The 46,957-nt window shown below is 59.3% G+C and carries 40 protein-coding genes; 33 read left to right on the plus strand and 7 right to left on the minus strand.

Features of this window, described 5'->3' with window-relative positions; translation table 11 throughout:
- From PA598K_RS29705 to PA598K_RS29755, 11 genes are all read left to right on the plus strand, one after another.
- Positions 1–763 (plus strand): ABC transporter permease (locus PA598K_RS29705; protein ID WP_260405677.1); only part of this gene is annotated, 763 nt, incomplete at its 5' end.
- Between the two features lie 21 nt (positions 764–784).
- The gene (locus tag PA598K_RS29710; RefSeq protein ID WP_128660413.1) at positions 785–1,690 is read left to right on the plus strand and encodes a carbohydrate ABC transporter permease; all 906 of its coding nucleotides are present in this window, start codon (positions 785–787) and stop codon (positions 1,688–1,690) included.
- 104 nt (positions 1,691–1,794) lie between these two features.
- Positions 1,795–3,318: an ABC transporter substrate-binding protein gene (locus PA598K_RS29715; RefSeq protein ID WP_128660414.1), complete on the plus strand. Its 1,524-nt coding sequence runs from the start codon at positions 1,795–1,797 to the stop codon at positions 3,316–3,318.
- A gap of 203 nt (positions 3,319–3,521) precedes the next feature.
- The gene (locus PA598K_RS37460; protein WP_221414190.1) at positions 3,522–3,629 is read left to right on the plus strand and encodes a putative holin-like toxin; all 108 of its coding nucleotides are present in this window, start codon (positions 3,522–3,524) and stop codon (positions 3,627–3,629) included.
- 457 nt (positions 3,630–4,086) lie between these two features.
- Positions 4,087–4,230 (plus strand): putative holin-like toxin, encoded by a 144-nt coding sequence (locus PA598K_RS37465; RefSeq protein ID WP_128660415.1) that lies wholly within the window; start codon positions 4,087–4,089, stop codon positions 4,228–4,230.
- 376 nt (positions 4,231–4,606) lie between these two features.
- Positions 4,607–5,146, plus strand: coding sequence for a glycerol-3-phosphate responsive antiterminator (locus tag PA598K_RS29730; protein ID WP_128660416.1), 540 nt, complete (start codon positions 4,607–4,609; stop codon positions 5,144–5,146).
- Positions 5,147–5,337: 191 nt separating this feature from the next.
- Positions 5,338–6,453 (plus strand): PhnD/SsuA/transferrin family substrate-binding protein, encoded by a 1,116-nt coding sequence (locus PA598K_RS29735; RefSeq protein WP_128660417.1) that lies wholly within the window; start codon positions 5,338–5,340, stop codon positions 6,451–6,453.
- 13 nt (positions 6,454–6,466) lie between these two features.
- Entirely contained in the window at positions 6,467–7,264 is a 798-nt protein-coding gene (gene phnC, locus PA598K_RS29740; protein WP_128660418.1) for a phosphonate ABC transporter ATP-binding protein, read from the plus strand.
- Positions 7,254–8,045 (plus strand): PhnE/PtxC family ABC transporter permease, encoded by a 792-nt coding sequence (locus PA598K_RS29745; protein ID WP_128660419.1) that lies wholly within the window; start codon positions 7,254–7,256, stop codon positions 8,043–8,045. Before phnC ends, PA598K_RS29745 begins: the two co-directional genes overlap by 11 nt.
- Positions 8,046–8,051: 6 nt before the next feature.
- A complete protein-coding gene (locus PA598K_RS29750) occupies positions 8,052–8,897 on the plus strand; it encodes a PhnE/PtxC family ABC transporter permease (RefSeq protein WP_128660420.1) in 846 nt (281 codons plus the stop codon).
- 54 nt (positions 8,898–8,951) lie between these two features.
- Positions 8,952–14,480 carry a glycerophosphodiester phosphodiesterase family protein gene (locus PA598K_RS29755; protein WP_185602305.1) on the plus strand — a complete coding sequence of 1,843 codons (5,529 nt, stop codon included), beginning with the start codon at positions 8,952–8,954 and terminating at the stop codon, positions 14,478–14,480.
- A gap of 170 nt (positions 14,481–14,650) precedes the next feature.
- On the opposite strand, the gene PA598K_RS29760 is transcribed toward PA598K_RS29755, so the two are convergent.
- The 3 genes from PA598K_RS29760 to PA598K_RS29770 form a co-directional block, all read right to left on the minus strand.
- Positions 14,651–15,301, minus strand: coding sequence for a stalk domain-containing protein (locus tag PA598K_RS29760; RefSeq protein ID WP_185602306.1), 651 nt, complete (start codon positions 15,299–15,301; stop codon positions 14,651–14,653).
- A 385-nt stretch (positions 15,302–15,686) separates the two neighbouring features.
- Entirely contained in the window at positions 15,687–17,891 is a 2,205-nt protein-coding gene (locus PA598K_RS29765; protein WP_185602307.1) for a YhgE/Pip domain-containing protein, read from the minus strand.
- Between the two features lie 36 nt (positions 17,892–17,927).
- On the minus strand, positions 17,928–18,392 hold the full coding sequence (locus PA598K_RS29770; protein WP_128660424.1) for an RrF2 family transcriptional regulator: 465 nt from the start codon (positions 18,390–18,392) through the stop codon (positions 17,928–17,930).
- A 236-nt stretch (positions 18,393–18,628) separates the two neighbouring features.
- Here PA598K_RS29770 and PA598K_RS29775 point away from each other — a divergent pair, with 236 nt between their 5' ends.
- The 3 genes from PA598K_RS29775 to PA598K_RS29785 all read left to right on the plus strand — a co-directional run bounded on the left by PA598K_RS29775 (position 18,629) and on the right by PA598K_RS29785 (position 22,245).
- Positions 18,629–19,855, plus strand: a complete 1,227-nt coding sequence (locus PA598K_RS29775) for an RtcB family protein (RefSeq protein ID WP_128660425.1) — start codon at positions 18,629–18,631, stop codon at positions 19,853–19,855.
- A 72-nt stretch (positions 19,856–19,927) separates the two neighbouring features.
- Positions 19,928–20,266, plus strand: a complete 339-nt coding sequence (locus PA598K_RS29780; RefSeq protein WP_128660426.1) for an ArsR/SmtB family transcription factor — start codon at positions 19,928–19,930, stop codon at positions 20,264–20,266.
- Positions 20,267–20,445: 179 nt separating this feature from the next.
- On the plus strand, positions 20,446–22,245 hold the full coding sequence (locus PA598K_RS29785; RefSeq protein ID WP_128660427.1) for a SulP family inorganic anion transporter: 1,800 nt from the start codon (positions 20,446–20,448) through the stop codon (positions 22,243–22,245).
- A 136-nt stretch (positions 22,246–22,381) separates the two neighbouring features.
- Here PA598K_RS29785 and PA598K_RS29790 read toward each other — a convergent pair whose 3' ends face one another.
- Positions 22,382–22,795 (minus strand): DnaJ family domain-containing protein, encoded by a 414-nt coding sequence (locus tag PA598K_RS29790; protein WP_128660428.1) that lies wholly within the window; start codon positions 22,793–22,795, stop codon positions 22,382–22,384.
- A gap of 310 nt (positions 22,796–23,105) precedes the next feature.
- Between PA598K_RS29790 and PA598K_RS29795 the strand changes: the two genes are divergently transcribed.
- From PA598K_RS29795 to PA598K_RS29835, 9 genes are all read left to right on the plus strand, one after another.
- Positions 23,106–24,470 carry an ABC transporter substrate-binding protein gene (locus tag PA598K_RS29795; protein WP_260405686.1) on the plus strand — a complete coding sequence of 455 codons (1,365 nt, stop codon included), beginning with the start codon at positions 23,106–23,108 and terminating at the stop codon, positions 24,468–24,470.
- Between the two features lie 135 nt (positions 24,471–24,605).
- On the plus strand, positions 24,606–25,487 hold the full coding sequence (locus tag PA598K_RS29800) for a carbohydrate ABC transporter permease (protein WP_128660429.1): 882 nt from the start codon (positions 24,606–24,608) through the stop codon (positions 25,485–25,487).
- A complete protein-coding gene (locus PA598K_RS29805) occupies positions 25,487–26,311 on the plus strand; it encodes a carbohydrate ABC transporter permease (RefSeq protein ID WP_128660430.1) in 825 nt (274 codons plus the stop codon). The genes PA598K_RS29800 and PA598K_RS29805 overlap by 1 nt, the downstream gene beginning before the upstream one ends.
- 59 nt (positions 26,312–26,370) lie before the next feature.
- Positions 26,371–27,357 carry a LacI family DNA-binding transcriptional regulator gene (locus tag PA598K_RS29810; protein WP_128660431.1) on the plus strand — a complete coding sequence of 329 codons (987 nt, stop codon included), beginning with the start codon at positions 26,371–26,373 and terminating at the stop codon, positions 27,355–27,357.
- 36 nt (positions 27,358–27,393) lie between these two features.
- Positions 27,394–28,368, plus strand: a complete 975-nt coding sequence (locus PA598K_RS29815; RefSeq protein WP_128660432.1) for a LacI family DNA-binding transcriptional regulator — start codon at positions 27,394–27,396, stop codon at positions 28,366–28,368.
- A gap of 61 nt (positions 28,369–28,429) precedes the next feature.
- Positions 28,430–29,389, plus strand: coding sequence for a carbohydrate kinase family protein (locus PA598K_RS29820; RefSeq protein WP_128660433.1), 960 nt, complete (start codon positions 28,430–28,432; stop codon positions 29,387–29,389).
- 12 nt (positions 29,390–29,401) lie between these two features.
- Positions 29,402–30,871, plus strand: coding sequence for a sucrose phosphorylase (gene gtfA / locus PA598K_RS29825; RefSeq protein ID WP_128660434.1), 1,470 nt, complete (start codon positions 29,402–29,404; stop codon positions 30,869–30,871).
- A 299-nt stretch (positions 30,872–31,170) separates the two neighbouring features.
- Positions 31,171–32,406: a leucine-rich repeat domain-containing protein gene (locus PA598K_RS29830; RefSeq protein ID WP_260405678.1), complete on the plus strand. Its 1,236-nt coding sequence runs from the start codon at positions 31,171–31,173 to the stop codon at positions 32,404–32,406.
- A gap of 99 nt (positions 32,407–32,505) precedes the next feature.
- Complete coding sequence (locus tag PA598K_RS29835) at positions 32,506–33,591, plus strand: acyltransferase domain-containing protein (RefSeq protein WP_128660435.1); 1,086 nt, start codon at positions 32,506–32,508, stop codon at positions 33,589–33,591.
- Positions 33,592–33,701: 110 nt separating this feature from the next.
- Here PA598K_RS29835 and PA598K_RS29840 read toward each other — a convergent pair whose 3' ends face one another.
- Complete coding sequence (locus PA598K_RS29840) at positions 33,702–34,613, minus strand: NAD(P)/FAD-dependent oxidoreductase (protein ID WP_128660436.1); 912 nt, start codon at positions 34,611–34,613, stop codon at positions 33,702–33,704.
- A 257-nt stretch (positions 34,614–34,870) separates the two neighbouring features.
- On the opposite strand from PA598K_RS29840, the gene PA598K_RS38355 reads away from it, so the two are divergent.
- Positions 34,871–36,028 (plus strand): DUF4303 domain-containing protein, encoded by a 1,158-nt coding sequence (locus PA598K_RS38355; RefSeq protein WP_260405679.1) that lies wholly within the window; start codon positions 34,871–34,873, stop codon positions 36,026–36,028.
- Between the two features lie 142 nt (positions 36,029–36,170).
- Positions 36,171–36,608 carry a gamma-glutamylcyclotransferase family protein gene (locus tag PA598K_RS29850; protein WP_185602308.1) on the plus strand — a complete coding sequence of 146 codons (438 nt, stop codon included), beginning with the start codon at positions 36,171–36,173 and terminating at the stop codon, positions 36,606–36,608.
- 298 nt (positions 36,609–36,906) lie between these two features.
- Here PA598K_RS29850 and PA598K_RS29855 read toward each other — a convergent pair whose 3' ends face one another.
- A complete protein-coding gene (locus PA598K_RS29855; protein WP_128660438.1) occupies positions 36,907–37,557 on the minus strand; it encodes a YfbR-like 5'-deoxynucleotidase in 651 nt (216 codons plus the stop codon).
- A gap of 193 nt (positions 37,558–37,750) precedes the next feature.
- Here PA598K_RS29855 and PA598K_RS29860 point away from each other — a divergent pair, with 193 nt between their 5' ends.
- On the plus strand, positions 37,751–38,605 hold the full coding sequence (locus PA598K_RS29860; protein WP_128660439.1) for an alpha/beta fold hydrolase: 855 nt from the start codon (positions 37,751–37,753) through the stop codon (positions 38,603–38,605).
- 14 nt (positions 38,606–38,619) lie between these two features.
- A complete protein-coding gene (locus PA598K_RS29865; protein ID WP_376739093.1) occupies positions 38,620–39,441 on the plus strand; it encodes an inositol monophosphatase family protein in 822 nt (273 codons plus the stop codon).
- Positions 39,442–39,604: 163 nt separating this feature from the next.
- On the opposite strand, the gene PA598K_RS29870 is transcribed toward PA598K_RS29865, so the two are convergent.
- Entirely contained in the window at positions 39,605–40,453 is an 849-nt protein-coding gene (locus PA598K_RS29870; protein ID WP_128660440.1) for an AraC family transcriptional regulator, read from the minus strand.
- A gap of 250 nt (positions 40,454–40,703) precedes the next feature.
- On the opposite strand from PA598K_RS29870, the gene PA598K_RS29875 reads away from it, so the two are divergent.
- The 6 genes from PA598K_RS29875 to PA598K_RS38360 all read left to right on the plus strand — a co-directional run.
- Positions 40,704–41,537, plus strand: coding sequence for an alpha/beta hydrolase (locus PA598K_RS29875; protein ID WP_128660441.1), 834 nt, complete (start codon positions 40,704–40,706; stop codon positions 41,535–41,537).
- Positions 41,538–41,577: 40 nt separating this feature from the next.
- The gene (locus PA598K_RS29880) at positions 41,578–43,062 is read left to right on the plus strand and encodes an alpha/beta hydrolase family esterase (protein WP_128660442.1); all 1,485 of its coding nucleotides are present in this window, start codon (positions 41,578–41,580) and stop codon (positions 43,060–43,062) included.
- A 14-nt stretch (positions 43,063–43,076) separates the two neighbouring features.
- Entirely contained in the window at positions 43,077–43,928 is an 852-nt protein-coding gene (locus PA598K_RS29885; RefSeq protein WP_128660443.1) for an alpha/beta hydrolase, read from the plus strand.
- A gap of 40 nt (positions 43,929–43,968) precedes the next feature.
- A complete protein-coding gene (locus PA598K_RS29890) occupies positions 43,969–45,006 on the plus strand; it encodes a LacI family DNA-binding transcriptional regulator (protein ID WP_128660444.1) in 1,038 nt (345 codons plus the stop codon).
- A 19-nt stretch (positions 45,007–45,025) separates the two neighbouring features.
- Positions 45,026–46,525 carry a sucrose phosphorylase gene (gene gtfA, locus PA598K_RS29895; protein ID WP_128660445.1) on the plus strand — a complete coding sequence of 500 codons (1,500 nt, stop codon included), beginning with the start codon at positions 45,026–45,028 and terminating at the stop codon, positions 46,523–46,525.
- Positions 46,522–46,957 (plus strand): alpha/beta hydrolase (locus PA598K_RS38360; protein ID WP_260405680.1); only part of this gene is annotated, 436 nt, incomplete at its 3' end. The genes gtfA (PA598K_RS29895) and PA598K_RS38360, both read left to right, overlap by 4 nt.

Below are 46,957 nucleotides of genomic sequence, written 5' to 3' on the forward strand. Positions count from 1 at the left end.
CAGCGACTGGGTCGGCTTCAAAAACTTCGAGTTTTTGTTCTCGACCAACGACGCGTACATCATTACCCGCAATACGATTCTTTACAATCTGGTCAGCATCGCGCTTGGTCTCGTCATCGCCGTGACCTTCGCCATCCTCATCCATGAGCTGCTGAACAAACGGCTCGCCAAGCTGTACCAGACAGGGATGTTCCTGCCGTACTTCCTCTCCTGGGTCGTCATCAGCTACTTTGCCTTCACCTTCCTGAGCACGGACAAGGGGATGGTCAATCAGATCGTCACCGCGCTTGGCGGCGATCCGGTCAACTTCTACTCGGAGCCGAAGTATTGGCCTTTCATCATCGTCTTCGTCGGCATCTGGAAGTCGATCGGCTACAGCAGCGTTATGTATCTGGCGGCGATTACCGGCATCGACAAGTCGTACTACGAGGCAGGTATGCTGGACGGGGCGAGCAAATGGCAACAGACGCGCTACATCACGCTGCCGCATCTGAGGCCGCTTATGATCATCCTGACGATCCTCGCGATCGGCGGCATGTTCCGCTCCGACTTCGGCCTCTTTTACCAGTTGCCCAAAGACTCCGGAGCGCTGTACCCGGTGACCAACGTCATCGATACGTTCGTCTACCGCAGTCTGATCAATATGGGCGATACCGGCATGAGCACCGCGGCGGGTCTCTACCAGTCGGTCGTTGGCCTCATCCTGATCCTGCTGGCTAACTATGCGGTACGTAAAATCGAAAAAGACCATGCTTTGTTCTAGGAAAGGAAGGCGATACGCCACATGAAAAACCGCAAAAACATCCACGGCATCTCGACCTTCTGGAACATCGTCTTTAATCTCCTGATCGGTCTGTTCGCTTTCTCGTGCGTGTTCCCGTTCCTGTTCGTCATCATGAACTCGCTCGCCGATGAACAGACGCTCGTGCGGGAGGGGTACCGGATCATCCCAAGTCAGTTCAGCTTCGAGGCGTACAGCTACATCTTCACGTCGACGACGCAGCTCGTCGAGTCGTTTGGCCTGACGCTGCTTGTCACCGTCGTCGGGACGCTGATCAGCTTGTTCCTAGTGTCGACCTACGCCTACGCGATCTCCAGACGGAGCTTCGAGTTCCGCACCGGCTTTACGTTTCTGGCGTTTTTCACGATGCTGTTCTCGGGCGGTCTGGTGCCCGGCTATATCGTCGTCACCCAGCTTCTGCATCTGCAGAATACGATCTGGGCGCTGATCCTGCCGCTGTCGATGAATGCCTTCTTCATCATCGTCATGCGGACGTTTTTCCAGACGACGATACCGGACGCCATCATCGAATCCGCCAAGATCGACGGCGCCGGAGAGATGCGCACGTTCGCGACGATCGTGCTGCCGATCTCGCTGCCGGGCATCGCCACGATCGGACTGTTCAGCTCTCTGGGCTACTGGAATGACTGGTTCAACGCACTGCTCTACTACAACAAAAACGGTCTGGTGCCGCCGCTCCAATATCTGCTCATGAAGATCGAGCGGAGCATGGAGTTCCTCGTCCAGAACAGCCAGTACATGGGCTCGTTCGACGGCGCGGCGACGCTACCGACCGAGACGGTGCGGATGGCGATGGTCGTTCTGGCGACGCTGCCGATCGCGCTGGCGTATCCGTTCTTCCAACGTTACTTTGTCCAAGGTCTGACTGTCGGCTCGGTGAAGGGCTGAGTTGATGACTTGAACTAGTGGCTGCCTTGCAAGACAATGACTGGACCGTATGTGAATAGGTTTCATCCCGATTATGGGTTAGTATAAGTCTAGGGGGAATACACATGTCCAAACACGTACTGAAGATGATGACGCTGCTGCTCGCGGTAGCCTTGGTCATCACCGCCTGCGGCGGCAAAGGCAACAACAATAACAACAGCAGCGCCGGCGGCGGCAAGGAAGCCGAAGCGATCGGCAGCGACGGCACCGTCGACGCGACCAAGCTGGATGCCGTGCAGCTGAAGCTCTATCTGATCGGCAGCCCGGCCAAGGATCTGAAGACCGTGCAGGAAGAGATCAACAAGTACACGACAGAAAAAATTAATGCCACGGTCGACATCGAGATGATCGATTGGGGCGATTATAGCCAGCGTATGTCGATCATCATGACATCCGGCGAAGACTATGACATCGCCTTTACGAGCTCGTGGGCGTTCAACTACTTGCCGAATGCCTCCAAAGGCGCATTCATGCCGCTCAACGAGCTGCTCGATACGTATGGCCAAGGCATCAAAGAGGTGCTCGATCCGCGCTTCCTCGAAGGCACCAAGGTCAATGGCGTCAACTACGCCGTACCGAACAACAAAGAGCTGGCGCAGCAAGCGGTATGGCGCTTCAACAAGCAATACCTGGACAAATACAATCTCGATATCACAAACGTAAGCTCGCTTGAGGACCTCGAGCCGCTGCTGAAAACGATCAAGGATAACGAGCCATCGGATATTACGCCGCTGGCTGTGCCAAAAGGGTTCAAGCCGTACCTGCCGTTCGACTTCCTGCTCGGCGACGAGATTCCGATCGGCATGCGTCTGGAAGGCAATGAGTTCAAATTCATCAATCTGTTGGAAACGGAAGAGCTGAAGGACACGCTGGATACAATGCGCCGCTACTTCCAGGCTGGTTATCTGCGTACGGATGTAGCTACGCTGGACGGCATCGATAACATCAAAACTGGCAAATGGCTGGTCGACAAAGAGCTGAGTCAGCCATACGCCGACAACGGCTGGTCGCGCAGCGCGGGCTACGAGATCGTCTCGGCGCCGATCCACCAACCGGTTATCTACACCTCGTCGGCCGCAGGCTCGATGTTCGCCATCTCCAACAACTCGGCGAACCCGGAGCGCGCAATGATGTTCTTGAACCTGCTCAACACCGATTCGTACCTGCGCAACCTGATCAACTATGGCATCGAGGGTGTGCATTACAAGAAGCTCGAAGGCAACTACATTGAGGATCTGCCAGCGATGAACGAATCGTATGCGATGCCTGGCTTCGCGCTCGGCAACATGTTCCTGACGTACCTGCATGAGGGAGACCCCGAGGACAAATGGGAGGCATTCCAGGCGTTTAACCAATCGGCGATCGTCGCGCCAAGCTTTGGCTTCAACTTCGACACCAGCGCCGTGAAGACCGAAGTTGCGTCGATTACGAACGTGGCCAAGGAGTTCAACCCTGCGCTCTACACAGGCTCCGTCGATCCGGCCGAATTCCTGCCGAAGGCGATCGACAAGTTCAAGTCTGCGGGCATCGACAGAGTGATCGAGGAAGCGCAGCGCCAGTTCGACGAGTGGAAAGCGACGAACAGCTAAGGCAATAAGTTAGAGTGGAGTAAATGGGGCCGTCCGGAAAGTCAGTGAAAGCTGACCTGCGGGCGGCTCTTGCTTGTTTGGGAACAGCAGAGAGAAGCATCAGAAAAGCCCCCGGATCGGGGGCGCTGTGGTATAATATGGGACAAGTACATAGAACGGCTAATAAGGGCGGTCGGCTAATCTCCCGGAAGGGAGGTGAGGCCATGGAGGTTAGAGACGCGATAACATTGATGATTGCGTTCGGTGTGTTGATTATTTCACTCATCGGGCTAGTCGTTAATATTGTCGACGCGATGACCAAAAAGAAATAGACCGCCCTGGACAAGGATAACGGTCTACTCTAAGTGACTCTTTCCGAAGCCGACCGCCTTTAAAGCGGCTGTGTACCCGGGGGGGCTGTTGACGCAGCTCCCTTTTTCTATTGTAAGCATATCACAGGTGGTTTAGACGTGCAATATTGGGATGCCCCTGGATCGGGGGCGTTGTGGTATAATATGGAGGCGTGGAACAATTTGGGCGGCGGCTTCCTCCTGAAAGGGGGGGAAGCCTATGCATTTCTCTTTCCAAGACGTGCTTTTGTTCGCAATTTTGGTTGTGACAATACTCGCGTTTAAGAATAAGAAATGACCCCGCCCAGGTTGAGAGCCAGCGGGGTCATTCTCTTCATGCCAGCAAGATTGGAGGAATGAACCGCCCAACTGCCATGCAGGGAGAGTGTTGGCCGCACTCTCCTTTTTCTATTGTAAGCATATCACACGTGAATTAGACGTGCAACGGACCAATAGCCACGTTCCTGTAACAATAACAGAAAAGCCCGATGCGATAACATTGATGATTGCGTTCGGTGTGTTAATTATTTCACTCATCGGGCTAGTCGTTAATATTGTCGACGCGATGACCAAAAAGAAATAGACCGCCCCGACCAAGGATAACGGTCTATCACTAAATGACTCAACTCCGAAAGCCGACCGCCTTTAAAGCGGCTGTGTACCCGAACCGTGGATGCTCCAACATCTGCGGTTCTTTTATTTAGTATAAGCATATCACAGGCCGTTTAGACGTGCAATTCCCGGTTGCGGCAGGCTTGAAAAATGTAGCGTCTAACATCTTCTCGATACAATCCTAACGTGCAATAACTTCAGATTGGATGGACTTTATTTCCCTCGGAGGGTATCACAAACGACCAACCCTCCCTTTCTTTGCAAATTATTCATATCCCCTTGACGGTGCGTTGACAAACGATTGGTACAGTAGACATGTCCAAAACGAATAGACGCGAGGTAGCCTTATGAAGCATGCGGACCGCATCATCGCTTCTATCACGCAGGAGAAGCACCTCGATATCGCCCTGAAAAGCAAGGTCGGACGGATCAATCTCGTGGCCGGCAGCATCAATACGCTGCACTCGGTCATGGAACGGGTACGTCAGGCCGGCAAACGCATCTATCTCCACGTGGAGATGATCCAGGGCATCGGCCGCGACGCCGCCTCGATCCAGTATCTGGCGTCGACGTTCAAGCCGGATGGCATCATCACGACCAAAAGCACGATCGTCAGCCATGCGAGGCAGATCGGACTGCCTACGATCCAGCGGGTATTCGCCGTCGACTCGACGGCTGTGGATACGGCGATCCGGATGATCAAGACGAGCAAGCCCGACGAGATCGAGCTGATGCCTGGACTGATGCCGCGCGTCATCGAGGAGGTGAAGGCGCAGCTCAGCCTGCCACTGATCGCTGGCGGTCTGATCCGCCACCGACGCGAGATCGAGATCGCGCTTGAGAGCGGGGCCGACTACGTATCGATGGGCAATACGAAGCTATGGTGACTCGCCTAGCGACCAATCACAACCGCATAACCCAGGTGGAGACGATGAGAAAACCTGAAGCAGAACAGATGCTTATGTCGGCACAGCGGTGCCCGAGCATCTTCCGCTTCGCGTTCGCATCGTCTTCTTTGTCATGTCTGATGCGACTCGCTGCGCGTACAAAACCAAATCAAGGGAGAGAAACAAAACCAATGAAACCGATTCGCTTGATGAAAACGTCTGTCGTCGCCGCTTCGCTCGCTATGCTGCTCGCCGCTTGCGGCTCCGGGGGAAATGCGAACAACCCGACAACAGGCGCCAATACGCCTGCGCCGGAGTCCGGCGGCAGCGTCGTCGCAGCAGAGACGAAGCCCGAGAGCAAGGAAAAGCTCGTCATGGCCTGGCTGCCCAATGAATCGGGCGAAAACGTCAAGCTGGCTCGCGAAGCGATCGGCGGCGTCATCTCAGATGCGCTCGACCGCGAGATCGATCATGTGACGACCACCGACTATATTATCGCTATCGAATCGATCGTCAGCGGCGCCGCCGACGTCGCCTTCCTAGGCGCGCAGGCGTATATCGACGCGAATACCAAAAATCCGAACGTCCAGCCGATCGTCGTCAACAGCGGCGCTTCGGGCACGTTGGACGATGCGGTTTACTATAGCTGGCTTACCGTAAACAAGGGCGAGGAAGACGCTTATCGCAGCGGCGACGGCTTCGCCATCGACAATATCGCCGGCAAGCGGTTCTCGTTTGTCTCCAACAGCTCAACCTCGGGCTTCAAGGTGCCGTCGGCCAACATCGTCTCTTACTTCAGCAAGCAAGACGCGTACAAGGATCTGACAGCCGAGGACCTGCTGGAGGGCGGCGACAAGGCGTTTTTCAGCAATGTATTGTTCGGCGGCTCGCATCAGGGCTCTGCGGTCAATCTGCTATCCGGCAAGGCGGATGTAGCGGCGGTGTGCGATTACTGCATCGGGAACTACATCGAGCTCGCAGACGGCGAGGACAATCGTCCAGGCTCGACTTATCGCGTGCTGGACAATGCCGAGGAGCCATTCAATACGGTCAAGGGCAAGGAGTTCGTCGTCATCTCCGTGACGCCGGTGCTGAACTCACCGATCGTCGTCAACAAGGACAAGGTGAGCGAAGCGGATATCGCCAAAATCGTCGAGGCGCTGACCGGCGACGCGGCAGCGGACAACCAGCAGATCTTCGTGCCGAAGGATGCGGAAGTCAAGGGCATCTTCTCCAAAACCGAAAACGAGCGCTTCGTCAAAGTGACGGACGAGTGGTTCAATCCGGTGCGGGAGCTGTCCAAGTAACGGCATGAGGACAATGGACATCAAACCAACGTTGCTGGACATCGCAGGGCTCTCCAAAAGCTACGGCAAAGGGAAGCAGGCGCTCTCGGACATCGGATTCTCGGCCAAGCAAGGGGAATTCGTCTCGATCATCGGCCCCTCCGGCGCAGGCAAGTCGACGCTGCTGCGCTGCATCAACCGGATGATCGACGCCGACGTCGGCACCATCCGCTTCGACGAGACTGAGGTGAATGGGCTGTCGAAGCGGAAGCTGCGCAAGCTGCGGACGAAAATCGGGATGATCTTCCAGCACTACAATCTCGTCCATCGGCTGAGCGCGATCGAAAACGTGCTGCATGGCCGCCTCGGCTACAAGTCGACGCTGGCAGGGGCGCTTGGCCTCTACTCCCGGGAGGAGAAGGCGCGTGCCTACGAGCTGCTCTGTTCGCTTGGTCTGGAGGAGCATGTGCACAAGCGTTGCGACCAGCTGAGCGGCGGCCAAAAGCAGCGCGTCGGGATCGCTCGGGCGCTCATCCAGGAGCCCAAGCTGTTGCTGTGCGACGAGCCGATCGCCTCGCTCGATCCAAGCTCGGCCAAGGTGATCATGGATCAACTGCGGCAGGTGTCTGCGAGAATGGGCATCACGGTGCTGGTCAATCTGCATCAGGTCGATGTCGCGATGCGTTACTCTGATCGGATCATCGGTGTCAATCAGGGGAGGATCGTCTATAACGGCGATCCCCAGCTGCTGACTGACGAGCGGATTCATCATATCTACGGCTCGGAGGCAGGCGAGCTGATCATCGATATCGGAGGGCAACATGCAGGTTGATTTCTTTGTGCGCAAGCGGCTGCGAACGTTATTGTTCGTCGCTGTCGTCCTCGTACTGACGTGGGGGGCGACGGCGCTCACAAGCTTCGATTTTGCCAAGGGGCTGGCGGCCTTTCCCCAGGCGCTGACATGGGGCGTCCAGAACTTCTACCCCGACGCCAAATCGCTCGAGAGGCTGCCCAATATAACGAGCCAGCTGCTGGAGACGCTGACGATTGCAGTGGCCTCGACGACGGTTGCCGCTGTATTCGCGCTCGTCTTCGCCGTTGCAGGCTCCGCGACGATGCGGCTGAACCGGTTGTTCGCGCTCGTCAGCCGCGGCGTTGCCTCCTTGTTTCGCAACATTGACATTGCGGCCTGGGCGATTATTCTCCTGTTCTCCTTTGGCCAGAGCGCGCTGACCGGGTACTTTGCCTTGTTCTTCGCCAGCTTTGGCTTCCTGACCCGGGTGTTCATGGAGACGATCGACGAGATGGGGGCGAGCGGCGTCGAGGCCTTGCGGGCGACCGGAGCGGGGTATGTGGCCACCGTTTGCCGTTGCGTCGTCCCCTCCTGCGCGCCGCAGTTTGTGAGCTGGATGCTGTTTATGATCGAGACGAACATTCGCAGCGCTACGCTGATCGGCATTTTGACGGGGACGGGGATCGGATTTTCGTTTGACCTGTATTACAAAGGCATGAATTATCACGCGGCGAGCCTCGTCGTCATCGTCATCGTCGCGACGATCCTGGCGATCGAGACGCTCTCCAATCTGATCCGCAGAATGATCTTGCGAGGGTAGGAATCTATGAAGAAGCTACATGCGACACACGAGGCAAGCGTTCAGACGGCAGGGAGGAGTCCGGTGCCGCTCAAGCCGTTCCGCCGATCGACGTTCGTCATCCAGTTGACCCTGCTGCTGCTCGGGGCGATCACCGTCTATGGACTGTATACGCTCGATACCGGCGAGGTGGCGCTCGGCGAAGCCTTGCGCCAGATGCTGCTCAACTTCAAGCTGATGTTGACGGAGCCGCATTTCAGGCATTTCACCTGGGACGACGCGCTCCAGGCGGTGCTGGTGACGATCGGTCTGGCCTTGCTGACGACACTGATCGGAGCGGCGATCGCTTTGTTGTTCGGTCTGCTGGCGGCCCGCAATCTGACCAATGGCACAGTCTCTTACTGGATCAAGTCGGCCGTCGCGTTTATCCGCGCGGTGCCGACAGTGCTGTGGGTGCTCATCTTTGCCGTGTCGGCCGGGCTCGGCAGCGTCGCCGCCGTCATCGGCATGACGTTTCATTCGGTCGGTTATCTCATCAAGGCCTACTCCGAGTCGTTCGAGGAGATGGATGAGGGCGTCATCGAGGCGCTCAAAGGGAGCGGCGCGAGCTGGTGGCAGATCGTCTTCCAGGCCGTGCTGCCATCGTCGATGGCTTACCTGATCTCGTGGACGTTTATTCGATTCGAGATCAATTTTGCGGCGGCGCTGGCGATGGGCGCGGCGGCTGGCGCGGGCGGTATTGGCTTCGATATGTATATGGCGGGCAACTTTTATCTGGATTTGCGAGAAGTGGGCACGATTACGTATTTTATCCTGATCTTTGCGGTTGTGCTGGAGATGTGCGCGACGCGCTGGAAGGCGCATATCCGATAGCGGCATAGCCGAGCGATGGACCAATCAATCGAACTGGGGAGTGGAGAAAACAACATGAAACTTGCGAAAAAACTGCTGCCGCTGCTAATCGCTGGCACGATGATGACCGGTCTGCTGCCCGAGCTGACCCCCGCCGTCTCGGCGGCAGAAGAACGAGCCGAAGCGACGATCTCCCGGACGGCGACGGCGCCGATCATCGACGGCGCGCTGGACGAGTCGATGTGGCTGCTGGACGAAGAGATCGGCAAGCAACTGAGCGGAGCAGGCGCGGACGCGCTGCAAGCGAAGATGGGCATGATGTGGGACAGCAAGTATCTCTACATAGGAGTGCAGAGCACGGACCCGTATCTGGCGACAAGCCCCGGCATTGATCAGAACCCGACAGGCCAACCGGGCGATTATTGGTGGGATCATCCCAATGTGACGTTATTCATCGATCCGATACTGCATCAATCGACGCCGTTCCAGGGCAAGGATGTCCAGATCGGGTTGGTCTACAAGCCGGGTACGACAACCCCGTACTTCAGCTTCGGCTCGGCTACGACCCATACGGGGCGAGATGAGAAAAAAATCCTGCGGGCGATCCGTACGACGGATACGGGCTGGAATCTGGAGGTCGCCATCCCGTGGGACTTCCTCGGCGTCGATCCCGCCCAGGGCACGCAGCTCGGAATGGAAGCGACGGTGGGCAGCCGCTACGAGAAGGAGGACGGCGGGCTGGAGACGCCGACCAAGGTGTGGAGCGCCTACAACAGTCAGTCCTTCTGGAACGACACGAGCGGCTACGGCGTCATCACGCTGGACGAGACCGCGCCGCTGACGGGCTCGGTCCCAGAGGTGCTGCTGGAGGAAGACTTCGACGGCTACGCCGACGGCGAGACGCCATTCGGCTGGATCTCCAATGTGAGCGGCGGCGGCAAGCCGTTCCAGGTCGAGGGCGGACGTCTGGTCGGCGACGCTCACGGCTCGGGCCAGCAGTCGCGAATCTACGCGCCGGTGCAATGGGACGACTACGCCTTCGAGGCGGATGTGCAATTCCAGTCGGTGCTGAATAGCGCGCGCTGGATGTCGCTCATCTTCCGTGCGCCATCGGCAGGGCTGCATCCGTACAACCAGATGGCGGTCCGCCAGTCGGGCGCTTACGAGATCGCGTACCGCAATGAGCAGAACGGATGGAACGTGGCCGCCAACGGGACGTGGAAGCCGCTGGAGCTGAACAAGGACTATTCGCTTAAGGTACGGGTCGTCGGCAACACGGTGAAGGAGTACATCAAGGAAGCGGACAACGATACGTACGAGCTGCTGATCGAGCGCACGATGGATAGCTATCTGCTGGAGCGCGGCAAGGTCGGCTTCCAGATCGACCAGGGCAAGATGTCGGTCGACCGGATGAAGGTTACCCGGATCGATGCCGTCTCGCTGGACGTGACGCTGCCGGAGACCGTGGAGGGGCTGAGCGGTCCGATCCCCACGGATACGGCCCAAGTGACATTCTCCGACGGCATCGCAGAGCCGGTGAGCGCCGGACGCATCAAGTGGTCGACGTCGGATGAGCAGGTAATCCGGATCGTCAACAACGAGCTGGTGCCGCTGCAGGAAGGGACGGCGGAGGTGACCGGGACGTACGGCAATGTATCGGTCACGCGTCAGATCGCGGTAACGGCATCCCAGACCGGCAAAACGATCACCTCGCTCAGCCATGACAACGGCTATGCGCTGGCGACTGTGGATGAGCCGCTGGCGCTCAGCGAGCTGACGTTCGACGCCGTCTATAGCGACTATTCGGAAGGCGTCGTGAGCGGCGATGAGCTGACCTGGCAAGTGGCGGAGACCGATGCTGCGGTAGTGGATGGCAAGCTGATCGCCAAGCGCAGCGGACTGATCCGGCTCCAGGGACAGAGCGGCGCGGCCTCGATTGACTTCCTGATCGCTGCCAAGCAGGCGTCCGAGCAGGACTATGTGCTGTACGAGCAAGACTTCTCCGGTATTGCGGACGGCGCGCTGCCCGAGGGCTGGCGGGTTGTCGAGCGGTCGGGCAATGCTGCGGTGGGCGTGAAGAACGGCGCGCTGGAGCTCGATGCCGCCTCCAGCCCGGTGCGGGTGCTGCTGCCGGAGGTGTTGGACCGGTTCGGCGATTATCGGATCGACGCGACGGCGACGCATCTGCGGGTTAATGATGCGGCGCGCTGGCACTCGATCATGTACCGGGTGCAAAATGCAAACTATCCGTATTACCAGATGGCTGTGCGCCAAGGAGCGACGGCGGCCAATGGCGTCGAGTTCGCCGAGCGGACGGCTCAGAACGCTTGGAACGTCATCGCCGCCCAGTCGTATACGTCGGCGATCGCAGCGGATCAGATGTACGATTACACGGTGCGAGTGAAGGGCAACCGTGTCCAGCAGCTGATCAATGGCGATCTGGTCACCCATACGGCGGCTGCCAAAAACTACAGCCGGGGCGCGGTTGGTCTGCAAGCCAACGGCAGCGTGATGAAGGTGGAGCGGATCAAGGTATCGCTGCAGGTAGAGGAGCTGGCTAGCACGCCGGAGGAGAGAATTGTAACGGTCGTAGAGCCGCAGACGCAGATCTCGCTTGCCCCTACAGTCGTAGCGGCCATCGAGGGGCAGGGCGCGAAGCTGGAGCTGGACGCGGACCAGCCGCCTGCGACAGCCATGCTCCATGTGAACAGCGCTCTGCAGATTACGTCGGGACGCTCGGGACAGACGCTGCAATCGCTGGAGGATGCGTTGAAGCTGCTAGGTGATCGGGTCATGCCGGCGCTGTACGTGCATGACGCGCAGACGGTGACCAAGCTGGTCGAGTATCTGAAGTCGGAGGGCATCGGCGACGCGTTCATCGTCTCCGATCAGCCGGAGTTGGTGAAGCAGGCTCGCACGGAGTATCCGCTCATCCGCGGCATCGTCGACTTCCCGAGCGCTGGAGCGGAGCTGACGCCTGCGCAGCTGATGGACATCCGCCGCACGGTCAATTCGAATCTTTCGAAGATCGCTCTGCTGCCGGAGCGCTCGGCTACGCCGGACAACGTCGAATATTTGCAGGGACGTCTCGTGACGGTATGGGCCAAGCAGCAAGCATCGGGCAACGCGCCGTCGACGGTGGCGCAGCACAAGCTGATTACTGCCGGGGTCAACGGCATCGTCACGGCCTCGCCGGGGACGCTGATCGACGCGCTGGCGATGTACGACGGCAACACGACGCTGATCCGCAAGCCGTGGATGATCGGTCATCGCGGCATCCCGGGTCTCGCGCCGGAGAATACGCTGGAGGGCGCGGTGCTCGCCTACGAGCTGGGCGCAGATATCGTCGAGAATGACATCTATCTGACCAAGGACAACCAGATCGTCATTATGCATGACGGCACGCTCGACCGCACGACCGCAGCGACGGGCGCAGTCGAGGGCAATTATACGCTGGCCGAGCTGCAGCAGATTTTGGCCAACAAGCAGTTCCCGAACCAGTATCCCAATGCGCGGATTCCGTCGCTGGAGCAGTTTTTCAAGAAGTTCAAGGATACGGACTTGATCCACTTCGTCGAGGTCAAGACGTACAACCCGGCCATCATCGACCCGCTGGTCGAGCTGATCCAAAAGTACGACGTCGAGGACCAGGTCGTCGTCATCTCGTTCAGCGCCGACCAGATCCGGCTGCTGAACGAGAAGCTGCCGGGGATGTCGCAAGGCTTCCTGACCGGTGGCTATGCCAACGACACTGATGTCAACGGCTCGATCCATCGTGTCCTGAATGTGGTACAGCCGCTCAATTCGACCTTCAACAGCGGCTACGGCGGCTTCGGCAAGGCGTTCCTGGAGGCGTCCAAGCATCGGGGCATCACGACCTGGCCATGGACATATCGCAATCTGAACGACTTCACAGCAGCCTTCGTAATGGGGACGTACGGGCTGACGACAGACTATAGTAACTGGGCCACGGACTGGCCTAACCGGGCGAGCGCGAAAAAATCGGCTTATAATCTGGCGATTGGCGAGAAGGCTGAGCTGAAGGTCGATGTCCGGACGTACACTAAAACGCTGTCCGATCTGGACGCCGAGATCGTCGTCCTCAGCGGCGGCGAGCATATCGAGGTCGCAGACGGACAGGTGACGGCCAAGTCGGCCGGTACCGCGCATGTCATGCTGCGCTATACCAATCAGACCGTCGGCAGCCCAGTGTATGATCTGTATACACAGCCGGTGACGATCGAGGTCCGTTCGGGAGACACGACAGGACCTGGACCTGGTCCCGGACCGGTATGGCCAGGCCCTACGGTGCCGACGACGCCGGAGCCGGGTACGGAGCCTGAGCCTGGTGCGGAACAGCCAGGACAGCCGGAGCAGCCGGTGGACGGCAAGGGCGTCATCAAGCTGCCGGTCACGGTCGATGAGCAAAATGGCAGGGCGGCGGCCGCGCTCGACGCCGAGCAACTGAACGAGCTGCTGCGGCAAGCGGTAGCCGACGCGAACGGCACCAAGCAGGTCCGCATCGAAGCGAAAGGCGGCGCAGACGCCAGCCAGATCGTCATCTCGCTCCCGGTCGGAGCGCTGAGCCAGTCCGGACTGGCGCACCGTCTCGAGGTAGCGACCAGCCACGGCACCGTGATCTTGCCGTCGCATGCGCTGACAGGCGCTATTGCCGACGAGACTGTGCAACTGATCGTGGAGCGCCGCGACAGCGAGGCGGCAGGCACGGCGAGCGGCCAGGTCGGCAGCCGACCGGTCATCGACGTCCGACTGACCGATGCGAGCGGCACTGCCTTGACGCTTAACGCCGCTGCCGGGCTGCGGATAGAGATCCCATATGCGCCGATAGCTGCGGATAATGGCAGCGAGCATACGCTCGTCCTGTATGCGATCGACGAGAGCGGCACGGCGACGATCGTCCCGAACGCTCGCTACGATGCGGCCAGCGGTACGATGCGCGGGGCGCTGGATCGGCTCGGCATGTATGCCGTAGCGCAGGCAGGTACGCCAAGGTTCGACGATCTGGCCAAGCATGGCTGGGCGCAGACGGCGATCGAGACGCTGGCGGCGCGTCAGATCATCCTAGGGCTCGGCGAGCAAGCGTATGGACCGGCAGCGCCGATCACGCGCGCGGACTTCGTCACGTTGATGGTGCGGGCGCTGCAGTTGGGCGGTGCGGATGACGCAAACGGAGCAAACGGAGCAAACGAAGCAGCCTCTGACAACTTTGCCGACGTCAGCCCGGATGCGTACTACTACGAATCGCTTGGCATCGCCAAGTCGCTGGGCCTGGTCGAAGGCCAGGGCGACGGCAAGTTCCATCCGCGCAGCACGATCACGCGTCAGGAGATGTTCACCATCGTCGCCAGAGCGATGACCAAGCTGGAGCTTCTCTCGCTGGATGCATCTGGCGATGCGTCGGCGGCGCTCCAGGCTTACCGCGATGGCGCGCAGGTGGCAGGCTATGCCCAGAGCAGTCTGGCCGGTCTGATCGCAGCCGGACTGGTCGAGGGCGACAACGGCCAGCTCCGTCCGCAGGCGCAGGCCTCTCGCGCCGAGACGGCCGTGTTCCTGGACCGCCTGCTGGCGCGGGCTTACGAGTAGGCCGTCAGCTTTTCGTCAGCCGGGATGAAACGTTGTCTCGAGACTTATCAGTGCGAGCGATGCTTTAATTAAACTCAACGCCCCGTTGCAGGCAGGTTGCCTGAGACGGGGCGTTTGTATCCATATCAACCTATAATTCAAACCATCCTATAACTCTTCCGCTCGCTGCACTAGGAGGCCGACCAGATGATCGTGTACTCGATCAGGCCGGTCTCGCTATTGACGATGCTGCCCTCGATGACAACGGACATTTGGCTCTTCGCGGCGGCGATGTCGATGGTATTGTCAGAGGAGCTATCGACGAGATTGCCATACTGCTGCTGTTGGAGGTAGGTGTTGTAGGTCTGGATGAGCTGCGACAGGCTTTGCTTCGTTTGCAGCGTATAGTAGACGCTCTTTTTGCCGCCGCTGGCGCTCTCGATCAGCTCGATCTTCTTAGCATCCGACGGGAGCGGGAAGTCGCTTGGCAGATGCTGCGGACGGGAGGCGCTGGTGCCGGTTGACCCGCCGTTGCCGTTGCCTGCGCCGGTGCTATTGCCGATTAGGATGCGGTTCGTCGCCTGGTCGTATTGGATCGGTACGCCCAGCGCCTCCGACACGGCGCGAACTGGCAGGTAGGTCGAGTTGTTGTATGTAATCGGGTAATGCCGATTGCCTTTGTCGTCCACTGGCTTGAACTCGCTATTGTTGACGAAGATGCCGACTTTGTTGTTGAGGTACGCCTGGATCTGCGGCAGATTGCTGCCGGCGTAGACGCCGACCGAGCCGGTCACCAGCATGCCGAATAGCGATGCGCCGATAAACCATGTCTTTTTGTTCATTAATTGATTGCCTCCTTTGGGTGATTGGAAGATGTCCAATACTCGTTGTATAAACGAGGGCATCGCCGCCAAAACAGGATTTGCTCAAAATGGGTCATCCGTCCCAGCTGGGGAGGGCTTCAAGCTTGGCCACGCGCAGACGAAATAGTTCCAAAGATCGGTCTGTTGGCCTGGAAAACACGCAAGAGCCTTCACGACCCGACCGTAAAGGTGGGGGTGAAGGCTCTTGGGCCCGTTGGGGGGGGGCGTCGTCGGATCGACGCCCGGTTCAGGCGGTGTACGGCGTCGTCAGATCGACGCCCGACTCAGGCGGTGGACGCCATCGCCAGATCGTTCGCCCATCCAAGCGGTGTACGCCGTCGTCCAATCGATGCCTGACCGCGCTTCAGCTCGCTGTCGCTTTGTCGAAGCGGCGGGCCTCGCGCGGATGCGTCAGATGCATGTAGAGGAGAAGCGCCAGATTAAATACGACGATGCAGCCGACGAGGACGCCGACGCTGGTCAGGAGGACGTCGGCGCCCATCGCCGAGGTCATCGCTTCCCGGAAGCCATAGATCGCGTAGGTCATCGGCAGATACGGATTGATGGCCTGGAAAAAGCCGTTCTGCAGCTCGGTCGGGAACGTGCCTCCGCTCGCGGCCAGCTGCAGCACGAGCAGCAGCATCGCGATGAAGCGTCCCGGATTGCCCAACGTAATGTTCAGCAGCATGACGAGGAACATGTAGGCGAGGGCAGACAAGATCGCTATGGCGGCGAACAAGCCCGGATGGGCGACATGGAGGCCGATCCCCCAGATCATAATCGCGGACAGGATCAACGCGCCGCTGGTCGCCTGGACGAAGCCGACGGAAAACTTGCTGAGCCACCAGGAAACGCCGGAGGTCGGCGGCAGCGCCGGCTTACGGATCGGGAAGATCAGGTTGAAGCTGAAGGCCCCGATAAACAGCGCCAGCGACATGAAGTTCGGCGCCAGTGCGTGGCCGTAGTTAGGAACATCGTTCAGTTGCTCTTCGGTGACCTCGACCGGGGTAGCGATCATATCGTAGTTGTCCTCCGTCGGATGGGTGAGGCGGGCCGTGTCCGAGCCCTCCTGCAGACGACTGGCAAGCTCGCCCGCTCCCTGATCGAGCTCGCCGAGTCCCTCGCCCAGCTCGGTCGATCCCCCGGCCAGTCGCGAGGCGGCATCGCCGAGCTTGCGCGAGCCGTCGGCCAACTGCCCGGCTCCCGACTCGAGGGCGGGGAGGCTGTCGCTCAGACGCTGCGTGCCTTGCAGCAGTTGGCTGGAGCCAAGCTTCAGCTGGTCCGACTTGGCGGCCAGCTGATCGAGAGCTTTGCCCAGCTTGGGCGCCTGCGCATTGAGCTGCTGCGTGGCGGCCTCCAACTGCGCGCCGCCGGCGACCGCGCCGGACAGTCCGTCGCTGAGGGTAGCGGAGCCGGGGATCAGCTGGTCGGCGAGCGCGGAGCCGATCGCTTCATAGCCGCCGAGCGCTTCGACAGCCTTGGGCTGGATGGCGTGCATCGTCTGGGCGAGTTGGGCCGCCTGCGTCTTCAGCTCGGGCGATGCGTCATCAGACTGGGCGATCGCTTCGCTCAGCTGATCGGCGGCAGCCTCGAGGCCGGCCATGCCTTGCTGGAGCGCGTCGAGATCGTCGGCTGCTGGCAAGCCGCCCTGTACCTGCTGCAGCCCGCGGTTCAACTCGGCGCTGCCGCTCTGGAGCCGCTGCAGCGCGGCTTGCAGCTCGGACTGACCTGCGGCCAAGCGGGGCACTCCTTTATCGGGATCGGTGAGCGCCGCAGCCCCTTCCCGGGTTGCCTGCACGCCGTCGGTGTAGGCGTCGATGCCGCTATTCAGCTGTGCGGCTCCGCTGGACAGCTCGCGGACCCCGCCGCTCAGCGCATCGACGCCGCTCTGCATGCTCGCTGTGCCATCGGCCAGGACGATCGATTGCTTGGCCAGCTCCTCCAGATGGCTGGTCAATTCGCGATTGCCCGTGACGAGCTTGTCGGCGCCCTCGCGGAGTTTGTCCGCGCCGGTAGAGGCATCAGTCAATCCGTCGCCGATCTTCTGGATCTGCGTGAAGATGGCGCGGGTATATTCCTCGGTGATGCTTTTGGAGATCTCGTGGTTCAAGTGGGTAGTTGCTTGGCGGCCGATCGTCTCGCTGAAGAAGTTGCGTCCGGGATTGACCTCATAGCGCAGCTCCATCCGCTGCGGCGTTTCGTCCATGACCGTTGCTGCATGCTGCGAGAAGGTGGCGGGGATCGTCACTACCATATAGTAATCGCCGTCGGCGAAGCGTCGGTCCGCTTCCTCTCGGGAGACGAAGTGCCACTCCAGATCGTCGTTGGTTTTCAGGTTCTCGACCAGATCATCTCCGATATGGAGGGCGCGCCCTTCGAATACGGCAGGCTCGTCTTCATTGACGACAGCGACCGGCAGATGCGCGGTGCTCCCGTAAGGGTCCCAATACGAGCTGGTGATGATGCCAGCGTAGATAATGGGGATGAACATCAATACGACGACGGTCAGCAACAGCATTTTATTGGCAACTAGCTGTTTCCATTCTTGCTTCAGTGCGCGCAGCGGCATTTGGATTCTCCCCATTCTTTGTTGTAGTTCATGTAGTCAGGCTTGGTTCCAATTGAGCGAAGGCAGTTGCTCGTCGCCGAATCGGCGTCTCAGCAGATCGGCAGCCGTCACGCTCGCGAAGTAGTCGATCAGCAGTCGGTCGGCCTGGTGGAAGGCATCCCGCAAAATTTCTTCTCCCGCCTCGGCATTGCCTGCTCCTCCCAACGCCAGGCGGATCAGCCCGGAGTCGGGATAGATGGCGATCGGCCCCTCCATCGCTTCGATCACGTCGAGCATCGTAATCTCCTCCAGACGTCGAGCCAGCGAGATGCCGCCGCTTTGCCCGGGGACGGATGCGATCAGTCGTTTGACGACCAGCTTGCGCGTGATTTTTTTCATGTAGGATGGCGAAACCTCCAGCTTGCGGCTGATCTCATCGGAGGAGAGCGGGGTGTTTTTATCCTGGGTAGCCAGGAAGATGATGATGCAGATCGCCTGCTCGACGGATTTGGTTAGTTGCATCAGCGTGTGTGAGCCTCCTTCTATTTTATTTGTGGACTTGTAACATCCATTATAGACAAATGACATCCATGTATGTATTATAATCCGTTCTTTCAGAAAATCAAGACTGCATTGAAGCTGCCTCGCATTCCCAGTCGTCATAGTTATGCCCTATACTTCGCGCTTTGTATCCGCGACAATAGAGAAAAGCAATCGGCTGCCGAGATCGGCCGTATCATCAAAGGAGTGGAATGAAAATGGCTTACCAAACAATCGCCAATGTACGCGTCTGGGGACAACCGGACGAAGGAGCGCTGGCACAGGCCAGAACTTGCGCGAGTCACGGCAATGTCGTCCAGACGCTGCTGATGGCCGATCATCATAAAGGCTACAGTCAACCGATTGGAGGAGTCGTCGCCTATCGTGGGCAGATCTCGCCCTCGGGCGTCGGCTACGACATCGCTTGCGGCAACAAGGCGGTGCGCACGCCGCTCATGGCGGCCGACATCAAGCCGAGGCTGGCGGCTGTAATGGATGAGATCGGGGCGCGAATTTCTTTTGGCATCGGGCGGATCAATGCGGAGCCGGTCGATCACGAGCTGTTCGACGATCCGGACTGGGCCGTCTATCGAGCTATAGACCGGCAAGCGCACGACAAGCTCAAGACGCTGGCGCGAGACCAACTGGGGACTGTGGGCAGCGGCAATCACTATGTCGATCTGCTGGAGGAGGTAGGCACCGGCCGACTGTGGGTGGCCAACCACTTCGGGAGCCGCGGCTTCGGCCACAAGACGGCTAGCGGCTTTATCAATCTGGCGGCTGGTCGGTCGTTCCTGGCGAATGCGCCGGGCGAGCAGATGGATCAGGCGCCGGTCCTGTTGAATCTGGACGAGGAGCTGGGCGATCTGTATTACCGGGCGATGAAGCTGGCGGGCCGTTACGCGTATGCAGGGCGCGACGAGGTGATCCGACAGGTGCTGTCGATCCTCGGCACCGACGCCGACTTCGAGGTGCATAACCATCACAACTATGCGTGGAAAGAACAGCACGATGAGCAAGAGACGGTCGTCGTCCGCAAGGGGGCGACGCCGTCGGCGCCGGGACAGCTCGGCTTCATCGGCGGCAGCATGGCTGATATCTCGGTCATCGTACGCGGCCGGGACAGCGAGGAGAACCGCGACGCCTACTACAGTACGGTGCACGGGGCGGGCCGCATCATGAGCCGCACTCGAGCGGCGGGCAAGATGAACTGGAAGACTCGCCAACGTCTGGGCGGCGAGATCACGCCGGAGCAGATGCAGGCGGCGGTGCAGGCCTTTGGCGTCGAGCTGCGCGGCGCAGGCACCGATGAGAGTCCGTTCGTCTATCGTCAGCTGCAGGACGTGCTGGACGCCCATGCCGAGACGATTGAGGTGCTCCATGTGCTGAGGCCGATCGGCGTCTGTATGGCCGGGGCCAATGAATATGATCCGTACAAGGATTAGAATAGGTGTATAGGCCGGGATATGCTATGATAGATGCAAATGTTCAAAAGTTAGAAGGTTAGGGGAACTTGCATGAATTCTAGCATCCAACAATTTAAGGCCGACTTTTTCAAAGCGCTCGCGCATCCGATGCGAATCCGTATCCTGGAGCTGCTCAGCGAGGGCGAAAAAAACGTCAACGAGTTGCAAAGCATGCTCGGGTCGGAGGGCTCGGCCGTCTCCCAGCAATTGGCCGTGCTTCGCAGCAAAAACGTCGTCCAAGGCGTCAAGGACGGGACCTCCGTCATCTATTCGTTGCGCGATCCGCTCATCAAAGATTTGCTGGCTGTGGCCAAGCAGATCTTCGACAATCACCTGGTCGATGCCATCTCCTTGCTGGAGGATATGCGTCGAGAGCCTGGGCGTTCATAACGAACCGCGCAAAAAAGCTAGCCGGAATGAACAAGACGGAGCAACGTCTTGTTTTTTTCGTTTTCATGAGGTGCTACCCGCTTAGAACGTCCGCCACCGAGTTTGACTTCGAAGCGGAACAGTCCTAACATTATCATTATATTCAAATATTCAAATATATGAAAAGAAGGTCGCTGCATATGAAATGGACAGGACGGTTCCAAGGCTATAACGGCGGTGCCTTCCGCAAGGATATCGTGTCCGGGGTAGTCGTCGGCATTATCGCGATCCCGCTCGGCATGGCCTTTGCGATCGCCTCGGGGGTAAGGCCCGAATACGGGCTGTACACGACAATCGTCGCCGGCATCCTCGTCTCGCTGTTCGGCGGCTCTCGCTTCCAGATCGCGGGACCGACAGGCGCCTTCATCCCGGTGCTGTTCGTCATCGTCATGCAATACGGCTATGCGGATCTGCTGCTCGCGGGTTTTATGGCGGGCGTGCTGCTGGCGCTGATGGGGCTATTCCGGCTGGGCGGTCTGGTGCGTTATATTCCGCGTCCGGTGACGATCGGCTTCACGGCGGGCATCGCCGTCCTCATCTTCAGTGGCCAGATCGCTGGCTTCCTGGGACTGGAGGGACTAACCAAGCACGAGGACTTCCTGTCTAATATGCGCGAGCTGGGCACGCATATCGGGGGCGTCAACGGCTACAGTCTGCTGACCGGAGCCATCTGCCTGATCATCCTGATCGTCCTGCCGCGCTATGCGCCGAAGCTGCCAGCCAGCCTGGTGGGTATCGTCGTCTCCACCGGTATCGCCGCGCTCTGCTATCCAGGCGCGCTGCCGACGATCGGCAGCGCCTTCGGAGCGATCCCGAGCGCGCTGCCTAGCTTCGAATGGCCGCATATCACGATGGAGCGGGTGCTCTCCCTATGGCAGCCGGCGCTCATCATCGCCGGGCTCGGCGCGATCGAGTCGCTGCTGTCGGCAGTCGTCGCCGACGGCATGACCGGCACTCGCCACGACAGCAACCGCGAGCTGATCGGTCAAGGCGTCGCCAATATGGTCGTGCCACTGTTCGGCGGCATCCCGGCGACTGGCGCGATCGCCCGCACCGCGGCCAATATCAAGGCCGGGGCAGTGTCTCCGCTCTCTGGCGTCATCCACGGTGCGACTGTGCTGGCAGTGCTGCTGCTGCTCGCCCCGTATGCTACGCATATCCCGCTCGCTAGCATGGCGCCGATCCTGATGATGGTCGCCTGGCATATGAGCGAGCGTCGTGCTTTCCTGTATGTGCTGAAGACTCGCAGCGGCGATGCGGCGGTGCTGCTGCTCACCTTCCTGCTGACGGTAGGCGCAGACCTGACAGTCGCCGTCCTGGTCGGACTGGCGCTGGCGGCGCTGCTGTTCGTGAAGCGGATGAGCGATCTGGCCCATGTCACGCGCGTCTTGCCGGACCCGGCCGATGCGCGCGGCAAGGTCCGGCCCGGCGCAATCCGGGAGGATCGGGATTGCCCGCAGATCAGCATCTATACGATCGAGGGCGCGCTGTTCTTCGGCACGACGGCGCCGCTCGACGCGGCGATCCAGGCGGTCGCGGAGCGTCAGCCGCGCATCCTCGTGCTGCGTATGGGGCGCGTGCCGCTGCTCGATACGAGTGGCGAGGCCCGGCTCGCGACACTGGCTGCGGACGTTGAGGCTGCGGGCGGCATCATGCTGCTGACCGGCGTGCAGCAGCAGCCGCTCGACTTGATCCGGCAGACGGGACTGGATGAGCGGATCGGCGCGCATCGTATCTTCGCTCACACCGGCACCGCGATCGATTATGCGCTCACTCGTCTCGATGAGGAGCGATGCCGGGGCTGCCGCCACTTCGCCTTCCGCGAATGTGCGGCATTGTCTGGGCTGCGGTCGCTCCCGGCGCAGCAGGTTCAGGGAGCGAAGCAGGCAGCGGCTGCCGCATCCGCAACCGGCGAACCGGTGAGGCGCGTCGGGCTGTGATCGGATCGGCAATAGGCCTGTTGGAGCTTCGTGTATTGCGGAGCTGCAGCGGGCCTTTTGTGTTGTGTATGGATACTAGCGACACACGGTGAAGCGGTGCGGGTGGGGCAGGCTGATGCCTGGGGCGACTATGATCTCACGGCTTTTCTAAGCTCTTGCTCTCCTGCAGCTGGTCCGATGTGGTCAGCCGCTCCCTAATCTTGGCCTCGTAAGCGCCCGGCATAGACGAGCCCTGCCATCCGCGCGCCTCCATCAGCGACTGATAGCGCATTCGCTTCAGCGATAGCTCGCGGTCGAGACTGACCCGATCGCTATCCTCCCGACAGCAGGCGAGCAGCTCCCCCAGCCGCACCATATCCTTGCGCAGCTGCATCTCCTCGGGCAGCAGGCCGGCGTTCTTCAGCAGCTTGTAGCTGGCTCGCAGCTCCTCCGGCACAGCGGCATCGTCGTTCAGCTTGAGCGGCTTGCCGGCCCCTGGCAGCTGGTCGAACTCTCCGTTGCGCATCGCCGCCTGTATGCGCTCCTCCACGATCGATGACATCCAGTCCATCGTTATTGCTCCCCTCTCATTGGCATAATAAGCTTACATGAGTCCGACCGCCGTCATGCTGCTGTACCCGGCAATCCTTGCGTTATGGGTTCACCGCTTCATTTTGGTTGCTACACTGAGTATACCACCCCCAGACGGAATATAGCAGCAACGCTCAACGATGCATGATTTGTCGAAGTGCTGGGAAAAGTAAGTTGAATTATTTTTATGACAACCGGTTGACATATCGTATGTCAACCGGTTATCATACAGATGAAACCACAATGTAATCGCATTCAAAACGAACAAGGGGGAAACGAATGTGAAATGGATGAAGGGTATGGCTCTAACAGTAGGCTTGTCGATGGTGTTGACTGCGTGCTCCGGCGGCTCTGGCGGAGGCAGCGCCACAGGCAGCAACAGCGGCGGTGCGTCAGAGGGCGAGAAACCGAGCACAGGCACATCGGAGCAAGCCAATCCGGTCAAGCTGACGTTCTTCAACACCTCGGCGGAGGTTAATACCGTCTTCGAGGAGCTGTTCAAGGCGTACAACCAGATCAACCCCAATGTAACGATCGAGCTGATCCCGACGCCGATCGGGGGCGCTCAGCTGGAGAAGTTCCAGTCGCTGATCGCCTCCGGCAGCCCGGCCAATATTGCCAATCTGGACCCGGGCACGATCATGCAGTTCGAGAGCAGCTTCCTCGACCTGGAGTCGGAGAAGGCCAAGTACGAGGGATTGACGAAGCCAGGCGCCATCGATGCGGCGCTGCTCGACGGCAAGTTCCTCGGGGTGCCGTGGACCGCGCAAGGCTACGGATTGCTCTATAACAAGAAGGCTGTCGAGGAAGCGACCGGCGCAGCATTCGATCCGGCCTCGATCAAGACGCGCGACGATCTGGCGGCGCTGTTCGAGAAGATCGAAGCCGCCGGCAAAGCGCCGGTGATGATCCATGGCGCGGACTGGTCGCTCGGCGCCCACTACCTTGGGCTGACGTACTCGCTGCAATCGGACAAGGTGGACACGAACCGGGCATTCGTCGACGAGCTCAAGTCCGGCGCAGCCGATCTGGCGACCAACGAGAAGTTCAATGGCCTGATGGACACCTTCGATCTGCTTAAGCAATATAACGCCCGCAAGAGCGATCCATTGGTTGCCGACTACATGAAGGACAGCACCGATTTTGCCAACGGCGAGGCTGCCTTCTACTTTATGGGTGACTGGACGTGGGCCGTCATCGGCACGCTGGAGGGCCGTGACGAGGAGTTTGGCGTCATCCCGGTTCCGATCAGCAATAACCCAGACGACTTCGGCAACAGCCAGATCGCATACAGTCAGCCGAAGCTGCTGGCGATCGACGGCTCCGGCTCGACGCCGGAGCAGCAGGAAGCGGCCAAAGCATTCGTCGAGTGGCTGGTGACAAGCAAGGAAGGGCAAGAGGCGATCGTCAATAAGATGGGACTGGCAATGCCGTACAAGGATGTACAGGCCACCAGCACCAACGTCATCTCCAACGTCGTCACGCAATTCGTAGATGCAGGCAAGATTATCGACATCGGCGTCATCAACTACCTGCCGCAGGATTACTGGGCGAAGACCGGCGCTTCGATGCAGAAGTATCTGGTCGGCAATATCGATCGGGCGGCGCTCGCTGCCGAGGTGCAGGATTACTGGAAAGCCAACGCGAGTCGCTGACTCGCGAGCAAGACTGATTAACGCTTCTGTCGGAGCTGACCCTTCAGGTTAGCTCCGACTTGCAAGAGAGGCCCGGCGAACAACCTACGCTTGCCTCATGCGCAAGCCAATTCCGGTTGCAAAGGATGCTGCATCATGAAAAATAATCGCTTCTTCACTAATGCAGGAACGTTCCTGCTGTTCGGAGGGCCGGCAACGATCGCCTTTGCCGCCGTCATCGTTATTCCCTTCGTGGTTGGTCTCTATCTGACCTTTACCAACTGGGATGTGCGCACCGGCGATAGCACCCTCATCGGCTTGACCAACTACGTCGCAGTGTTCCAGGACAAGGTGTTTTTGACCCAGCTCTGGTTCACGATGAAGTATGTCTTCTTTACGGTGCTGATCTCCAACGGCTTTGCCTTCTTCATCGCGCTTGCGCTGACGAGCGGCCTGAAGGGGGAGAAGTGGCTGCGCACCGGATTTTTTACGCCTAACCTGATCGGCGGCATCGTGCTGGGCTACTTGTGGCAGACGTTGTTCTCGCAGGTTATGCCTTATCTGGGACGAGAGTATGGCTGGTCGCTGTTCCAGACGTCCTGGCTGACAAGTACAGACACGGCATTCTGGGCGCTGGTCATCGCAACAGCCTGGCAGCTGACGGGCTACCTGATGATCATCTATATCGCAGGCTTTACGGGCGTGCCATCCGATGTGCTGGAAGCCGCCAGTATCGACGGAGCCAAGCGCTCGGTTATCATCCGACGCATCATCCTGCCGCTTTCGATCCCGGCGCTGGTCATCTGCGTATTCATCTCGTTGTCGCGCTCGTTCCTGACCTATGATATTAACCTGGCCTTGACCAAGGGCGGACCGTTCAATTCGACGGAGTTGGCCTCCTATCATATCGTGCAGAAGGCCTTCCTATCCAATCAGTACGGGGTCGGTCAGGCGGAAGCGGTCGTGCTGTTCGTTGTCGTAGCCGTTATTGCGCTGTCCCAATCTTATCTGCTCAAGAGACTGGAGGTCGAAGCGTAATGACCGATCGACAGCCCTTTGCGATCCCCAAAGCGATCATTCTTTATGCGGCTCTGGCGATGTTCCTGTTTCCTTTTCTGCTGGTCGTCATGAACTCGTTCAAACGCACCCAGGACTTCGTGCAGAATCCGCTGGCGCTGCCGTCTAGCCTTACGTTTGCCAACTACAGCTACGCCTTCGACAGCATGGGCTTCCTGCGCGCCTTCGGCAACTCGATGCTGATCACCGTTATCTCGGTGCTGCTGATCTTGCTGTTCGCCTCGATGACGGGGTATCTGTTCGTGCGCTTCAAGTGGAAGCTGAACGGCATCCTGTTCTTCATCATGCTGGCCTCGATGGCATTGCCGTTCCAGGTGCTGATGATCCCGCTCGTCATGGTCTACGGGCAGTTCGACCTGCTCAATTCCAAGACGACGCTGCTGTTCCTCTATGCGGGCTTTGGCATTCCGTTCGGCGTGTTCACGTTCCACGGCTTCATCAAGGGCATCCCGTACGAGCTGGAGGAGTCGGCTTTTATCGAGGGAAGCTCGCGTTTGCGGACGTTTTTTCAGATCATCCTGCCGCTGCTCAAGCCGGTCATGATGACGCTGATCGTCCTCGACGTGCTGTGGATCTGGAATGACTATCTGCTGCCAAGTCTTGTGCTGCTGTCGCCGGAGCATCGGACGCTGCCTTTGTCGACGTATGCGTTTTTCTCCAGCTATTCGGTAGACTACGGTCCGCTGATGGCCGGACTGGTGATGACGATCATCCCGGTGCTGGCGATGTATCTGATGTTGCAGAATCATATTATCAAAGGCATTACCCAGGGCGCGCTCAAGTAAAAGGATGGCCCGCTCCGTCGCTGCTGGTTTATACTTGGGTTAAAAACAAGGTGAGTGCAATGCCAAAAATTGACGATGTAGCCCGGCGTGCCGGCGTTTCCGTGACGACCGTCTCCCGTGTGTTGAACAATAGAGGGTATATCAGTCAGAAAACCCGAGACAAGGTGAATCAGGCAATGACGGAGCTGAATTACCAACCCAACGAGATGGCCCGGGCGTTGTTCCGACGACGCTCGAACATGATCGGTCTGATCATCCCGACCGTCGCCCATCCGTTCTTCGGCGAGCTGACCTACCATCTGGAGCATTATGCCGACCAGTACGGCTACAAGCTGCTGCTATGCAACTCCAACCGCAATCTCGACAAGGAAATGCAATATATCGAGATGCTGAAAAAAAATCAGGTCGACGGCATCATCATGGGCAGCGCGGCGCTCGAGGTCGAGCACTATCTGAACCTGCAGTTGCCGATCGTGTCATTCGAACGCAGCGTCTCGGAGCACATCCCTCGCGTCACCTCGGACAACCATATGGGCGGGCGGCTGGCGGCCCGTCATCTGAGGGATCAGGGCTGCAAGCGGCTAGCCTATGTATGCCGGGGACTGGATGGCCCGCATCATCAGGCGCTGTCGGCAGTCGGCCGGGGCGAGGGCTTCCGGGAGGAGCTGGCGCTCTCGGGAATCGAGCCGCTCTACGTGGAGATGGAGGCCGGTGCTGACCCATACGCCGGCGAAGCGGAGCTGGCCAAGCTCCTGCAGAATCACCCGGAGATCGACGGGATCTTCGCCAGCAGCGATGTGATCGCGTCGGAGGTGATCCAGGCCTGCCGCAAGCTGGGGCGCGAGGTGCCGCAGCAGCTCAGAGTCGTCGGCTATGACGACAGTCTGGTCGCTTCGCTCGTCTCGCCGAGGCTGACGACGATCCGACAGCCGGTGCGGGAGATGAGTCAACAGACGATCGAGCTGCTCCTGCAGCAGATTGAGGGAGAGCAAGTCCCGATGAGCAATAGGTTTCAGGTCACCCTTGTCGAGCGTGATTCGACATAACGTATGGGAGGGGGCCGAGACGAGGAGGCCCTACGTATGACAGTAACGATCAAAGACATCGCAGAAAAAGTCGGCGTCTCGGTAACGACCGTATCCAGGGTGCTGAACAACCGAGGATATCTGAGCGACAGTCTGAAGCAGCGCGTACAGGAGGCGATGGACGAGCTGAACTACCAGCCCAACGAACTGGCGCGTTCGCTCTCCCGCAGGAAGTCGCATGTCATCGGACTGATCATCCCGGATATTTCCCATCCGTTCTTCGCCCAGTTGACCAAGCATATCGAGTACTACGCTTACAAGCACGGGTACAAGCTGATGTTGTGCAACTCGTTGCTCCACCGGCAAAAGGAAAAGGAATATATCGACCTGCTGCGCGCCAGTCAGGTGGACGGCATCATCATGGGCAGTCATACGATGACGGTCAAGGACTACGTATCGATCCGGCTGCCGCTGGTGACGCTGGACCGCCAGATCTCGCCGTCGATCCCGTTTATCGCCTCCGACAACTACCGGGGCGGCAAGCTGGCGACCGACCTGCTCATCCGCAAATCCTGCCGCAAGATCGCCTATCTGAGCGGCAATCTGCGGCTTCATCTGTTGGCCAAGCAGCGGTATGATGCCTTCATGGAGACGGTGCAGAGCAGAGGCGTCGAGCATGTGGTCCGAGAGACCGATCTGAACGGCTTCAAGTACAAGGACTATGAGCCGCTGGTGCAGGGGTTGTTCGCCGAGCATCCGGATATCGACGGCGTATTCGCCAGCAGCGACATGCTGGCGCAGCAGGTGCTGCGCGAGTGCAGGCGGCTCGGCCGGGCTGTGCCGGAACAGGTCAAGGTTGTCGGCTATGATGGTATCCAGGCAGCAGGCCTGGACGAGCTGACGACGATCCAGCAGCCGATTAAGGAGATGGGCAGGCTCGCCGTGGAGCATCTGCTCCTGCATATGGCGGGCGAAGAGACGCCGCTGGAGACGATCCTGCCGGTCCGCCTGCTGGAGAGAGAGACAACCTAGAGCGGCAGGTATTGGAGTACCGAGCCGCAGCCCGCAAAATTTGGCTTCAGGAGGATACGACGTGTTGCGATTCAAGGATAGCCTCGGACTCGCCGCCCGGCCCAATGATGTGCTGGCGGTCGGCGAGATGCTGGTCGATTTCATCGCGGAAGAGTATGAGGAAGAAGCAACAAGAGAGTCGGCCTACCGTCCGTACTTCGGCGGAGCGCCGGCTAACCTGGCGATGAATGCGCAAAAGCTGGGTGCGCGCGCGAAGGTGGCGGCGGCGGTAGGACGCGACCGTCTCGGCGACTATCTGATCGGCCGCCTGGAGGCTGCGGCGATGAGCACGGAGCTGGTGGAGCGCGTCCGAAAGGCCACCAGCATGGTGCTGCTGACCAAGAGCCAGAACAGCCCGGTACCGATCTTCTATCGGAGCGCCGATCATCGCCTGTCGCTGACGCCGCAGCTGGCGCAAGCGGTTCGCGATTCGGCGGTGCTGCATCTGTCCTGCTGGCCGCTGTCGAGACAGCCGTCCCGAGGGACGATCGAGGCGGCGATGCGGATCGCCGCCGAGCAGGGCGTGCTGATCGGCTTCGATCCGAATTATCATCCGGCGCTCTGGCCGGAGGATGAGGACGGCGTCGCTTATGTGCGATGGATGATCGGCCAGGCCGACGTGATCAAGCCTTCCGACGATGACGCCGAGCGGTTGTTTGGCAAGGATACGCCGGACAATCAGCTGGCCAAGTTTATAGCGTTGGGGGCCAAGCTGGTCATCCTGACGCTGGGTCGGGAGGGGGCGATCGCCTCGGATGGCCGGGAGACGCTACGTTTCCCCTCGCTTGCGACGGAGGTTGCGGATACGACGGGGGCGGGAGATGCCTTCTGGTCGGGATTTTACACGAGTCTCATCCAGGGGGATACGGTGGAGACGGCGATCCGGCTCGGATTTGCCGTGAGCGCGTACAAGCTGCGCTCGATCGGCGCCGTCGTCGACTTGCCGCGGCTGGACAAGATTCGCCAGATGTACGGACTATAGGAGGAGCAGGAGATGACATTACACAATCAAGTGCAATTGATTACGTACCCGGATTCGATGGGCGGCGATCTGAAGGCGTTGCGCCATGTGCTGGAGACGCATCTGGCGGATATCGCTGCCGGAGGCGTCCATATCCTGCCGCCGTTCCCTTCGTCCGGCGATCGGGGGTTTGCCCCGCTCACTTATCTGGAGATCGAGCCCGCTTTTGGCACATGGGAGGATGTGGCCGCGATCGGTCAGCGCTTCGATGTGCTGGTCGATCTGATGGTCAACCATATCTCGAGGCAGTCGCCGTACTTCCAGGACTTCCTCCAGAAGGGCAGAGCTTCGGAGTATGCCGACCTTTTCCTGACGCTCGACAAGATCTGGCCTGGCGGCGAGCCGGTTCAGGACGACATCGACCAGATGTTTTTGCGGCGGCCGCTGCCTTATTCGACCTATACGGTCGCATCGACAGGCGAGCAGGAGCGGGTATGGACGACCTTCGGCAAGACCGACCCCTCCGAGCAGATCGACCTGGACATCTATTCGCAGCATACCAAGCAATTGCTCAAGACCTTCTTCCTGAACTTCAAGATGCACGGCGTCAAGATCGTCCGACTCGATGCCGTCGGCTATGTGATCAAGAAGCTGGGCACGAGTTGCTTTTTCGTAGAGCCGGACATCTACAGCTTCCTCGACTGGATCAAGGAGCTGGCCGATTCGCTGGAGCTGGAGCTGCTGCCGGAGGTGCATGCCCACTACAGCACGCAGTACAAGCTGGCGGAGCGCGGCTTCTGGATCTATGACTTCATCCTGCCCTATCGGATACTGGAAGCGCTGCTGACGCATCGCAGCAGCGATCTGCTGGACTATCTGCGCACCCGCCCGCACCGGCAGTTCACGATGCTCGACTGCCATGACGGCATCCCGGTCAAGCCGGATCTCGACGAGCTGATCGACACGACGGCGGCTCGACGGCTGGTCGATCTGTGCATCGAGCGGGGGGCCAACCTCAGCCTCATCCTGTCGGAGGAGCACAAGTCCTCGGACGGCTTCGACGTCCATCAGATCCGCTGTACGTATTACTCTGCGTTGGCAGAGGACGACGATGCGTACCTGGCGGCGAGGGCGATCCAGCTGTTCACCCCAGGCATCCCGCAGGTGTACTATGTCGGATTGCTGGCGGGCGCCAACGACCAGGAGGCGGTGGCAAGTACGGGCGAGGGGCGCGAGATCAACCGGCGCAACTATACACTCGAGGAGATCGAGGCGCGTCTCGATCTACCTGTCGTCCAGCGGCTGATGGAGCTCATCCGCTTCCGCAACACCTATGCCGCCTTCGGCGGCGACTTTCAGGCGCTCGATGCGGGAGAGCAGATGCTCCGGCTCCGCTGGACGCTGGGTAATCAGCGGTGCGAGCTGACGGTGGATCTGCCGTCCGGCCGCTCGGTCATTGTGTATACCGATGAGCAAGGGCAGTCGGCCGAGTATATCGTATAGGTTGATAGGCGGAGTCTGCTTGAGGCCTGGAGATGGCGGCGCCAATTCGCTTATTATATCGTGGGCAAGCCCCTTCCGCGTCAGTTGTCGGAGGGGGCTTGCTTGCGTGGCATGGCGCGGCACTATTGCTCCTCTATCTCGACCGTCCGGCGCTGCTCCGTTGCTCCAGTGCACTTTTGTTCCTTATTCCGCTGGTGAGTGTGTCCGTCAAGCTGCGACTCGCGGCGCAGTGATATCGGACAGGCCCCGTGCTATGATAGGGAGTAGACATGCCGATGCTTCGGGGCAAGGAGGAGCCAATGGAGGAACAGATGGACATCACGGATCATTTTACGGATATTCGCTTTCGAGCGTACATACAGGAGCGCTACTGCGGCGGTGGGGAGCGGATCACGCGGTCAGATGTCATGGCGATCGTCGAGCTGGACGTCAGCAGCCAGCAGTTGGACAGCCTCGCAGGGATCGAGCATTTTACGGCGCTGGTGACGCTGAATTGCCGGGCCAATCGGTTGACAGAGCTGCATACGGAGCGGCTGCCGCAGCTGCGACGACTGGACTGCTCCTATAATCGTCTGCGCGAGCTGGATCTGCAGCACAACTCGGGGCTGGTCGAGCTAGATTGCAATGAAAATGAGTTGACGCGGCTGGAGCTGAGCGCCAATCTGAAGCTAACGTCGCTGGCTTGCGGCTTCAACCGGCTGCGTCGGCTCGACCTGACTGCCAATCGCAAGCTGCGCGAGCTGGACTGCTGCTGGAATCTGCTGTCGGAGCTTAATTTGTCGCACAACACATCGTTGCAGCAATTGAACTGCGGCTATAACAGCTTGTTCGCTCTGGAGCTGACCCGTCAGACAGAGCTGCTGGATCTGGATTGCGGGCATTGCTATCTGATCGAGCTGGACTTAACAGCCTGTGGACGGCTAGAGTCGCTTCGCTGCAATCATAATCATCTTAGCCGTCTGGACCTGTCAGGCAATCCATCGCTGCAGCGGCTCCGCTGCTTCAACAACCATCTAACGGAGCTGGATGTGAGCGGCTCGCCCGAGCTGGTCGAGCTCTACGCCTCTCAGAACAAGCTGACCGCTATCGATACGAGTCCGCTCCAGCGGCTCGACCGTCTGGATATCGCCGACAACTTGATTACGCAGCCCTCGCTTGAGCTGGAGGGGGTTGGTATGTTCGACTATGACGCGTCATTGCTTAACTATACGGCAACGCTGGACTGGAAGGGCGCGCAGCTTGATATGACGGTGTATGTGTCGGACGTTGCCGCGCTCGAGCGGCTCGCGCCGATCCTGACTGCGAGCTGGGCGCGTCTGAGCGAGCTTCATGCAGCGGCGCTGGAGCGGATTGCCGAGGCGCATCCGGACGAGGATGTGGCCGAGCTGACATTGGGCGAGCTGATCTGCGAAGCTGACGGTACGATGCGGCTAGGCTTTGATGCCGGCGAGTCGCCTGCGGGACATCTGGTCATCTATGCAGCATTCGATCCGTCGGGAGAGATTGTCGGCGAGCTTGTCTATGAGACCTATTAACCGGGGACACGAAGCCTGCGCATACACATGATACTAGCGCAACAGCCGCAACGTCTGGTAAAATAACCGCAACTAGAGAGGAAATGCGAGGCGAAACAATTGACGAAGCTGACGGATTATATAACGGACGAGCAGTTGCTGGCGGGGATGCGTCGGGTAGGAGCAGCCATCGAGAAGATTTCATGGCTGGATGAGCTGGCGGATGAATTGATCGCGATCTTGTACGGGGAAGGGCCGCCGGCTTACTGGAGTTTTTGCAAAACGAAGCGCGATGCAGTGGAGGAGGCGCTGGGAGAGGATGCGGATTGTTACCTGGCGTATGTATTTGAGCGGGCGTTTCCAAAATTGCTGGCGATCTATGAAGATCGCGGGTATCCGATGCAGGTGCTGGCGGATACGCTGGCGGATTTTGATGTGCGCGCCGCCAATCATCGGGGCCTTACCGGACGTGCCGGCATGGACGACTACAACTGGACGGCGCTTCATATGACGGCGTCGATCTTTACGCTGGGCCGCCTCCAATACATATTTTACAAGAACGCAAGCTATGGGGGCCGCATCTATCGGCATCGGCAGACCGGGGAGCTGTTCGTCGTCGCGGAGGAGGGGCTGGCCGTCGACGACGCGGGCTTCCGCGTCATCGAAGGCGAAGCCTTCAGAACCACTCTGATCGAGGCGAATGGCGTCATCGAGGCCCATCCGATCGACAATGGCAATGTACTCCGCGAACGGACGACGTTCGACGCGAGCGAATACGAATGCGTGCTCCGTGACGGCGACCCTGTCATCGATATCCATATCCCGGCATCAGGCAAGCTGGATATGGAGTCATGCTATGCATCCTTGAAGGAGGCTTGGGCGTTCGGGAAGCGTTACTTCCCTGAGCGGGACTATCGCGGCTTCATCTGTATGAGCTGGCTGCTCGGCGATGAGATCGCCGAGTCGCTGTCTCCCGATTCCAACCTGACCCGATTCGGGCGTCTGTTCACGCGTTGTGCCAGTTATGGCAACGAACACCCGCTGATCTATCCTTGGATCTTCGGCATGGACAAAAGACGCGAAGCGTACCGAGAGCATGAAGCGAAGACCTCGATACAGCGCGGCGCCCGTCGCCTGCTCGACGAGGGGCGATGGTACCGGGACCGCGGCGGGGTTATCCTGCCGGATCAGCTGGGCTTGTCCTGAGCATGCTGAGAGAGTGAAGGCAAGCGCCTGGTCAAGCGAGTCGGTAACCAGTCGAGCGAGTCTTCAGTAGCATCAGCGCCCGGTCGAGCCCGCCTTCAGTGGCATTGGCATTAGCGCCCAGCGGACCAAGCTTCCTCGGTAGTATCGGCCACGACCGCTATGCCGGCTCTGCTGCCGGAAGCGGCGGCGAAGATGAGCTGGGAGGGCATGACGTACGAGGCGTCACCGGCAGCATAGACGCCAGTCGCGGTCGTGCGGCCCATCTCATCGACGACGAGGCCGCCCTGCTCGTTGCGCTCGCAGCCGAGTGCATCCTGCAGCTCGAGCTGCGGCGTCTGAGCGGGGGACAGGAAGCCGCCGCTGCGGGCGATCCGGCTGCCGTCGGCGAACACGACCGCCTCCAGCCGTCCGTCCCGCCCTTCGAAGGCGGCGATCGGCGTATCGATGACGCGGATGTCGCGAGCTGCGAGATCGCGACGCTCCTCCTCCGACAGCGTGCCGCGCCCATGCGTGCACAGGACGAGATCGCGACTCCAGTTCATCAGCAGCTTGGCCTTGTGATACAGGTCGCCATACTCCGAGACGGCTACGAGCGGTTGATCCCGCAGCTCCCAGCCGTCGCAGAACGGGCAGTTGAACAGACTGCTGCCGTAGTAGTCGCGCGCCCCGGCTATATCGGGCAGCGTCTCTGCCAGGCCGGTGGCGATGATGACTCTGCGAGCGAGCAGCGCAGCCCCGGCTTGCAGCCGGATCTCGAAGCCGTCAGCGACTCGCGCGATGGCTGTGACAGCATCGGACTGATGCGAGACGGAAGGGTAGCGCAACACTTCCTCATAGGCGATGCGGCGGAACTCCGCCGGCTCGATGCCGTCGCGGGTCAGGAAGCCGTGCGAGGCGTGGGTTACGGCATTGCGCGGCTTGCCGCTGTCGACCAGCACGGTTTTTTTCCTCGCCCGGCCGAGGACCAGAGCGGCATTCAGGCCTGCCGGGCCGCCGCCAACGATGGCGCAATCGTAGATCATAAGAGTAACCTCCAGTTGTTATGGATTTCGCAGATCACTATAGTCCCTTATACCAATAAAGGACTTCGCGTGTCTATGATATATTCATTAGCTGCTACTGTCAAGCACAGCGTTGATTTCTCTTTACCGGACGATTGGTTGTACGCCATAATAAGGATGGATTTGCAGTTAGACAGAGAGGGGTTTAAATTATTCTGAATCCATTTTTAAGACGTTATGGGCTTTTGCTGTTATCCTTCGTGCTGTTAGCAGGGGCTATGGCAGCGGCGGTTTTGCCCAAGCTGAACGACATCGTTGGCTCAGAGCGCTGGTATGTGCCGATAGACGAGAAAATTGGCCTTTTGTTGGAGCCGGGCGATTATAGTCTTTATTACGAAGCTGAACGTTCGGACAACAGCCTGAATCGTGCGCTGCCGCTAAGCGATTCCTTTAGCACGGATACAGGAGATCGCGTCTCTGATGTCGGCGTGAAGCTGGACGTATGGTTTGACGACCGGGAGGTGCGCGTCTACCGGGATTCTTCGATGAGTTATTCGGTTAACGAGCGAGCAGGCTACTCGCTGTTACAGTTCCGGGCCTCGGAGGCCGGCACGTACTACTTGGAGTTAACGATCGAAGAAGGCCGCGAAGGATTGGAGACGGGCATTTATGTAATCGGCAAGGACTGGACGGGCGCATTCTTCAGCATCGTGAAGCGGATCGGCGGGTTGCTCCTGTTGCTCCTGCCGTTATTCATCTGGGGCTTGGTGCGGGCTATCCGAGGAGTGGACGGCCAGAGCGCTCCGCATCATGCAGGCCACGCACAGTGGTCAGGCTACGCCCAGCCTGTGCCGAGACCAGCAGCTTACCGAGAGGGGATGGATCATGTGGCATTGAATGAACTGACGCAGACGATCATTGTGGCTGCAAGGGCCGCTTTTATGGAGCTGTTCGCGAGCGGCGAGCGATTCTATTATTGTACGCTGTTCACGACCGGCGAAGGACATGCCCCCTACATCTCTGCCTGGTCGCATGAGGCGCTGGCAAGGGAAGCGACGAGACTAGCGGAGGCGGGCAAGGGAGAGGCCGAGAGCTTGGCCGAGGAGATTAAGTGGTCCTATGCCGACTCGCCGTATTATGCCTTCGCCGAGGCCCGGATGGCGGACGTCGAGGCGCGTTATGCGCAGCGTCCGCTGCTGCATGAGCTGGACGAGACAAAGGCCGAGGCCGAGCTGCAGCTGCGGCTGCAGGCGATGGAGCTGGCGATGCGGCAGCTCGATGCGGAGGGATTGTTCAGGCGCAATCAACCTCGCAGCGAAGTGGTTGTGCTGGTGGAGATCATGCCGCCCGATCCGATCAACACCGAGATCGCCAAGCGGCTCAACGATCCGGCGTGGCCTGCTATGCAGATGTGGCTTAAGGAAGCGGCCGAGTAAGGGAGACGGAGCAGGGGCGTGCGGAACAGATTGTTTGGCCTCTGTTGCGCTGTGGACCATGAGCACCAGGGTCCGCTTAGTCTGTGAGCTCTCGTGGCCAGAGTCCTCGTCCAGTGATGAGCGCCGGAAGGGAGTGGTGACGATGGACAACGGAATATCGCTAGTCTTCGTCTATGGGACGCTGCTGAGCGGCGAGTGCAATCATCGGCCGTATCTGGCAGCCAGCAAGCGGGTCGGCGGCCCAGCCCGGCTGGCAGCGCAGCTATGGGACACAGGGCACAGTTACCCTGCGGTCGTGATGGATGCCAGCATCCGGGATGCTGCCCGTTTTGTGCGGGGGGAGCTGTACCGCGTGACACGGCAGACGCTGACGCGGCTGGACGAGCTCGAGGACTACTATGGACCGGGAGCGATCAATGAGTACGAACGCATCGAAGCCGAGGTCGAAGTCGAAGTCGAGGGCGAGGCGACTGGCGCTCGGCATCGAGCCTGGGTGTACGTCTACGTATCGCCGCCGCCCCAAGGGCAGCGGATCGACAGCGGCGATTGGCGGAGCTATCGGTCGGAGGGGTACAACTGAAGAACTAGTAGATTGGCTTCCTAATTAACGTGCTTACTCACGATTTAACTCAAACAAAGGTCGGATAGTGATAAAGGCAAAAGTACATTTATTTTCGGCGAAACGAAGTGGAAACAAGTAAATAAATGCAAATGCGCACTTAAATGAGGCTGGATTGGCCTGAAGGTGTGCCTTTTCCAAAAAACAACTGCACATTTGCATTAAAATCCCGATTACACGGGCTTTGGAGCATAAATAGAGGTAGTATTGCAGTTAAGCAATGTCAGCGACCGTACCGTGAATGAATGGATGAGCGCTGTCATCCTTCGCGTACACGGTCTGAATATGCCAACGCTTCTTCGGTAATCTGCCGGATATCGATCGGGGCGCGAGCGCCTTCGCGGACGAGGTCGGGGAGGATCTGCTCGAGGAAATACGTGACGCAATGCAGACGGACGCCCTTGATCTTCACCAGCGCCTGGCGGTACATGATGACGAATTCCTTTTCGGTATTGCCGCGCTGTAACTCGGCGAACGCCTCGTACACCTGATCCATCTTGTCGGCGACCTCGAGGATCAGCCCCTCGATCGAGCCGTCCTTGCCCTCGCGGAGCTGTCTGCGGAAGATCGTTTGCAGCTCGGCAGGGATATTCTCGTCGATGAAATGATCGACCATGCCTTCCTCGACCTGCTGGAGCAGCGACCGCAGCTCGGCCGAATAGTGCTTGACCGGCGTCTTGATATCGCCGATGAAAATCTCGCCATAGTCGTGGCTGCTCGTAATCTCATAGAGCTTTTTCCAGTTGATGGCGGCACCTTGCATCTCCTCGATATCGGCGAGCGTCTTGGCGTACTGGACGACTTTCCAGGAATGGGCGGAGACGCTATGCTCCTCGAACTTGAACTTGCCGGGGCAGCGAATGATGCGCTCCAGATCGTTGAGCGATCTGAAATACGTATGAAGTCCCATCGGGCTTACCTTCCTTTGCTAGGGTGTGTCTTTGCATCATACCTTTGCACTGTTCGGGCTGCGTCAACGAAACGTAAAGCGGATGTAAGGCGTGCGCCTTAATGTAAACTTAAGGCTTGAAAGCCACGTCTTTGCTTGTGCTTAGTCTCGCAATACTAGATAATAATGTAAGTAGAGAGGAGCGGCAGGAGAGATGAGGGAACAGCAAGAGCATACATATGGCACAAGCGGCTATGCGAAATTGCCCGATGGGCGAAAGCTTCATTACATGACGAAGGGCTCGGGCAACCCGACGGTCGTCTTCGAGTCGGGCATGGGCGCGTCCCGCTCGGCATGGGGACTGGTACAGCCGGCTATCGCCGAGCAGGTGCGGGCGGTCGTCTATGACCGGGCAGGCTTCGGTCGCAGCGATCGGGATGCGGCGCCGCGCACACTGGCGCGGCTGGCAGAGGATCTGGGCGGGCTGCTGACGGCGCTCGGCCCCGGCCCCTATATCCTCGTCGGGCATAGCTGGGGCGGGGTGGTCGTGCGGAAGGCTGCGGCGGCCGATCCGGAGCGTATACGGGGACTGGTGCTGGTCGATCCGTCGGATGAGCATTGCGACATGTACTTCCAGCGTTCGACGAGGCTCTACTTCGGGATGTCGCGCCCGCTCTACCCTCTGCTGGCTCGCACCGGCCTGTACAAGCGGATGGGTAGCGGACCGGGCAGCGTGCAGCCGGCCGATATCGTCGCCGAGCATCACGCCGAGGACTTCACGGTAGAGGCTGCGCGTACGACGGCTGCCGAGATGAAGGCGTTCCTGGACGACCTGGAGCGGCTGCGCACCGAGCCGCCCGATCTCCGCGGTCTGAGGGCGACGATCATCTCGGGGGCGCGGATCGAGGGGGCGGAGCGCAAGCTCCGACCGGCGATCATGGCTGCGCACCGTCAGTCGGCCGAGGCGATGGGCGGACATGTGGTGGAGGCCCATCGCTCGGGGCATATGGTGAACTTCGACGAGCCGGAGCTGATCGTGGCGGAGATTCTCAGGCTGCTGGAAGCGTAGATGTGGAGGTAATGATGAATAAAATCAACGAGACGATCCAGAGGGCCAAAGTATTGGCCTGCGAGATCATTCGTCCGGCGGGCGAGATGGCGAAGGCGAGGTTCGACCGGATCGCCGAGGCGACGATGAAGGGCGAGCATGGCGACCTCGTCACCGAGGTGGATCGGATGGCGGAGGAGCTGATGCTGCCGCGCATCCGCGAGGCTTTCCCGGAGCATCAGATCCACAGCGAAGAGGCTGGGGTGCTCGGCGAGGCAGGAGACTGGCTGTGGATGATCGATCCGCTCGATGGCACCAACAATTATGCGATCGGGCTCAGTGTGTTCGCCGTGTCGATCACGGTGCTGTACCGCAGAGAGCCGGTCATCGGCGTCGTCTACGAGCCGATGACGGATCGGCTGTTCGTCTCCGTCAGAGGCGAGGGCGCGACGTGCAACGGCATCGCGATGGCGACGCGCAGCATGCCGCAGCTGAAGCGCGGCAATATCGGCTGGATCCAGGGACATGTGGTGCCGAAGGGCGATCTGCGCGCCAGAGGGCTGCGCCATCAGCTTGAGGACAATTACAAGCGCGTCCTGGCGCTATGGGCGCCGACGCTGCTCTGGTGCATGCTGGCCAAGGGCGACATCCAGGGCATCGTGCTCTACAACTCCGAGGGCGACGATCTGTACTCGGGGCTGCTTATGGTGCAGGAGGCCGGGGGCGCGGTCATCGACTTCGAGGGACGGCCAGTCGCCGGCATGCGAGAGGAGCCGTATCTGATCGCCTGCCATCCGGAGCATCAGGAAGAGCTGCTGGACGTTGTCCGCCAAGGGATGGGCTTGTCCCTGCTTTAGCAGGCAGCTTGCCTTCATGTGTTCATCAGGAGCGCAGTCATACGGCCAGGCGTCGCGAGCGGCTCGGCGCCGCAGCGGCTATGCGGGCAGCGGGATGGCATTCCGAGCAGCCTTGGCGGCTCTCCGCTAACCGTCCTGCCGCGCCCTTTGTCTTCATCCCTGCCTAGCGGCTCAGATGGCGATTGCGGAACTCGCCTGGCGTCATCCCCTCGGCCTCCATGAATCGCTTGTTAAAGTAGCTTAAGCCGGGATAACCGGAGGAGATCGCGACCTCCTTGATCGGCAGCACGGGCTGCTGGATGAGCAGATGCTTGCTGCGCTGGATACGGCATTTTGTAATATAGGCGAGCGGCGTCTCGCGGGTTATTTTTTTGAATAAGGTGCAAAAATAGTTCGGCGTATAGCCGGCGCTTTCAGCCCATTCTTCCAAGACAAACGGAAGATGGGCTTTTTTTTGCATGTGCGGCAGCAGGGCTAGGATCTTGTCCGCATTGTCCATGCCCAGAGCATGCGAAAAAGGCGTCGAATGGGTCCAGAACGCGATGAGCACGCCGTAAGCAAGCGAAGCGATGCGCGAGGGTCGCAGGAAGCTGTGCTGCTCGATCTCGTCCAACAGCTCGCTAAATGCTTGCAGCAACAGCTCGTCGTCCTTGACGATCCAGATGCCGGATTGATGGAAGCCGTTCTCCGATGCAAAGGCAGGCAGCATGCTGCCATACAGCTGGATCCAATAGATGTTCCACGGATCTTCGTCGGAGCTGTAGTAGCGCATTCCGTCACCCGGGATGTGCCAGAAGGCGTCGCCTGCCTGCAGCGCGTACGACTCCCCGCCCAGCTCCAGCGTACCGCTGCCCTCAGCGACGTAGTGTAGGCTGTAGTCCTGGACGCCGTGAGGCCGGTCGACGTGATGATGCCGCTTGCCGGGGCGGATATAGTTGCCCACCGAGTGGGGGAAGCAGACAAATCGGAATTCGGAGAAGTTGGCTAAGTAGAATTGCCTTTTTTCGTTCAAGAGTATCGCTCTCCTAGAGAAATATCGTGGTATCAGTATAGCATACCCGGCGATCGGGGGCGGTTTGGATGAGACTGGAAAACGAGGTTTGATGATGCTAAATTTAGCTAAAATAAAGCGCTTAAATCCAGCAAAATACATTTACTATTTGGCCGCTTCTGGACTATACTGAACTTGTAATTTAGCGGGATGTCATTTGCTAAATTTAGCTAAATCAGATTTGCAACGTACTTCGTTTAGGGGGAGTAATATGACGATACTTCAGATGAATTTTGAAAGTCAGTATTTGAAATCGAATCATGACATTACGATTATTTTGCCCAATAAGCCAAGAGAGATATCGGCGAAGGCATTTTATGAAAGCGGTAAAAAACATAAAGTATTATGGCTGCTGCACGGCACCTACGGCGACCACACCGATTGGGTCCGTCGCACGAATATCGAGCTGTACGCCATCGAAAAAGATCTGATCGTCGTCATGCCGTCCGCGCTCAACAGCAACTACTCCAACTGGGACAAGGCGATGATGGGCTACGGGATGTACGACTACTTTACGGAAGAGCTGATGCCGATGGTGCACAACTGGCTGCCAGCTTCGAGCAAGCGCGAGGACAACTTCATCGCCGGGCTGTCGATGGGCGGGCGCGGCACGATCAAGTTCGCGGTCAACCACCCGGACAAATTCGCGGCGGCGGCGGTCCTCTCGGCGGCTCCGGTCGACTTTAGCTCGCTGACGGAGGAAGAGCTGCACAAGGATGACATGTTCGCCCGTCGACTGCTCGGGATGGTGGAGAATGCGGGCGGCCTCGAGGCGTTCATTCAATCCGAAGAAAATGTCTGGGCGCGACTCGACAAGCTTGCAGGCACCGGACAATTGCCTCGTCTGCTGTTCGCTTGCGGGGAGGACGACACGATGATCTGGGAGAATCTGAAGCGATTTAGAGCGCACTTCGACGCCAAGGACATCGATGCCTCCTATTGGAGCTTGCCGGGATACGGCCACGAATGGCGGTTTTGGGACTTAGCCATCCAGCACGCATTGGAGTTTTTTGGCCTGGAGGATGTTGGCGCAAGCCCATATTGATCGCATCACCCATCCTATGAACGAGAGGACAGATGAACGAATGAGCGGAAAGATTGTGATCCTGCCTGGCGATCCGGATGACAACAACCGGGACTACTTGCCGGAGGCGATCAAGGACTCGACATTAGTCGTCAATGAAAACGGTAACAACTCTCAGGTCTATCCCGAACGACTGAAGGAATACAAGGAGAAGATCATCGGCGACCAGGAGGACACCTGGTATGAATATGTACCGGCCTCCTACGATGGCAGCCGCAAGGTGCCGCTAGTCGTCGGCATGCACGGCGGTCTCATGACCGGTTGGGGACAGGCCATCTACACGTCCTGGACGCTGGTGGCCGACCGCGAAGGCTTCATCGTGCTGTTCCCGAGCGCAGGCTTGCGCCGGTTCTGGATCGTCGATTGCGAGGAAGAGAAGCTGGATATCGCCGCATCGCCCAGAGAGGACGGCATCTATATTAATATGCCCCCGGAGCGGCCGGAAGATAACCACGATATGAATGTGATCCTCGAACTCATCGAGCGCATGAAGCAGAAGTACGAGATCGATGCGGGTCGCGTCTACATGCAGGGCATGTCGATGGGCAATATGATGACGAGCCAGATCGTCCGCTACTACGGGCATTTGTTCGCCGGCAAGGCCGGCTCGGGCGGACCGTCGAGTCCTGGCTTGCTGTTCGACCGCGATAACGAGGTCATCAATCGCGGCGGTCCCCTGGCGGTATGGCAGACGCGGCTGGAGCATGATATTACGCCGCCTCACTTCGAGGGAGACACCGAGTATGTCGTCCGCCGCAACCGGGAGTACTGGCAGCGGATCAACGGCTGCCGCAGCCTGCCGGAGCTCAAGGTGATCGGCGAGGACAACTTTGCCTTCTACAAGGGCGAGCAAGCCGACATCGTGTTCCGGGATGTGAAGAACCGCGATCACGGACAGACCTTCGACGATGCCCAGCTCGTCTGGGACTACCTGTTCTCCGGCTCCAGACGGACGGAGGACGGCCGGATCGTCCATGAGGCCAGTATCTCCCCGCGCAAGGGAGACGACTTCAATATCGTACTGATGGCAGGATGCGAGCGGGCGTATGTCAACAACCGTCTCGTCACGATGAGCGGACCTGCGATCAAGCGGCAGAAGCTGAAGTACCATGGCTTGAATGGCGACTCGATCGTCCGCGGCGAATACTTGTGCGTCCCTGTATCGTTCATCGCCGAGGTGTATGGCGACGGCGCAGGCGTGCGAGCAACCGATGAAGGTCAATCGGCGGAGCTGACGCTGCGGGACGGCCGGACGCTGCAGCTGGCGCGCGGCAGCATCGGCTGCGTGGTCGACAATACGGTGCATGCGATGCTGTGCGAGGCCGTCTACGTCGACGGCGAGCTGTACGCGCCGATCCAGTGGGTCAGCCAGCGGCTGCTCGATCATACCGCCTCGACCTGCGAGGATGTGCTGTACATTACGGATCACTATGCCGAGCTCTCCAAAAACATGGCGCATCTGATCCGCGACGAAATTTTCGGCTGAAAGGATGTGCTGGCGTGGCCGTTATTAAAATGAACTTTTTGTCCAAGGCGCTCGGGATGCAGACCAACCTTACGGTATGTCTGCCGACCTACAGCTTTGCCGACAGCATGGAAGGACGAGAGGTTACCTATAAGCAAGGCATGAAATTCCAATGTCTGTACCTGATGCATGGCGGCAGCGGCGATGACAGCGATTATGTCAACTTCACGAATATCGTCCGCTATGCCGATCGCAACAAGCTGGCGGTCATCATGCCCGGGGTCCACAACTCGGCGTACACCGATCTGCCGTATGGACGATACTTCACTTATGTCGCGGAGGAGCTGCCGCAGATCTGCGAGGCGTTCTTCCCGATCTCCGGCAAGCGCGAGGATACATTCGTCGGCGGCCTGTCGATGGGCTCGCATGGGGCGATGAAGCTGGCGATGCTCTACCCCGAGCGATACACGGCGGCGCTCATGATGTCTGGCGCCTCGTATCGTCCAGGCATCCCGAGCATCGTCAAGACGAAGAACGGCGAGTTCGACTGGGAGACGGACATGCGCGTCCCGGTCGGGCAGGAGCTGCAGGACAATCTCCATGACGAAGCGTTCCTGCGCGGCACCGTCAATGACGTCTATGCAGCGGCGCGCCGCAATATCGAGGAGGGCAAGCTGCTGCCGAAGCTCGTCTTCCGGGTGGGCGACAGCGATCATGCGCTGTATCGGACGATCCGCGCCGAGGAGGACCTGAGGCAGTGGGGCTACGATACGACGCTGGAGATCGTGCCGGGTATGGGCCACGAGTGGGATCTGTGGGACGAGACGCTCCGGCTCGCTACCGACGAGTGGCTGCCGCTCCGACGGGCGCCGATCTATCCAGACTGAGGACGTCATAGACAGGGAGAGGGAAGAAAGGAGGGAGAGGATGGCCAAACGCCAGCAGTCGGTAAGCGTCAAGCAGATCGCCGAGACGCTTGGTCTGTCGCCGAGCACCGTATCGATGGTGCTCAACAACCGGAGCGGCGAGTTTCGGATCGCCGAGAGCACGAGCCAGCGGGTGCTGCTTACGGCTCAGGAGCTCGGGTATCGCTCCTCCGAGACGCGGGTCAAACGCAAGAAACGCGGCTTCGGCAAAACGATTGTCGTCACCTTTTGTCCCCATAACTTCGAAAAGGGGCCGATGTCTTCCTTTTACGAGGGATTCTATCGCTTTATGAAGGAGCAGAGCGATCATTACGAGACGATTATTTTTCCCTTCGAGCTGGGTCTGCTGAAGCAGAAGATGTCCTTTATCTCCAAAGACTTTATGGCTGGCGCGATCATGATGGCGCTCACCGAGGAGGATCTGGAGTTCCTCGAGAACACTAAGTTCGACGTGCCGATCGTCCTATACAACCGCACGGCCAAAGGCTATTGCTCAGTGTTGACCGACGACTACGCCGTCGGCAACAGTGCGATGGAGCACTTCATCAAGCGGGGCCATGAACGGTTCGCGATCGTCTCGCCCAACTATTCCAGCCGGGCGCTTAGTCTGCGGTCGACTGGTTACTGGGACAAGCTGAGGAGCTCGGGTCTGGAGAGCAAGGGCGCTGTCGCGCTGCCCGTCACCATTGGCGACGATAGCGATGCGGGCGGTTATGCGGCGACCAAGGAGCTGCTGCAGGGCGACGCGCTGCCAAGCGCGCTGTTCGTCCCCAGCGACAATATGATCAGCGGCGTCCTTCGATGTCTGAAGGAGCATAACGTATCGATCCCGGGCGAGCTGGAGATTATCTCCTATGGCGACAAGCCGGTCAACTCGATCGTCACACCGAGCATTACCAGCTTCGTCCCGCCGTCCCGGGAGATGAGCTACAACAGCGCCAAGCTGCTGCATTCCTTTATCGAGAGCGGGACCTTCACCGATACGGCCAGACTGAGCTTCGAGTCGACCTGCATCTTCCGCGAGAGCTGTCCAGAGTAAATCAGCAAAGGAGAAGACCATGAACAAAATAACGAATCAGATTATGCTCATCACCTATGCCGACAGCATGGGGAGCAATCTGAAGGAAATGAAGCAAGTGCTTGAGACGCATTTCGAGGGCGTGGTTGAAGGGCTCCATATCCTGCCGTTCTTCCCCTCCTCGGGCGACCGTGGGTTCGCCGTCATCCATTATGACGAGGTCGACCCGGCCTTCGGCGACTGGGAGGATATCCGCCAATTGTCGGAGCGCTATTATTTGATGGCCGACTTTATGATCAACCACGTCTCGATCCGCTCGGAGGAGTTCGTCGACTATATGAAGCGGGGCGACGAATCGCCGTACAAGGAAATGTTCATCCACTGGGACGAATTTTGGCCGGGCGGCGAGCCGACAGAAGCCGAGATGGAGACGCTGTATCGCAGGAAGATGCACGGGCCGTACAAGGAATTTACGCGGGCGGACGGCAAGACGGTCAAGCTGTGGAACACCTTCTTCGAGGAGCAGGTCGACATCGATCCGTGGGCGCCGGCTACACAAAGCTACTACGAACGCAATCTGGGACGGCTCGCCGAGTATGTGCCGCTGATCCGCTTCGACGCCTTCGCCTACGCCTCCAAGAAGCCGGGCACGAGCTGCTTCTTCGTCGAGCCGGAGGTGTGGGATGTGCTGGATATCGGCATGCGGCCGCTGAACCAATACGGTACGGAAATGCTGCCCGAGATTCACGAGAACTACAAGATTCAGCTCAAGATGGCCGAGCGCGGTCACTGGGTATACGACTTTGCGCTGCCGATGCTGCTCTTGCACGCGCTCATGACGGGACGGTCGGATCGGCTCATCCACTGGATGCAGATCTGCCCACGCAAGCAGTTCACCACGCTCGATACGCATGACGGAATCGGCGTCGTCGATGTCGCCGGTCTGCTGACCGATGAGGAGATCGATCTGGTGCGCGATCGCGTCAATACGAAGGTGGAGCCGCTGCAGCAGTACATCAACTTCCCGCCCGGCATCGTCAAGATGTCCGGCGCCAAAGCGAGACAGTACCAGCTGATGTGCACGTACTACTCGGCATTGGATGAAGATGACGACGCTTACACCCTCGCCCGTATCATCCAGCTGTACGCGCCTGGCATCCCGCAAGTGTACTATGTCGGGCTGCTGGCCGGGGAGAATGACGAGGAAGCACTGAAGCGTCTGGGCGAGCCGCGCAGCGTCAACCGCCACAACTACACGCCGGAGGAGATCGCCGAGCGCGTCCAGCAGCCGATGCTGCAGCAGCTCTATGCGATCATGCGCTTCCGCAACAGCCACCCGGCGTTCGGCGGCGATGTTGAGATCGGCGAGTCGACCGATAACGGACGGATCGTCATCACCTGGCGTCAAGACGAGGCATGGACGACGCTGGAGGCCGATCTGGCTACCAAGGCGTATACGATCGTCGCCAGCGACAGCGCGGGCGCTGCCGAGACGCTCTTCCATTACGAGGGCGCAGCCGCCGGGGAGGGATCGCGATGAGCTTCGACAGACGCGTCGATCCCGAGCTGGCCGATACGCTCCATGTGCTGCCCGTGCTGCGTCTGCCGGACGATATGGGCGTGATCCGGTCGTTCGATCCGCCGCCGCGCGAGAAGTCGGCGGCGGTGCGCGAGACGGATCTGTATATCGCAGGGGCGGATGGCCGGCAGATGCTGGTCAAGCGGTTCGAGCCGATCGACGCGCCGGACGGCCTCAGGCCGGCGATCCTGTGGACGCACGGCGGCGGCTATATCCTCGGTCATCCCGATGGGGAAGGGTACGTCTGCGAGCAGTTCGTCATCCATACCGGCTGTGTGGTGTTCGCGCCCGACTATCGGCTCGCGCCGGAGCATCCGTACCCGGCTGCGCTAGAGGATAGCTACGCCGCGCTGGTATGGCTCGCGCAGTCGGCCGAGGAGCTGCATGTTGACC

The sequence above is a fragment of the Paenibacillus sp. 598K genome (genome assembly GCF_003851045.1).
Taxonomy (GTDB): domain Bacteria; phylum Bacillota; class Bacilli; order Paenibacillales; family Paenibacillaceae; genus Paenibacillus_D.

What these genes read in the sequence shown, in the direction of transcription:
- PA598K_RS29710 (WP_128660413.1), top strand. Translation starts at nt 785, where the DNA reads ATGAAAAACCGCAAAAACATCCACGGCATCTCGACCTTCTGGAACATC.
- PA598K_RS29715 (WP_128660414.1), top strand. Translation starts at nt 1,795, where the DNA reads ATGTCCAAACACGTACTGAAGATGATGACGCTGCTGCTCGCGGTAGCC.
- PA598K_RS37460 (WP_221414190.1), top strand. Translation starts at nt 3,522, where the DNA reads ATGGAGGTTAGAGACGCGATAACATTGATGATTGCGTTCGGTGTGTTG.
- PA598K_RS29730 (WP_128660416.1), top strand. Translation starts at nt 4,607, where the DNA reads ATGAAGCATGCGGACCGCATCATCGCTTCTATCACGCAGGAGAAGCAC.
- PA598K_RS29735 (WP_128660417.1), top strand. Translation starts at nt 5,338, where the DNA reads ATGAAACCGATTCGCTTGATGAAAACGTCTGTCGTCGCCGCTTCGCTC.
- phnC (WP_128660418.1), top strand. Translation starts at nt 6,467, where the DNA reads ATGGACATCAAACCAACGTTGCTGGACATCGCAGGGCTCTCCAAAAGC.
- PA598K_RS29745 (WP_128660419.1), top strand. Translation starts at nt 7,254, where the DNA reads ATGCAGGTTGATTTCTTTGTGCGCAAGCGGCTGCGAACGTTATTGTTC.
- PA598K_RS29750 (WP_128660420.1), top strand. Translation starts at nt 8,052, where the DNA reads ATGAAGAAGCTACATGCGACACACGAGGCAAGCGTTCAGACGGCAGGG.
- PA598K_RS29755 (WP_185602305.1), top strand. Translation starts at nt 8,952, where the DNA reads ATGAAACTTGCGAAAAAACTGCTGCCGCTGCTAATCGCTGGCACGATG.
- PA598K_RS29760 (WP_185602306.1), bottom strand. Translation starts at nt 15,301, where the DNA reads ATGAACAAAAAGACATGGTTTATCGGCGCATCGCTATTCGGCATGCTG.
- PA598K_RS29765 (WP_185602307.1), bottom strand. Translation starts at nt 17,891, where the DNA reads ATGCCGCTGCGCGCACTGAAGCAAGAATGGAAACAGCTAGTTGCCAAT.
- PA598K_RS29770 (WP_128660424.1), bottom strand. Translation starts at nt 18,392, where the DNA reads ATGCAACTAACCAAATCCGTCGAGCAGGCGATCTGCATCATCATCTTC.
- PA598K_RS29775 (WP_128660425.1), top strand. Translation starts at nt 18,629, where the DNA reads ATGGCTTACCAAACAATCGCCAATGTACGCGTCTGGGGACAACCGGAC.
- PA598K_RS29780 (WP_128660426.1), top strand. Translation starts at nt 19,928, where the DNA reads ATGAATTCTAGCATCCAACAATTTAAGGCCGACTTTTTCAAAGCGCTC.
- PA598K_RS29785 (WP_128660427.1), top strand. Translation starts at nt 20,446, where the DNA reads ATGAAATGGACAGGACGGTTCCAAGGCTATAACGGCGGTGCCTTCCGC.
- PA598K_RS29790 (WP_128660428.1), bottom strand. Translation starts at nt 22,795, where the DNA reads ATGGACTGGATGTCATCGATCGTGGAGGAGCGCATACAGGCGGCGATG.
- PA598K_RS29795 (WP_260405686.1), top strand. Translation starts at nt 23,106, where the DNA reads ATGAAGGGTATGGCTCTAACAGTAGGCTTGTCGATGGTGTTGACTGCG.
- PA598K_RS29800 (WP_128660429.1), top strand. Translation starts at nt 24,606, where the DNA reads ATGAAAAATAATCGCTTCTTCACTAATGCAGGAACGTTCCTGCTGTTC.
- PA598K_RS29805 (WP_128660430.1), top strand. Translation starts at nt 25,487, where the DNA reads ATGACCGATCGACAGCCCTTTGCGATCCCCAAAGCGATCATTCTTTAT.
- PA598K_RS29810 (WP_128660431.1), top strand. Translation starts at nt 26,371, where the DNA reads ATGCCAAAAATTGACGATGTAGCCCGGCGTGCCGGCGTTTCCGTGACG.
- PA598K_RS29815 (WP_128660432.1), top strand. Translation starts at nt 27,394, where the DNA reads ATGACAGTAACGATCAAAGACATCGCAGAAAAAGTCGGCGTCTCGGTA.
- gtfA (WP_128660434.1), top strand. Translation starts at nt 29,402, where the DNA reads ATGACATTACACAATCAAGTGCAATTGATTACGTACCCGGATTCGATG.
- PA598K_RS29830 (WP_260405678.1), top strand. Translation starts at nt 31,171, where the DNA reads ATGGAGGAACAGATGGACATCACGGATCATTTTACGGATATTCGCTTT.
- PA598K_RS29840 (WP_128660436.1), bottom strand. Translation starts at nt 34,613, where the DNA reads ATGATCTACGATTGCGCCATCGTTGGCGGCGGCCCGGCAGGCCTGAAT.
- PA598K_RS38355 (WP_260405679.1), top strand. Translation starts at nt 34,871, where the DNA reads ATGGCAGCGGCGGTTTTGCCCAAGCTGAACGACATCGTTGGCTCAGAG.
- PA598K_RS29850 (WP_185602308.1), top strand. Translation starts at nt 36,171, where the DNA reads ATGGACAACGGAATATCGCTAGTCTTCGTCTATGGGACGCTGCTGAGC.
- PA598K_RS29855 (WP_128660438.1), bottom strand. Translation starts at nt 37,557, where the DNA reads ATGGGACTTCATACGTATTTCAGATCGCTCAACGATCTGGAGCGCATC.
- PA598K_RS29860 (WP_128660439.1), top strand. Translation starts at nt 37,751, where the DNA reads ATGAGGGAACAGCAAGAGCATACATATGGCACAAGCGGCTATGCGAAA.
- PA598K_RS29865 (WP_376739093.1), top strand. Translation starts at nt 38,620, where the DNA reads ATGAATAAAATCAACGAGACGATCCAGAGGGCCAAAGTATTGGCCTGC.
- PA598K_RS29875 (WP_128660441.1), top strand. Translation starts at nt 40,704, where the DNA reads ATGACGATACTTCAGATGAATTTTGAAAGTCAGTATTTGAAATCGAAT.
- PA598K_RS29880 (WP_128660442.1), top strand. Translation starts at nt 41,578, where the DNA reads ATGAGCGGAAAGATTGTGATCCTGCCTGGCGATCCGGATGACAACAAC.
- PA598K_RS29890 (WP_128660444.1), top strand. Translation starts at nt 43,969, where the DNA reads ATGGCCAAACGCCAGCAGTCGGTAAGCGTCAAGCAGATCGCCGAGACG.
- gtfA (WP_128660445.1), top strand. Translation starts at nt 45,026, where the DNA reads ATGAACAAAATAACGAATCAGATTATGCTCATCACCTATGCCGACAGC.